The 50,120-nt window shown below is 63.9% G+C and carries 40 protein-coding genes and 2 pseudogenes; 15 read left to right on the top strand and 27 right to left on the bottom strand.

Annotation, left to right across the window (positions count from 1 at the left end; genetic code table 11):
* Positions 1–192: 192 nt before the first annotated feature.
* Positions 193–3,861: an RCC1 domain-containing protein gene (locus ACODSK_RS22555; RefSeq protein ID WP_489019304.1), complete on the bottom strand. Its 3,669-nt coding sequence runs from the start codon at positions 3,859–3,861 to the stop codon at positions 193–195.
* A gap of 515 nt (positions 3,862–4,376) precedes the next feature.
* Positions 4,377–5,051: a PAS domain-containing protein gene (locus ACODSK_RS22550; RefSeq protein WP_489019303.1), complete on the bottom strand. Its 675-nt coding sequence runs from the start codon at positions 5,049–5,051 to the stop codon at positions 4,377–4,379.
* A 157-nt stretch (positions 5,052–5,208) separates the two neighbouring features.
* Between ACODSK_RS22550 and ACODSK_RS22545 the strand changes: the two genes are divergently transcribed.
* The 11 genes and pseudogenes from ACODSK_RS22545 to ACODSK_RS22495 all read left to right on the top strand — a co-directional run bounded on the left by ACODSK_RS22545 (position 5,209) and on the right by ACODSK_RS22495 (position 16,338).
* On the top strand, positions 5,209–5,712 hold the full coding sequence (locus tag ACODSK_RS22545) for a dimethylamine monooxygenase subunit DmmA family protein (protein ID WP_489019302.1): 504 nt from the start codon (positions 5,209–5,211) through the stop codon (positions 5,710–5,712).
* Entirely contained in the window at positions 5,709–6,629 is a 921-nt protein-coding gene (locus ACODSK_RS22540) for a PDR/VanB family oxidoreductase (protein ID WP_489019301.1), read from the top strand. The genes ACODSK_RS22545 and ACODSK_RS22540 overlap by 4 nt, the downstream gene beginning before the upstream one ends.
* Positions 6,630–6,641: 12 nt before the next feature.
* On the top strand, positions 6,642–7,658 hold the full coding sequence (locus ACODSK_RS22535; RefSeq protein WP_489019300.1) for a heme-dependent oxidative N-demethylase family protein: 1,017 nt from the start codon (positions 6,642–6,644) through the stop codon (positions 7,656–7,658).
* Between the two features lie 27 nt (positions 7,659–7,685).
* On the top strand, positions 7,686–8,816 hold the full coding sequence (locus ACODSK_RS22530; protein ID WP_489019299.1) for an aminomethyl transferase family protein: 1,131 nt from the start codon (positions 7,686–7,688) through the stop codon (positions 8,814–8,816).
* 33 nt (positions 8,817–8,849) lie between these two features.
* Entirely contained in the window at positions 8,850–9,704 is an 855-nt protein-coding gene (purU, locus tag ACODSK_RS22525; RefSeq protein WP_489019298.1) for a formyltetrahydrofolate deformylase, read from the top strand.
* Between the two features lie 129 nt (positions 9,705–9,833).
* Positions 9,834–11,204, top strand: a complete 1,371-nt coding sequence (locus tag ACODSK_RS22520; RefSeq protein ID WP_489019297.1) for a trimethylamine monooxygenase — start codon at positions 9,834–9,836, stop codon at positions 11,202–11,204.
* A gap of 10 nt (positions 11,205–11,214) precedes the next feature.
* Positions 11,215–13,557, top strand: a complete 2,343-nt coding sequence (locus ACODSK_RS22515; protein ID WP_489019296.1) for a trimethylamine N-oxide demethylase — start codon at positions 11,215–11,217, stop codon at positions 13,555–13,557.
* Between the two features lie 64 nt (positions 13,558–13,621).
* Positions 13,622–14,350: pseudogene (locus tag ACODSK_RS22510) on the top strand (PAS domain-containing protein); the annotation flags it as partial.
* Positions 14,339–14,593, top strand: a pseudogene (locus ACODSK_RS22505) (methyl-accepting chemotaxis protein); the annotation flags it as partial. The pseudogenes ACODSK_RS22510 and ACODSK_RS22505, both read left to right, overlap by 12 nt.
* Before the next feature lie 190 nt (positions 14,594–14,783).
* The gene (locus tag ACODSK_RS22500) at positions 14,784–16,145 is read left to right on the top strand and encodes an ammonium transporter (protein WP_489019295.1); all 1,362 of its coding nucleotides are present in this window, start codon (positions 14,784–14,786) and stop codon (positions 16,143–16,145) included.
* Between the two features lie 13 nt (positions 16,146–16,158).
* Complete coding sequence (locus ACODSK_RS22495; RefSeq protein ID WP_330077274.1) at positions 16,159–16,338, top strand: hypothetical protein; 180 nt, start codon at positions 16,159–16,161, stop codon at positions 16,336–16,338.
* 44 nt (positions 16,339–16,382) lie between these two features.
* Here the strand turns inward: ACODSK_RS22495 and ACODSK_RS22490 are convergent, their stop codons facing one another.
* The 7 genes from ACODSK_RS22490 to ACODSK_RS22460 form a co-directional block, all read right to left on the bottom strand.
* Entirely contained in the window at positions 16,383–16,811 is a 429-nt protein-coding gene (locus ACODSK_RS22490; protein WP_489019294.1) for a hypothetical protein, read from the bottom strand.
* A gap of 6 nt (positions 16,812–16,817) precedes the next feature.
* A complete protein-coding gene (locus ACODSK_RS22485) occupies positions 16,818–17,267 on the bottom strand; it encodes a hypothetical protein (protein ID WP_489019293.1) in 450 nt (149 codons plus the stop codon).
* Positions 17,264–18,190 (bottom strand): DUF6402 family protein, encoded by a 927-nt coding sequence (locus ACODSK_RS22480; protein ID WP_489019292.1) that lies wholly within the window; start codon positions 18,188–18,190, stop codon positions 17,264–17,266. The genes ACODSK_RS22485 and ACODSK_RS22480 overlap by 4 nt, the downstream gene beginning before the upstream one ends.
* Before the next feature lie 4 nt (positions 18,191–18,194).
* Positions 18,195–18,794: a PAAR domain-containing protein gene (locus ACODSK_RS22475; protein WP_489019291.1), complete on the bottom strand. Its 600-nt coding sequence runs from the start codon at positions 18,792–18,794 to the stop codon at positions 18,195–18,197.
* Positions 18,795–18,946: 152 nt separating this feature from the next.
* Positions 18,947–19,885, bottom strand: coding sequence for a hypothetical protein (locus ACODSK_RS22470; protein WP_489019290.1), 939 nt, complete (start codon positions 19,883–19,885; stop codon positions 18,947–18,949).
* 399 nt (positions 19,886–20,284) lie between these two features.
* Positions 20,285–20,626 (bottom strand): DMT family transporter, encoded by a 342-nt coding sequence (locus ACODSK_RS22465; RefSeq protein WP_489019289.1) that lies wholly within the window; start codon positions 20,624–20,626, stop codon positions 20,285–20,287.
* Between the two features lie 68 nt (positions 20,627–20,694).
* A complete protein-coding gene (locus ACODSK_RS22460; protein WP_489019288.1) occupies positions 20,695–22,014 on the bottom strand; it encodes an ammonium transporter in 1,320 nt (439 codons plus the stop codon).
* A 449-nt stretch (positions 22,015–22,463) separates the two neighbouring features.
* On the opposite strand from ACODSK_RS22460, the gene ACODSK_RS22455 reads away from it, so the two are divergent.
* Entirely contained in the window at positions 22,464–24,593 is a 2,130-nt protein-coding gene (locus ACODSK_RS22455) for a TonB-dependent siderophore receptor (RefSeq protein ID WP_489019287.1), read from the top strand.
* A gap of 491 nt (positions 24,594–25,084) precedes the next feature.
* Here ACODSK_RS22455 and ACODSK_RS22450 read toward each other — a convergent pair whose 3' ends face one another.
* Positions 25,085–26,020: a DUF6402 family protein gene (locus ACODSK_RS22450; RefSeq protein WP_489019286.1), complete on the bottom strand. Its 936-nt coding sequence runs from the start codon at positions 26,018–26,020 to the stop codon at positions 25,085–25,087.
* A gap of 6 nt (positions 26,021–26,026) precedes the next feature.
* Positions 26,027–26,608 (bottom strand): PAAR domain-containing protein, encoded by a 582-nt coding sequence (locus tag ACODSK_RS22445; protein ID WP_489019285.1) that lies wholly within the window; start codon positions 26,606–26,608, stop codon positions 26,027–26,029.
* 1,284 nt (positions 26,609–27,892) lie between these two features.
* Between ACODSK_RS22445 and ybiA the strand changes: the two genes are divergently transcribed.
* Positions 27,893–28,333 (top strand): riboflavin biosynthesis intermediates N-glycosidase, encoded by a 441-nt coding sequence (gene ybiA / locus ACODSK_RS22440; RefSeq protein WP_489019283.1) that lies wholly within the window; start codon positions 27,893–27,895, stop codon positions 28,331–28,333.
* A 136-nt stretch (positions 28,334–28,469) separates the two neighbouring features.
* On the opposite strand, the gene ACODSK_RS22435 is transcribed toward ybiA, so the two are convergent.
* The 13 genes from ACODSK_RS22435 to ACODSK_RS22375 form a co-directional block, all read right to left on the bottom strand.
* The gene (locus ACODSK_RS22435) at positions 28,470–30,446 is read right to left on the bottom strand and encodes a DUF262 domain-containing protein (RefSeq protein ID WP_489019281.1); all 1,977 of its coding nucleotides are present in this window, start codon (positions 30,444–30,446) and stop codon (positions 28,470–28,472) included.
* On the bottom strand, positions 30,439–31,773 hold the full coding sequence (locus ACODSK_RS22430; protein WP_489019279.1) for a DUF262 domain-containing protein: 1,335 nt from the start codon (positions 31,771–31,773) through the stop codon (positions 30,439–30,441). Before ACODSK_RS22430 ends, ACODSK_RS22435 begins: the two co-directional genes overlap by 8 nt.
* 32 nt (positions 31,774–31,805) lie before the next feature.
* Positions 31,806–31,994: a hypothetical protein gene (locus ACODSK_RS22425; protein ID WP_489019277.1), complete on the bottom strand. Its 189-nt coding sequence runs from the start codon at positions 31,992–31,994 to the stop codon at positions 31,806–31,808.
* 404 nt (positions 31,995–32,398) lie between these two features.
* Positions 32,399–33,553: an iron-containing alcohol dehydrogenase gene (locus tag ACODSK_RS22420; RefSeq protein ID WP_489019275.1), complete on the bottom strand. Its 1,155-nt coding sequence runs from the start codon at positions 33,551–33,553 to the stop codon at positions 32,399–32,401.
* 11 nt (positions 33,554–33,564) lie between these two features.
* Positions 33,565–34,719, bottom strand: coding sequence for an iron-containing alcohol dehydrogenase (locus ACODSK_RS22415; RefSeq protein WP_489019273.1), 1,155 nt, complete (start codon positions 34,717–34,719; stop codon positions 33,565–33,567).
* A 6-nt stretch (positions 34,720–34,725) separates the two neighbouring features.
* Positions 34,726–35,373, bottom strand: coding sequence for an ATP-binding cassette domain-containing protein (locus ACODSK_RS22410; protein ID WP_489019271.1), 648 nt, complete (start codon positions 35,371–35,373; stop codon positions 34,726–34,728).
* Entirely contained in the window at positions 35,370–36,140 is a 771-nt protein-coding gene (locus ACODSK_RS22405; RefSeq protein ID WP_489019269.1) for an ABC transporter ATP-binding protein, read from the bottom strand. The genes ACODSK_RS22410 and ACODSK_RS22405 overlap by 4 nt, the downstream gene beginning before the upstream one ends.
* Entirely contained in the window at positions 36,137–37,093 is a 957-nt protein-coding gene (locus ACODSK_RS22400) for a branched-chain amino acid ABC transporter permease (protein ID WP_489019267.1), read from the bottom strand. The genes ACODSK_RS22405 and ACODSK_RS22400 overlap by 4 nt, the downstream gene beginning before the upstream one ends.
* On the bottom strand, positions 37,093–37,992 hold the full coding sequence (locus ACODSK_RS22395; protein ID WP_075801790.1) for a branched-chain amino acid ABC transporter permease: 900 nt from the start codon (positions 37,990–37,992) through the stop codon (positions 37,093–37,095). Before ACODSK_RS22395 ends, ACODSK_RS22400 begins: the two co-directional genes overlap by 1 nt.
* A gap of 66 nt (positions 37,993–38,058) precedes the next feature.
* Positions 38,059–39,381 carry an ABC transporter substrate-binding protein gene (locus tag ACODSK_RS22390; RefSeq protein WP_489019265.1) on the bottom strand — a complete coding sequence of 441 codons (1,323 nt, stop codon included), beginning with the start codon at positions 39,379–39,381 and terminating at the stop codon, positions 38,059–38,061.
* Between the two features lie 27 nt (positions 39,382–39,408).
* Positions 39,409–40,731, bottom strand: coding sequence for an ABC transporter substrate-binding protein (locus ACODSK_RS22385; RefSeq protein WP_489019263.1), 1,323 nt, complete (start codon positions 40,729–40,731; stop codon positions 39,409–39,411).
* A gap of 229 nt (positions 40,732–40,960) precedes the next feature.
* A complete protein-coding gene (locus ACODSK_RS22380; protein ID WP_489019261.1) occupies positions 40,961–42,295 on the bottom strand; it encodes a sigma-54-dependent transcriptional regulator in 1,335 nt (444 codons plus the stop codon).
* A 7-nt stretch (positions 42,296–42,302) separates the two neighbouring features.
* A complete protein-coding gene (locus ACODSK_RS22375; RefSeq protein WP_489019259.1) occupies positions 42,303–44,030 on the bottom strand; it encodes a sensor histidine kinase in 1,728 nt (575 codons plus the stop codon).
* Positions 44,031–44,375: 345 nt separating this feature from the next.
* Here ACODSK_RS22375 and ACODSK_RS22370 point away from each other — a divergent pair, with 345 nt between their 5' ends.
* On the top strand, positions 44,376–45,953 hold the full coding sequence (locus ACODSK_RS22370; RefSeq protein ID WP_489019257.1) for an ABC transporter substrate-binding protein: 1,578 nt from the start codon (positions 44,376–44,378) through the stop codon (positions 45,951–45,953).
* Between the two features lie 114 nt (positions 45,954–46,067).
* Here the strand turns inward: ACODSK_RS22370 and ACODSK_RS22365 are convergent, their stop codons facing one another.
* From ACODSK_RS22365 to ACODSK_RS22355, 3 genes are all read right to left on the bottom strand, one after another.
* The gene (locus ACODSK_RS22365; protein WP_489019255.1) at positions 46,068–47,747 is read right to left on the bottom strand and encodes an MFS transporter; all 1,680 of its coding nucleotides are present in this window, start codon (positions 47,745–47,747) and stop codon (positions 46,068–46,070) included.
* Positions 47,748–47,951: 204 nt separating this feature from the next.
* Positions 47,952–48,260 (bottom strand): AzlD family protein, encoded by a 309-nt coding sequence (locus ACODSK_RS22360; RefSeq protein ID WP_489019253.1) that lies wholly within the window; start codon positions 48,258–48,260, stop codon positions 47,952–47,954.
* Entirely contained in the window at positions 48,257–48,967 is a 711-nt protein-coding gene (locus ACODSK_RS22355; protein WP_489019251.1) for an AzlC family ABC transporter permease, read from the bottom strand. Before ACODSK_RS22355 ends, ACODSK_RS22360 begins: the two co-directional genes overlap by 4 nt.
* A gap of 157 nt (positions 48,968–49,124) precedes the next feature.
* Between ACODSK_RS22355 and ACODSK_RS22350 the strand changes: the two genes are divergently transcribed.
* Positions 49,125–49,982, top strand: a complete 858-nt coding sequence (locus ACODSK_RS22350) for a LysR family transcriptional regulator (protein ID WP_489019249.1) — start codon at positions 49,125–49,127, stop codon at positions 49,980–49,982.
* Positions 49,983–50,120: the final 138 nt, after the last annotated feature.

Raw genomic sequence — 50,120 nt, 5'->3', positions numbered from 1 at the left:
GGCAAGAACAATTCAGCAAGATCGATGTCGAGGCTGATGGCCTCATCGCCGGCAAGCCGGCTCCCAGGGTTCCGGGTCAGCCGCATGATCCAGGCCTGACACGGGAACCTGTGGGAGCTGGCTTGCCAGCGATGAGCCCCGCAAGATCAACACCACCGGCAAGATCATGGAAGCGAGGCATACCTGGCTCGCTCAGTCGCCGCTGGTTTCCTGCGTGACTACCCCGCACACCACCTCCGCCTCCGCAAGGCTGATCCGCCGCCCCACGGTCACCTTGTGCGCCAGTTCGGGCTGCTGCTCGCTGCTGTCGCCGCCCCCATCTTTCAGGCCCCAGGTCACGACACGGCCATCGGCGGTCAGGGCGATGAAAGCACAGGGGTTGCTGTAGATCGCGCGGACATCGTACAGCTGCGCCGCCACCGGCGAGGTATCGCCACCCAGTTCGGGGTCGCCCCAGGCGACTACCGAGCCGTCCCGGCACAGTGCGGCGAAACAACTGGCATTGCCCACCACCTGCACGATATTGGTCAGGTCGGCGATGTCCTCGGGCACGACGCCTTCGTCGACGCTGTACGGCCAGGCCACCACCCGCCCATCCCCGAGGCGGGCACAGAAGGCATTCAGGGTGCTGGTGACTTCCACGACGTTGTTCAGCTGGCCAATGTCTTCCGGCACTTCACCACCAGCTTCCTCGGCACCCCAGGCTCGCACCGAGTGGTCGTCGAGGATCACGCTGAAGGCTGCACCCGTCGCGGCCCCCAGTGTGCGGACGTTGATCAGGTCGGAGATCGGCGGCGGGGTCACTCCGCCACCGTCCTCGCTCTCCCAGGCGATTACCCGGCCCAGACCATCGCTTTGCCGTAGCGCGGCAAAGGCATTGTTGTTGGCGATGAACGCGGTGATGTCGTCGAGTTCTTCCTGCCCGGGACGAAGATCGATGCTCCAGGTCACGACATGCCCGCTGGCCCGTCGCGCGGCGAAGTACGCAAAGCCGCCGCACAATTCCACATAGTCGCGGTGTGCTTCGAGATCCGGCGGCACCGGCACACTGCCTCCCACCCCGCCCCAGGCATAGAGTCGTCCATCGCGCTTGAGGCCGAGAAAGGCGTAATCGTTGCCTCTGACCTGGGCAAAGTCGTCACTTTCCTCCGCAGGCAGATCAGCGTCAAGCCCCATGCCGACACACACCACCCTGGTGCTGCGCAGGCGCACGGCAAAAACGTTGCGGGTACAGCTCACTTCCGCCACATCGGTAAGACCAAGCAGCTCTTCTTCGAAATCCTCGCTGCCCCAAGCCACAAGATCGACCACCGGCTGCCCATCCACGACCCGTTCATCGCGCATCGCCATGAACCTGCCGTACCTGGAAGCTGCAAGAACCTGGCCATTGCCGAAGATATTCGCCGGGTTGAGCAGCATGGCGTCATCCCGGCTGCGCACGTACAGCTTCAACCAGGGATGGGTATCGATCCATTGGCTGGCCTGGGCCCATTGGCTGCTACCGTCGTAGCGCCACTCGGCCTGCAACGGCTTGCCGGACGAGGCTTCGAAGGCACTGAGCATGCGTGGCGACCGCGAAGCTGCGGTGGTGCTGGCATTCCAGCGCGCGCCCATGACCAGCAGATCCCCCGCGCCGACCTGGCGAATCACCTGATAGGGATTGATGTCCGACGGTTCCACCGGTCCGCCTGCGCTGCGCTGGATCTCGTAGCTCAGGGTGATCTCGGTGCCGACACTGACCGCAATCACCTCGTAGGGCACCGTGACCCGGACCTGCTGGCCACCCTCGCCGGGGTCGACACGGTGCTCGATGCTGTGGGTACCGCCACTGACGCCGCTGATCACCTGCACCGTGACCCGGTCGCCGTCCTTGAATGCCGCCGAGGCGTCGATCAGCACTTCGGCACCGTCGAGTACATCGTTGATATCGAGGCGGTTGTCCAGGTCAGCGGCGGTGAAGACTGCCAGCGGCAGTTCGACCGTCGCCACACCGATGCGCAGGCGGGTGACCGCCGAGTGACGAGGCGGTTGCCCGGGTGTCTCCACCAGGTACGAGATCTCCACCAGTGCGCCGAGGTTGTCCAGGACCCGCTCCCGGGTCAGGGTGAACACCACCTCGCGGTCGACGGAGAACTCGGTGATCGGCACCTGGTCGTCGTGACCCGGCCCCAGGTCGGCGCGCCAGGCCAGGTGGACGATCTGCTCGGCGGCCATGTCCGGATAAGGTGCGATGGCGATCTCCAGGAGTCCGTCGATCAACGCCGGATCAAGCACGCCGTCCTGAGCCGGTGGCCGGGTAAAGGGCGGATCGAGTTCGAAGCGGATATCGCCGACGGCCAGGCGCTCGCGCTCCGATTGCAGCGGCAGTTCCGTTCCGGCGCGGCCGATGGCGTAGTGCACGCTGAGCTCGCCGCCCTCCAGCGGCTTGATCCAGTCGGCGCCGTCGACGAAGAAGGTCATCGGCTGCCCGGCACCGCCACCACTGACCGGGCGCTCGGCGGTGAACAGCAACGGCGTGCCGTTGGCGCGGGTCCCCAGCCACGTGAGAAATACCATGTCGCCAGACTGCAAGACCTCGCCCGGCACTACCACCGTGGCCAGGTCCAGTTCGGGATCGAGCACGCCGGCCAAGGCTTCGCGAACCTCGGGCTTGGGCAGGCCGCGCTCGACCCCGAGAAAGACCACGAAGGCACGCTTGGAGCTGGCCACCGGCAAGCCGTCGCGGCTGATGCTGTACGCGGCGATGCCACGGCCCTGCGGCAATGGCTGCAGGTCGGCATTGGCCACGTGGAAGTCGAGGACCATGGGCAGGGTCGGCACCCGCTGCGGCGGAAGGTCGATCGCCGAGTCCTGGCCCTGCGAGGTGATACCCACCCACTTCACCGTGACCCTATCGCCGATCTGCACCGGACCGCCGTTCAGCAGCATCACCCGGATAGGCAGGTCTTCTCCCTCCAGTTTGTCGAGATCGATCACGTCCCAATCGGCGGCTTCGTCGTCCGGGTTGATGATCAACGGTTCTGCCAGCAGGTCCTTGCCGACCTCCACCGTCACGTAGGTGCGTGGCGACCAGTCGCTGGACTGGTTGTGGACCTCGTCGACCACGCGGTAGATGAGCACCAGTCGATCACTGTCGCCCGCCGCGAGAATCACCGCTTCCGGCACCAGGATCTCGATGAAGCCGGCGTCGATATCAGCGCTGGTCACCTCGGCCTTCACTTCCTCGCCGCCCCAACTGAGGGTGATGCGGTCGTACTGGCGGATGTTCGGGTAGGCGCCGATGGTCACCTTCACCCCCTGCTTCGCCGCCTCTTCGTCGATCACGCCGTTGGCCGGCAGGTCCGGCTCGGGCGGTGGCAGGTTCTGGTGGCCAGGGTTGTCCGGCTGCGGATCGGTGCCACCGGGAAAATCGAAGCGCGCGAGAATATTGATCGGCAGCGACTCGCTGTCATTACCGCCACCGGCGCGGGTCACCCGGCAGTACAAGGGGTGGATGCCGAGGGGTATGCGGTTCGACGCGACGTACATCCAGTAACCGCCGTCGCCGTGGTCCGGCGGCACCACCTCGTGCGCCACCGGCAGGGTGTCGTCGCCCCAGAACACCTCGATCGAGTCGCCCGTCGCCATGTTGACGTACCTCTGGATCAGGATCAGCAGGCCGTCCAGGTTGCCGTGGGCCAGGTTGTAGCCAACCCCGCCAACGGCGCCCTCGGTCTGCACCGGATCGACCATGCCCGGGATGAACACCGGCTCCAGGCTGGCGCTGTCGTTCCCTTCCGCCAGGGCCCTGATGCGCTGGTTGTAGCGCTCGAGGGTTTCGCCCAGGCTTCCTTGCGTTGCCATGTGTTCGTCGCTGCCCATGACCTGTCTCCAATCGTATCGGCCCCGGGACGATTGGACGACCAAGTGTGGCCGCTGCACAACTGGCAGAAATATCAGGTAGGGGGGTGGGACGTCTGCGGCGAAGCGCATGCCGGTATCTCTCTAGCGCCCTCAAGACCGAGCGCCGCCCGCGCGGCGCATCGCGAAGCGCATGCCGCATGTCTCTCTAGCGCCCTCAAGACCGAGCGCCGCCCGCGCGGCGCATCGCGGCTAACAGCCGCTCCCACATCTGTTGCAACGTGCCATGGCCTGTGAGATTTGCGCTGTCAGCCTTGGATGCCCGGCGATCTATCGCGGGGTGGTCATTGGGCTCGACTCGATATAGCGCCGTGCAAACAAGGCGGTCAACCATGGCCTGACAGGCATAGGTACGTTGCAATAAATGTGGGAGCCGGCGTTGCCGGCGATGCGCCGCGCGGGCGGCGCACGATCTCAAGAGCGCTGCAAGGATCAAGACAAGCGCGTGGCAGCCTTGATGCGATGTCCTGTCAGGCCTACGGCCAATTCTCCAGCCGCTCGAAGATCGCCCCTTCCACCCCCAGCACTTCACCGCTGGCGGAATAGATCCCCACCCCGGTCTCCCAGACATTCTTGATCCGCCCTTCGGCGCTGCGGATGCGGTAGCTGAGCTGGTAGGGCTCGTGCTTGAGCAGTGCGCATTGCACGCAATACCAGATGTAGTCGGCGTATTCGTCGAGGATCAGCGAGCCGAAGCTGCGCTGCGGGTTGCTGGTGAGGTAGTCGGCCGGGTAGCCGGTGAGCGGCAGGCAGCCGGCGCTGACATATTCCATGTACCAGCTGCGGTCGTTCTGGCCGCGGTAGATCAGCCCGGGCAGTTCGTCGAGCAGGCCGTGGGCGAACGGAATCGGTGCGGGAACAGACAGTGTTGCACCTTCCTCGGGCAATCCCCCCTCCTCATTTCCGCGCCAGGACGCCCCGCCACGGTGGATCCGCGTGGCCAGTTCGAGCCGCGAATTGAGGCGGAATTTCCGCAGCAGGTTGCGCACGTAGATCTTCACAGTGCCGTCGCTGATCCCCAGTTCACGGGCGATCTGCTTGTTGCTCAGGCCGTTGGCGAGCAGCGTCAGGGTCTGCCCCTCGCGCTCGGTCAGTTCGTCCCAGGCGGGTAGCGATGGCGCGACAGGCGCGGACAGCAAGGCGTTGGGCATCCCTCTTCTCCTCCGGCGGGTAGCTGGATGCAGCAAGGAGCATGCCTTTCCAGGCCGACTACCCCTTTTGGCATATCTCCTCTAGAGGATTGAGCGGAAATTCCCATGGAGAAATTATTTAGCCCAACAGGAAACAGCGACCCACGCCGAGGTTTCAATGAGCAGCACGACCTATCACCCCTTCAGCGTCCCACGCTACGCCAGCCAGACTCCCGGCCCCAAGGCCCGCGAGCATCTGCTGGTGACCCAGACCGGCGAGGCCGTCAGCACCAGCGACCTGCCCCTGATTCACCTGGCCCTGCCCGACTACGCCGACGTCGCCGCCCTGCACCAGGCCTTGGTCGACTACCTGCGCGATGCCCGGGTCGGCCTGCGCCTGGAACTGCGTGGTGACCAGGCCTTCGTCTGGCCGCTGCATGCCCTGGCCCGCGCCGCCGGCCTGGAAGACGACGAAATCCATATCAGCAGCAGCGCCGCCAGCACCCGCCGGGTGTTCTGCGTGCACTGCGCCAGCTGCCAGGCGGCCAGCGCCGCCGACACCCTGACCTGCGTCCGCTGCGGCGTGAAGCTGGAAGTGCGCCGCCACTTCTCCCAGCGCCTCGGCGCCTACCTCGGGGTCTGCGCCGATGCCGAGCAACCTTATGCCGAGGTGCGCCCATGATCGAGGTTCGTATCGCCGCCATCCGCGAGCTCACCCCGGTGATCCGCGAGTTCAGCCTGCAAGCGTTGCACGGCGAACTGCCGCGCTACTCCGCCGGCAGCCATGTCCAGGTGCACCTGCCCAATGGCCGGCGCAATGCCTATTCCCTGCTGGGCGATCCGGCCGCAGGCGGTGACTATCGCATCGCCGTGCGTCATCAGGACACCTCCCGCGGTGGCTCGCGCTACCTGCACCAGCAGCTGCGCAGCGGCGACACCCTGAAGATCGGCGCCCCGGCCAACCTGTTCCCGCTGTCGGGCAAGGCACGCCAGCATCTGCTGGTAGCCGCCGGCATCGGCATCACCCCCCTGCTCGCCCATAGCCACGAACTGCTGCGCCGGGGCGAAGCGTTCGAGCTGCACTACGCCTACCGCGCCGGCAGCAGCGATGCCTACCTCGATGAACTGCGCCAGCGCCTCGGCCCGCGCCTGCACGAATACCCGGCCGGCCAGCGCCGTTTCGACCCCGCCGCGCTGCTCGCCGAGCGCCCGCTGGGCTGCCATGTCTACGCCTGCGGTCCGCAGTCACTGCTGCTCGACCTGCGCGAACAGGCCGACGCCCTCGGCTGGAGCCCGCGCCGCATCCATAGCGAAGCCTTCGCCGCACCCGAGCCGGGTCTGCCGTTCCGCGTCGAGCTGGCGCGCAGTGGCCGCCAGCTTGAGGTCAGCGCCGAGGAAAGCCTGCTCGAAGCCCTGGAAAGCGCCGGGCTGGAGATCCCCAACCTGTGCCGTGGCGGTGTCTGCGGCCAGTGCCAGACCCCTTACCTGAAGGGCGACGTCGAGCACCGCGACCACTTCCTCGCCGCCGCCGAACGCGGCGCCAGCCTGATGCCCTGCGTATCCCGCGGCTGCGGCCAACCGATCCTGCTGGATATCTGAGAGAGCCCGACCATGACCCTGACCTTCAAAGCGCACGAGACCTACCGGGACGACTTCAGCTTCCGCAACAGCGCCGAAGCCATCGCCCGCTTCCCCTTCCCGTTCCCGGAAGACCAGTACATGTACTCGGTGAACATCGAACCGGCGGTATCCCGCGATCCCGGCTCGGTGTTCGAGCACACCTTCGATATCGACGAGCACTACGTCTCGGAAATGGCCGAACGGGCGCGGGTACTGGAACAGGACCCGGAGCGCTGCCTGGTGATGCCACACATGGCCCTGGCCGCCTGGGACACCCTGGCGGTGCTGATGGAGCACCTGTCCCGCGATTACCCCGAGCACTTCAGGCTCAGTTGCGATGGCGATGCCTGGCACTGGCAGAACCTGGCCCTGGGCATCGACCAGCGCTTCACCTTCGGCGACCCGGCGAGCCTGCCGTGCGAGCCACTGGAATACATCACCCGTCAGGCCCAGGGCGACTTCGCCGTACTCGACCAGCGCGACGACGACCTGTTCATGGATGCCGGCATGGTCACCTGCCCGGCCGACTGGTCGCTGCGTTTCGATGCCGGGATGAGCTTCAAGCAGTGGCACTCGCCGGTGCCGATCGCCAACCAGATGGGCGTGTTCGACCGCGCCCTCAAGTACCTGCTCAACGTCCAGGTCGGCAGCCCGGTGCGCCGGCTCAACTGGACCCTGACCATCAACCCGCGCCTGGACACCTCGCCGGAGACCTTCCACCAGTGGGGCAGCGACCGCGGCAAGGTCACCGCGCAGAACGCCGGCGAGCTGGTGCACCTGCGCGTGGAACTGCAACTGATGCTGCGCCTGCCGCGCTCCAACGCCCTGCTGTTCGGCATCCGTACCTACCTGATCAGCCTTGACGAACTGGTGACCAATCCGGCCTGGGCCCAGCGCCTGCACCGGGTGATCCGCGACCTGCCGGAGGCCATCGCCGACTACAAGGGCATGACCCGCTACCGCCCGGCGCTGGTCGAGTGGCTCAGCCAGTTCGACACCACCGCCTGAACCCATTCACAACAAGAGGATTTCTCCATGAGCAACTCATGGCGCATCAGCGCGCTCCGCGAACGCCACCTGGCCCTCGGCTCGCAACTGGAAGACTGGAACGGCATGGGCACCGCCTGGACCTACGCCAGCGACCTGGCCGACCACCACGAGGCCATCCGCACCCATGCCGGGCTGATGGATGTGTCCGGGCTGAAGAAGGTCCACTACGTCGGCCCCCACGCCGAAAGCCTGCTGCAATACGCCACCACCCGCGATATCGCCAAGCTGTACCCGGGCAAATCGGTGTACGCCTGCATGCTCGATGAAGACGGCACCTTCGCCGACGACTGCATCGTCTACCGCACCGGCCCCAACGCCTTCATGGTGGTGCACGGCGCCGGCATCGGTCATGAAATGCTGATCCGCTCGGCCCAAGGTCGGCAGGTCGCGGTGCTGTTCGACGACGACCTGCACGACCTGTCGCTGCAAGGGCCGAAGGCGGTGGATTTCCTCGCCGAGCATGTGCCAGGCATTCGCGACCTGCCCTACTTCCACCACTTGCAGACCAAGCTGTTCGACCGTCCGGTGATGATCTCGCGCACCGGCTACACCGGCGAGCGCGGCTACGAGATCTTCTGCAAGGCTGCCGATGCGCCGCTGATCTGGGACAGCATCCTGGAAAAGGGCCAGGGCCACGGCATCATCCCCTGCGCCTTCACCGCCCTGGACTGGCTGCGGGTCGAGAGCTACCTGCTGTTCTACCCCTACGACAACTCGCAGATGTACCCCTTCGCCGACCAGAAGGCCGGCGACACCCTGTGGGAGCTGGGCCTGGACTTCACCGTGTCGCCCGGCAAGCAGGACTTCCGCGGTGCCGGCGAGCACTACCGACGCAAGGATCAGGAGCGCTTCAAGATCTACGGTGTGCTGCTCGACGGCCATGTCGCCGCGCAGAACGGCGACACCCTGTGGCACGACGGCCAGCAGGTCGGGGTGATCACCTGCGCCATGTACTCGCGCTTGACCGAACGCTCCATGGCCATCGCCCGGGTCGAGCCGCAGATCGCCAGCCAGGGCTTGCCCCTGGAAGTACGCGGCAGCCTCAGCGTCAAGGCCATCGCCCACAGCCTGCCGTTCGACGATCCCGAGAAGAAAAAACGCACCGCCAAGGGCTGAGCCCGGGCGACCTTGCCTGCACGAGAAACCGATATGAACCACTACATCCTGAAAATCAGTTGCCCGGCCACCTCCGGCATCGTTGCCGCGGTCACCACCTACCTGGCGGGGCGCGAGTGCTATATCAGCGAGCTGGCCCAGTTCGATGACGAGACGGCCGGACGCTTCTTCATGCGCGCGGTGTTCCGCTTCAATGCCGGGGCCAAACCGGACCTGGAAGCGCTGCGCCAGGGCTTTGCCGATGTCGCCGTGCCGTTCGCCATGGACTGGGAGCTGTTCGAAGGCAACCGGCCGATGCCGGTGCTGCTGATGGTCAGCAAGTACGACCACTGCCTGGCCGACCTGCTCTACCGCCACCAGAAGGGCGAGCTGGACATGCGCATCACCGCCATCGTCTCCAACCATCTGGACCTGCGGCCGATGGCCGAGCGCGAGGGGATCCGCTTCGTCTACCTGCCGGTGACCAAGGACACCAAGGCCGAGCAGGAAGCGGCGCTGCTCAGGCTGGTGGAAGACACCGGCACCGAACTGGTGGTGCTCGCCCGCTACATGCAGATCCTCTCCGATGACCTGTGCCGGCAGCTGTCCGGGCGGGCAATCAATATCCACCACTCGTTCCTCCCCGGGTTCAAGGGTGCCAAGCCCTATCACCAGGCCTGGGAGCGCGGGGTCAAGCTGATCGGCGCCACCGCGCACTACGTCACCAGCGACCTCGACGAGGGCCCGATCATCGAGCAGGAAGTGCAGCGGGTCGACCATGTGCTGCTGCCCGACGGCCTGGTCAGCATCGGCCGCGACACCGAGACCGTGGCCCTGTCGCGGGCGGTGAAATATCACCTGGAGCACCGGGTGTTTCTCAATGGCGAGCGGACGGTGATTTTCCGCTAGCCGGGAGGGCCTCATCGCCGGCAAGCCGGCTCCCACAGGGATCGCATGCACCGCTGAACCTGTGGGAGCTGGCTTGCCAGCGATAGGGCCATCAGCACCACCCTGACAACCTGATGCGGAGTACCCACCATGACCCAACGCGTTGCCATCATCGGCGCCGGCCCCTGCGGCCTGGCCCAGTTGCGTGCCTTCCAGTCGGCCAAGGCCAAGGGCGCCGACATCCCCGAACTGGTCTGCTTCGAGAAGCAGTCCGATTGGGGCGGCATGTGGAACTACACCTGGCGCACCGGCCTCGACCAGCACGGCGAGCCGGTCCACGGCAGCATGTACCGCTACCTGTGGTCCAACGGGCCGAAGGAATGCCTGGAATTCGCCGACTACAGCTTCGACGAGCATTTCGGCCGGCCCATGGGCTCCTACCCACCCAGGGAAGTGCTCTGGGACTACATCAAGGGCCGCGTGGAAAAGGCCGGCGTGCGCGAGCTGATCCGCTTCGACACGGCAGTGCGCGACGTGCGCTTCGATGCTTCCAGCCAGACCTTCCAGGTCACCGCCCACAGCTACGCCGACGACCTGACCTACAGCGAAACCTTCGACTACGTGGTGGTCGCCAGCGGGCATTTCTCCACGCCCAACGTGCCCACCTTCCCCGGTTTCGAGAGTTTCGCCGGGCGTATCCTGCACGCCCATGACTTCCGCGACGCCCTGGAATTCAAGGGCAAGGACGTGCTCATCGTCGGCGGCAGCTATTCCGCCGAGGACATCGGTTCGCAGTGCTTCAAGTACGGTGCACGCAGCATCACCAGTTGCTACCGCAGCGCGCCGATGGGCTACCAGTGGCCGCAGAACTGGGAAGAAAAACCGCTGCTCAGCCATGTCCAGGGCAGCACCGCGTTCTTCGTCGACGGCAGCAGCAAGCACGTCGATGCGGTGATCCTGTGCACCGGCTACAAGCACCATTTCCCCTTCCTCGCCGAAGACCTGCGGCTGAAGACCGACAACCGCCTGTGGCCGCTGAACCTGTACAAGGGCGTGTTCTGGGAAGCCAACCCGCAACTGATCTACCTCGGCATGCAGGACCAGTGGTACAGCTTCAACATGTTCGATGCCCAGGCCTGGTACGCCCGCGACGTGATCCTCGGACGCATCGCCCTGCCCGACCCGGCCGCCATGCATGCCGAGGACCTGGCCTGGCGCGAAACCGAGCTGACCCTGGAAAACGCCCAGCAGATGTTCGAGTTCCAGGGCGAGTACATCCGCCAGTTGATCGCCGCCACCGACTACCCCAGCTTCGATATTGCCGAGGTCAACCGCACCTTCCTCGAATGGAAGCACGACAAGGCGGAAAACATCATGGGCTACCGCGACAAGTGCCACCGCTCGCTGATCACCGGCACCCTGGCCACGCCGCACCACACGCCCTGGCTGGAAGCGCTGGACGACTCCCTCGGCGCCTACCTGGCCGAGCACCCGGCCGCCGGCAAACTGACCGCCCCTTGAGGAGTTGCCCATGCAAGCACCCGTGATTTCACGGCCGCTGGAGCCGGCACTGTTCGCCCGCAACCCGCTGGTGGAGCGCCACCGCGTGGCGCCCGCCGGGCTGACCGTGGTGGAACTGGAGCCTGGCGATCGCCTGGAAGTGATCGATGTCGAGGGCGACCAGGGCGCCGAGTTGCTGGCCTTCGCCGGCAACCGCCAGGCCCTTGGTGCGCTGGGCCTGCGGCCCACGTCGGGCGCGGCCTTTATCGCCCATCTGTTGCATGACGGCAGTCGCGAGGCGGCCCATGTCAGTGCCGGGCTGGTACGCCGCGGCATCGACTGCCGGCACCTGCCCGACGCCGCACGGCTGTGGCCCGAAGCGACCCCGGCCGGGCACAGCCGGGTGTTCCATAGCGGCGAGCAGTTGCTGGTACTTGTCGCCGCCCCTGGCGGTGCCACTGCGGTGGACAGCCAGGCCCGCGCCAGCGAACTGCGCCTGCTGATACGTCGGGCCAATCCACGCGCCGACTATGTCCCGCCGCTGCCGGCGCCGCTGGGCGAGGTGCTGGACGAGTTCACCCTCAGCCCCGGCACCGCCCGCGACTATGTGGTCGGTGCCGGCCAGTACATCCAGGTGCTGGACGTGGCCGGGCGGCAGTGCTCGGACTTCGTCGCCTTCGATCGCCGTGGCCTCGACCAGGGCGCGCAGATCGACCTCGACCCGACCGTGACCCGCACCCTCAACGGCAATGCCTATCCGGGGCCGGGGCTGTTCAGCCGCTTCTACGACCGCAACCTGCAACCCATGCTGGAAGTGGTGCGCGACACCGTTGGCCGCCACGACACCTTCGCCCTCGCCTGTACCGCGCGCTACTACGAGGCCCAGGGCTATTTCGGCCACGACAACTGCAGCGACAACATCAGCCGCGCCCTCGCCCGCCATGGCGTCAGTGCCCGGGCCGGCTGGCCGGCGATCAACTTCTTCTTCAACACCGCGGTGGATGCCCATCAGCAACTGACCGTCGACGAACCCTGGTCGCGCCCGGGCGACTACGTGCTGCTGCGCGCCATGACCGACCTGGTCTGCGCCAGCAGCTCATGCCCGGACGATATCGACCCGGCCAACGGCTGGCAGCCCACCGACATCCATATCCGCGTCTATTCCGCCAAGGAGCGTTTCAGTCTCGCCATGGCCACTCGCAAAGCGCCCGATGCGCCACCACAACTGACCCGGGAAAGCGGCTTTCACCCCGGCACCTCCGCCCTGACCCGGCAATTCATCGAATACCGCGGCTTCTGGACCCCGCGCCAGTTCGACGGCTACGGCACCCTGGCCGAATACCACGGCTGCCGCGAGCGGGTGGCGGTGATGGACCTCTCGGCCCTGCGCAAATTCGAAGTGCTCGGCCCGGATGCCGAAGCCCTGCTCGACCTCTGCCTGACCCGCGACGTGCGCAAGCTGGCGGTGGGCCAGGTGGTGTACAGCGCCATGTGCTACGAGCACGGCGGCATGCTCGACGACGGCACCCTGCTGCGCCTGGGCGCCGATGCCTTCCGCTGGATCGGCGGCGAGGACCATGCCGGCGACTGGCTGCGCGAACAGGCGGCGCGGCTGGGCATGAAGGTCTGGGTCAAGAGCGCCTCGGAGCAGATCCACAATATCGCGGTACAGGGGCCGCTGGCCCGTGCCCTGCTCAAGGGCATGATCTGGACCCCGGGCACCCAGCCGGCGCTGGAAGACCTCGGCTGGTTCCGCTTCCTCAGCGGCCGTCTCGACGACTACAACGGCCCGCCGCTGATGGTCTCGCGCACCGGCTATACCGGCGAGCTGGGTTATGAGATCTGGTGCCATCCACGGGATGCCATGGCGGTGTGGACGCGCCTGTGGGAGCTGGGCGATCCACTGGGCCTGGTGCCGCTCGGCCTGGACGCCCTGGACATGCTGCGCATCGAGGCCGGGCTGATCTTCGCCGGCTACGAGTTCTGCGACCAGACCGATCCGTTCGAAGCCGGCATCGGCTTCTGCGTGCCGCTGAACAGCAAGCAGGCCGACTTTATCGGCCGCAGCGCCCTGTTGCGGCGCAGTGCCGAGCCGCAACGGCGCTTGGTGGGACTGGAGCTGGAGGGCAACGAACCAGCAGCCCACGGCGATTGCGTGCGGGTCGGCCGGGCCCAGGTCGGGGTGATCACCAGCGCCACCCGCTCGCCGGTGCTGGGCCGCAATATCGCCCTGTGCCGCCTCGACGTGGCCCATTGCGCACCGGGCACGGCGGTCGAGGTGGGCAAGCTGGATGGCCAGCAGAAACGCATCGCGGCGACGGTGACCGCCAGCACCGTGGCCTACGATCCGGAAAAACGTCGGGTACGTTCGTGAAACTGGATGGGAAATTGCAGGCAACAGGGACAGGGATAGTCCCTTGCGCAAGGAGAACCTGACGATGTGGTTCAGCAAAGCTTCCAGTGACCTGGCCAACGAACTGAGCCAATGGCTCGAACAACTTGCCCGCAACGGCTCTGCCACGGCCCATTCGCCGGTGCTGCAACGCCAGCCGCGCTTGCTCGGCAGCCTGGAAGGGCTGCAGCGCGACTGGAGCGAACTGCAGCGGATCCGCCAGCAGGCCGAAGGCTATGTGCCACCACCGTGCACCGCCGAGGAGCTCGACGCGCTGCAACGGCACCTGGCCGAGGCGCAAGCCCAGGTGGCGCGGCTGACCAGTGAACGGGACGCCGCCACGCAACAGCTCGATGGCCTGCACGCCGAGCGCGAGCGCTGGAACGAGGACCGCCAGGTCTGGGAGCTGACCCAGCGCACCCTGACCGAGGGCTGCTGGGCGATGAATGTGGTCAATGGCGACCCGGACCACCCGCAGAACCTGATTCGCTGGTCCGAGCAGTTCCGCGCCCTGATCGGCTATGGCCGCGACGAGTTTCCCGATGGCTGGGACAGCTACTTCGCGGTGGTCAATGCCGACGATCTGAAGAACGTGATGAAGGCCTTCAATGCCTCGATGGTCGACAGCGGCGGCGACGGCTTCTACGCCGTGGAATACCGCATGCGCCACAAGACCCGTGGCGAAGTGTGGTTCCGCGAACGCGGGCGCTGCCTGCGCGATGCCAAGGGGCGGCTGACCTGGGTCACTGGCGCGGTACGCGAGATCAGCGACGAAAAGACCGCCGCCAGCCTGCACGACCGCGAGCAGGCCAGCATCCAGGCCACCTACGGGCAGATCGCCCAGGTCGCCGGGGTGATCCGCGGGATTGCCGAGCAGACCAACCTGCTGGCGTTGAATGCAGCCATCGAAGCGGCCCGGGCCGGTGAAGGGGGCCGGGGGTTCGCGGTGGTGGCGGATGAGGTGAGGAACCTGGCCCGGCGGACCCAGGAGTCGGTGCAGCAGATCCAGAACATGTTGCAGTCCTGAAAAAGCATCGCTGGCAAGCCAGCTCCCACAATGACCGAGTGCACCGCCAAACCTGTGGGAGCTGGCTTGCCAGCGATGAGGTCCTGAAGAACACACAACAACAAAAGCCTTGAAAGGCAAGCAGTCCACTTCCCTCTGCCCACCACAACATTCCAAAAGCATTTGCATCGAGGATCGAGTGATGGAAGAACAGAAAGCCCCCACGGTGGAGGAGCTTAAAGCCCTCATCGACATGACCAATACCCTGAACATGGAGATCTTCTACTGGTGGTGCATCGCCTTGATGATCCTGATCCATGCCGGGTTCCTCTCCTACGAAATCGGCGCTTCGCGCCTGAAAAACGCCCTCGCCGCCGGGGTCAAGAACATCCTCGCCTTCGGCTTCATCGTGCCCACCTTCTTCCTGTTCGGCTGGGCCATCTACAACGCCTTCCCCGACGGCCTGGTGCCGCGCATGGACGCCCTCGCCGCAGCCATGCCGTGGAGCCAGTCGATGGGGCCGAACATCAAGGACAACGCCACCGGGATCTTCTGGGGCGCCTTCGCCCTGTTCGCCGCCACCACCGGCTCGATCCTCTCCGGGGCGATCATCGAACGGGCGCGGATGAGCGCCTTCATCATCATGACCATCCTCCTCGGCTCGGTGCTCTGGCTGTTCGGCGCCGCCTGGGGCTGGCACCCGGAAGGCTGGCTGACCGTGCAGTGGGGCTACCATGACGTCGGCGCGGCCGGGGTGGTGCACATGATCGCCGGCTTTTTCGCCCTGGCCGTGGTGATCAACCTCGGTGCGCGCATCGGCCGCTTCAACCCGGACGGCAGCGCCAATGCCATCGTCGGCCACAGCATGCCGATGAGCGTGGTCGGGCTGATGCTGATCATCGTCGGTTTCTTCGGCTTCCTTGGCGGCTGCATCATCTACAGCTCCGGCGCGCAGTGGATCAACATCTACGGCCAGCCGACCACCCTCTCCGCCTTCGCCTTCAACACCCTGATGGGCTTTGCCGGTGGCCTGATCGGCGCCTACCTGACCACCCGCGAGCCGTACTGGATGATGTCCGGCGGGCTGGTCGGGATCATCTCCGTGGCCCCCGGCCTGGACCTCTACCACCCCGGCCTGGCCTACCTGATCGGCATGGGCGTGGCGGCCGTGGCGCCACTGGTCAACAACCTGCTGCTGAAATTCCGCCTCGACGACGCCGTTGGCGCCTTCGCCGTGCACGGCTTCGGCGGCTTCGCCGGGCTGGTGATCAGCGGCATCTTCCTCGCCGGCTACCCGAACATGAACGGCATGGCCGAGATCAGCTTCATGGGGCAACTGGGCGGTGCGGTGGTCATGGCCTCGCTTGGCTTCATTCCTGGCTACATCGTGTCCTGGGCCCTGAAAAAGGCCGGCGTGCTGCGGGTACCGGCCTATGCCGAAGAGCGCGGCCTCGACCTCACCGAAGTCCCGGCCCAGGCCTATCCGGAATGGAGCGGCATCTACGGCGAGCCGGCCAGCAAACCCAAGGCGAACCTGATCGCCGAAAGCAAAGCCACTGTCTGAGGAGCGATACGAGATGAGCATCAGTACCTACGAAGGCGCCAGCGCCGTCTTCACCTTCGCCGACAAACCCGCCGTGCTCGGCGTGATCACCGTGGTGGTGATCGCGGTGACCCTGTATGCGCTGGTGACAACCTTTGTGCATGAAAAGCACAGCTATGCGATGGCGGATGAGGAGCTGCCGAAGTTGAAGTGAGATGAAATTCGGGGCCCGCAGTGCGGGCCCCGAGTGATGATTGCTCAGCGGTTGGCGGGTGTAGGGCGGTCGCCGATGCAATCGGGGGCGTTGGGGCCGATATAGATCAAACCCGCTGTCACTTCCGGATCGCCTTTGCTACCCCACCAGAGTTGCCCACTGTCGTGCTCCAGGTCGTAGATCTTGCTCTGGCCAAGGAGTTGCCCGGTGCGCTGATCGTAAAGTCGATAGAAACCGGGGTATTCCCACCAAGGAAACCAGGTGGTAGGGCCAAAATCATCCGGATGCGACCAGCGATGGAATATATCGGGCAACACCCAAAAGGGCTTGAAGGCCTCGACCCGATAACAACCATTCGGGCTGATTGTTGGACTGCCCAATGGCTGTGCCAATCCGGTTTCCCACCACTCGGAGGCGAACCAGAGACCGCCGGCTAATGCAGCGCAGAGCAATAGAGACTTAGCAGTGGTCACAGGATTTCATCCAGGCTGATCAGAGGGTTGACGTTGTTGAGCCGGGCGATCACCTATGCAGTCGGGGGCGTTGGGGCCGATGGTGATCAACCCTGCTGAAACAACGGGGTAACTCTTGCTACCCCACAGTATCGGACCACTGGAAGACTCCAGATCGTAAATACGGCTTTGCCCCAAAAGCTGCTCGTTACGGTGATCGTACAAACGATAGACCCCTGGATACTCCCACCAGGGAAACCAGGTCCATGGCCTGTCTTCATCATCCGGTGGCGGCTCTCGGTGGAAGATATCGGGCAGTATCCAGAATGGCTTGAAACGTTCGACCCGATAGCATCCATTCGGGCTGACCACTGGTTTTCCCAGTGGTTTTGCCAATCCAGTTTCCCACCATTCGGAGGTGAACCAGAGCCCGCTAAAAACTGCGGCACAGGGGAACAGAGTTTTGACCACTCTCATGACTCCCCACCGAGGTCGATCAGATGCTCATGCCGCCGCCAAAGGACATCAGAATAAACAACGAAGTCTCCACCAAAACCTGTCTTTTCTCTGTAACGGCGAAAGTCCGAATTGGTTACAGCTGCGAAAGGTGTATCCCCCACATTGATAATTGTCTGCCCTGAAGACGTCAGGCTAATGATCGTCTCGGACTTCGACAGCACACGATCCTCAGTCCAAGTACCCAGGTACTGCGGCCCATTGAAATCATAATTATCCCTGATGTAAAAACCGACATATGAAACCTTGAAGTAGTGCCGAACACTTTCGGTTATAGCATCGACCTCGGTATGCACCGCTCCAACCACACCAACCTTTAGCGTTCCCCGCCCCAGAGCACCATACATATCGTCCAACGTATCAAGTGTTTTTCCGAACTCAGAGAAATTCACCTGCGAGACAGCATCCATCTGTACGGCAGACATATTGAAAAAACCCAGCTCGAATGGACAGCCTGGTACCCAACCAGCTGCCAGCAAGCGTTTTCTCAGCAATTTAATCGCGTTGGGTGTATCAATTAGAGTCTCAGCAACCTTTATTGCATTCTGAACACCTTCATATCTAATTGCCCATTCCATCTTTACGATTCGGTCGTCACAGTTGGCTGCGCCGAGACTCATTGAATTAGGCTGAGTTCTCGTGTCCTTCCACTCCGCTGGCATTGCCCACGCCGGACTATCAAACCAACGCTGCATAAGCGCTGCAGCCGTTTCCCAGCCCATATTGCGCATGGCTTTTGGCAGGCGCGTCAGTGCCAGCCGGTTGATCACTACCTTCTTGGGCGGGTGGTCCTTACCCGGTGCAGTATCCAGGGTGGCATTCGGCAGTACATAGAGAGTATCCGGGCCCAACGCATCGGCCCGTTCGAAGTCGTTCAAGGACATGGCATTACTCCAGGATAGGCGTCGCGGCGCCGGTGGCGATAACCAGATTGGTGGTGTTGGCGCTGTAGCAGATATGGCTGTACCCCTCTTCATTGAGGGTATCTCCAGCCAGACAACAGTCATTTTTCAGCAATGCGTACTGACGCGTTCCGCACGGCATGCCGCGTTGATCGAACAACTGGAAGCAGCCACTGCACCGCTCGATTCCCGTCTCGCCAGCAGGTGCGCTCACCGGATGTCCGTGCGCCACGCTGGACGCCCGGGGTGCATGGTTTGCTGGCTGATGCGGAAGGGAACCAGCGGTTCGGGAAACTGACGGCTCAGATTTTCCCTCGTACCTCATGAAGGTCTGCGAATTAATCAAACGCGCACGACAAGGACACGAACTGATGCTGTCCAGCGTGCCCGCCATCAACCGCCCATGGCTGTCGAATCCTTGAATCCCACCCACAATCTGGAATGTCCCGCCGGTCACTCCACAAGTCACCGGATCCCCTGCCCGGGCATGAGCGAAACCAAACAGGTTGATGGACTCATCGGTAGACAGGACTACACCGCCACAGGTGGTCTTGTCTCCCGAGCGGATAAAAAAGCCTTCAATCATTGAACCTCCAATCCCGGCGTCTCCGTCATTGCAACGGACGCCTATCTGGTTGATGGATGACACTGGCTTTCCACAGATCTGAAAGGCAGGTCATCCGAGCGGCCAGAGGATGGAAGTTTTGGCAAAAGAAAGAAGTAGGAATACTCTGCCAATCAACCGGGAAATTGCTTTGCAGGTGCGATGGCAGCGGCGGCATCCGACAGATGATCACAATCCGGCGCTACCGTTTCGAAATCGATCTGGTCGGCCTGATCGAAGCTGAACACCGCATCCTCCCTGCCGGTCAGGTCCAGTTTCAGCAAGGGCACGCGGCGTCCCGTCGCGAAGTAGATGCGGCATTGGTGCTGCTGCACGCGCCAGAACGGAACACCATCGACCGGGTAGTAGAACACGGCTTCGACTGGCAAGCGCGACACCTCCTCCTGGCTCCAGATCGCGATGATCAACTCGTTCCATTGATCGTGCCGGGGACTGTCCTCGGGGATGAAGGGGCGGGATTGCATGCTATGCAGAAAGCCCTTGGTATCGCTGTCGAAGCTGCAACTGAAGCGCTGGTCGGCAATTGTGGCGAAGTAGCTGCCCCAGGCCTGCGGGCTGTTGATGCCCTGCTCGGCACAAGGGCGGCTCTGCAATGTCGGCGACATGTCGAAACGCGAATAGCCGCAACTGTCGGGACGCGAGTCGGTATAGGCATCGACCGGAAAGGCGCAGCGCGCCCGTAGCGGCACGAACCCGGAAGCCTCCTGCAGACCCACGACATAGCCCGCCCAGCCCATCTGGTACAACCGGCGGACACCCAGATCCCTGCGAGCGAACGAGAACGACGCACCATTTCGGGCGATCTGCGTCGGCGTCGGATCGAGCGGCTGCAGATCAGAATTGAACGGATCCAGCACACGGACTGCGACACCGCTGCACAGATAGGCCGGCTGCCCGGCACAGTCATCCACGATGTTGAGGTAGCGTGCGTTGAGCCGGTCGGCGACGACCTGGCCATCGGTGCTTTGCCCTCCCGAGTCTCGGGACACGCACGCAGTCAACGAAAGTACTGCACAGCCCAGGACTACCGAGTGGAGAAGGCGAGCGGTCATCGTGCAGCTCCTTGGGTACGTGTGATGACAACGTCCGCATTGCACGCCTTTGCCACGATTCCAACAACTGGCATTTTTATCAGGTGGCCTGACTTGCCCCACCGGAGCGCCGAGCACAGAGACTGTGGCTGATGCAGAACCCTGTGGGAGCGGATTTATCCGCGATTGGGCGCGAAGCGGCCATCAAACCTGCCTCCTAGGTGTGTCTGACAGAACCGGGACTCAGGTTCTACGACGGCTTCGCCGCCGATCGCGGATAAATCTGCTCCCACCTGGACCGCGTCGCCCCTGAAACTTGAACCCAATCCGAGATGTGTAGATACCTATGCTCATCGCTGGCAGCTCCCACAAAGTCCGCGTCGAACCAGCACACCCGGGGGGACTCAACACGCCAGATGTTCAGGCCACCTGCCCCTCCCCAACCAGCTTCAACCCAACGATCCCACCCACGATCATCATCAAGCACACCCCCTTCAACACCCCCAGCGATTCGCCAAGAAACACGCTGCCGTAGATCACCGTACCCAGCGTGCCGATCCCGACCCACACCGCATACGCCAGCCCCAGTGGCAGTTCCCGGACCGACAGGCTCAGCAGGTAGATGCTCAAGGCCAGGAACACCCCGCAATACAGGCTCGGCCATAGCCGGGTAAAGCCATCCGTACGGGGAATGATCGAGGCATACAGCACTTCGCAGGCCCCGGCCGCCAGCAGATACGTCCATCCATTCAGCCAACCCACGCGCTTTCTCCTTTCACGACAAATGCAAACGCCGGCACTCAAGCGCCGGCGCTGTTTTCAAACCTGGATCAGTTGGAATACTTGTACCCGACCTCGCCATGGGCAGAGAGGTCGAGGCCATCGACTTCCGCCTCTTCGTCCACCCGCAGCCCGCCACACAGCGCGGCCGCGACCTTGAAGGCGATCCAGCTGGTGATGGCCGAGACGGTGATGCTGAACAGGATCGCGCCGGCATTGACCGACAGTTGCTCGATCAGCCCACGACCTTCGACGAAGCCCTGGCCGCCAATCGCGGTGAGGGCGAACACCGGGGTCAGCAGTCCGCCGAGGATGCCGGCGACACCATGCACGCCGAACACGTCGAAGGCGTCGTCGAGGCCGATCATCGGCTTGAGCTTGTCCACCGACCAGACGCACACGGGACCGGCGATCAGGCCCAGGAGGATGGCACCCATCGGCCCGACATAACCGCAGGCCGGGGTGATCGCCACCAGGCCGGCGATGGCCCCGGAGATCGCGCCGAACAGGCTTGGACGCCCGCGGTGCTGCCATTCGACGATCATCCAGCCGAGGGCGCCGGCACAACTGGCGAGCATGGTGTTGACCATCACCAGCATAGCGAAGCCGTTGGCCGCCAGGGCACAGCCGCCGCAGAAGCCGAGCCAGCCGACCCACAGCATGCAGCCGCCGGTGAAGGTCATGGTCATGTTGTGCGGGGCCAGTTGCGAGGTACCGAAGCCGCGCCGACGACCCAGCATCCAGGCACCGACCAGCGCAGCGATACCGACGTTGAGGTGCACCACGTTGCCGCCGGCGAAGTCCTGCACGCCGAGGTTGAACACCCAGCCGCCGCCCCAGGCCATGTGCGCCATGGGGATGTAGTTGATGGTCAGCCAGATGGCCATGAACACCAGCACCGCGGCGAACTTCATCCGCTCGGCGAAGGCACCGACGATGATCGCCGGAGTGATCGCGGCGAACAGCAGCATGAACAGGAAGTACAGGTATTCGGGCAAGGTGCCGACCACCGTGTCCTTGGTCACGCCGATCATGAACAGCTTGTCCAGACCGCCGATCACCGCCTGCAACGAACCGCCGTCGGCGAAGGTCAGGCTGTAGCCGTACACGGCGAACAGCACCGCCATCAGCGACGAGGTGCAGAACACCTGCATCATGATCGACAGCACGTTCTTGCTGCGCGCCATACCGCCGTAGAACAGCGCCAGGCCCGGCAGCATCATCAGCAGCACCACCAGCGAGCACAGGGCCACGAAGGCGGTGTCGCCACTGTTGATCGCCGGCGCCGCATCCTCGGCGAACGCCGACGCCGCGAGCGTCATCAGGGAAAGGCCCAAGGTACCGCGGACCACAGGTGAAAACCGGATCATTGCCCATTGCCTCCAATCGATGGGAATGCCCGCACCCCGTTTCGATACGACGGGCCGGCATTCGAATGCCCCCGGCAAGGCTGCGCTCGCCAGGGCCGTTGAGTTGCAGCGATGGGCAACGCAATAGGTCTGCCAAGTTTGCAATGTTTCTTCACATTTACTGCAAGTGGCTGAATCGACGGGTTTTTTATTCAGCGATCCAGGGCGATCAAGCCATCGCATAAAATTCCTTAAAGGAAATTTAGTTTCTTTTAGTGCAATAAATGCCACTTGCTCACCAGAATGGTGCTCGACCCGGAACGCCTCTGTTTCGGACCTTTTCCTGTCCAGATAGGCAAGAAATTTGGCATACCGTAAACCAGAAAGTGTTTGCAAATAGGAATTAGCCGCAGATAAGATCCCGCGCCTTTTGCGTTGTCCTACAACTTCCTGCCAGGATTCTTATAAAGATGCGTCGCACGTTCGTTTCCCTGTGCCTGCTTCCCGCTGCTCCCGCAATGGTCTGGGCCGCCCAGCCTGCCACTGATTCCGCCAGCCTCCAGCTCGATGCGCTGAGCATCAATGCCACTGCCGCCGACTACGAGCGCGCCGACGGCCCGGTGCAGGGCTACAAGGCCAGCCGCTCGGCCAGCGCCACCCGCACCGACACCGCCCTGCACGAAACCCCGCAGTCGGTCAGCGTGGTGCCCAAGGACGTCCTGGAAGACACCGGCTCGACCCGACTGCAGGACGCCCTGGACTATGCCGGCGGCGTCGGCCGGGCCAACAACTTCGGCGGCCAGGGCCTGACCACCGTCACCGTGCGCGGCTTCACCACCGGCGAGTACTACCGCAACGGTTTCCCGATGAACCGCGGCTACCCCAACGCCCCGGATGCCGCCAGCGTCGAGCGCCTGGAAGTGATCCGCGGCCCGGCCACCAGCCTGTATGGCCGTGGCGATCCCGGTGGCACCTTCAACGTGGTGACCAAGCAGCCTTCGGCGGAATCGAAGGTCACCCTCGGCAGCCAGTTCGACGACCAGGGCATGCACCGCGCCACCCTCGACGCCACGGGTGCGCTGAACCAGGACGGCAGCCTGGCGTACCGCCTCAACCTGCTCGGCGAAGGTGGCGAGAGCTTCCGCGACAACGTCGAGAGCGAGCGCTACGAAGTGGCGCCGGTGCTCAGCTGGCAGGTCAACGACAGCACGAAGATCGTTTTCGAAGGCGACTTCATGCGCAACAACCACCCGCTGGACCGTGGCCTGACCCGCTACACCACCCAGACCGGCAGCGCCTCGCGCGACACCAATATCTGGGAGAAAGGCAGCGACAACATGCTGCACAACGACAACGACATGGCCCAGCTGCGTTTCGAGCACATGCTCAATGACAACTGGACCCTGGGCGGTGGCATGCAATACCTCGACGGCTCGCTGGACGGCTACGCGGTGGAAGCCAACGGCGCCCCGGCCGATGGCCGCACCCTGCAGCGCAACTTCAACTGGCGCCGCCTGGAATGGACCGACCGCGACTACCAGTTGAACCTCACCGGCCACTTCGATACCGGCGCCTTTGCCCACACCCTGCTGACCGGTGTGGAATATGAGGACTACGACTACAACTCGATCATCCTGCGCTCCTCGGCGGCCAACGACACCTACCCGATCGACATCTACAACCCGGTCCTCGGCCAGTCGCGCCCGGCGCTGACCCGCACCACCACCCACGACAAGGAAAACCTCAAGACCTGGGCCTTCTTCATCCAGGACCAGGTGGCCCTCACCGAGCGCCTCAAGGCATTGGCCGGCCTGCGCCTGGAGCGCTTCGAGCACCGGTACGACAACTACCTGCCGGGCTCCACGGACTGGGAAGCGGCGGACAACGCCGTCACTCCGCGCTTCGGCTTGCTGTATGACCTGACCGATACCGTGGCGGTTTACGCCAACACCGCACGCTCGTTCAAGCCCAACACCGGTGCATCCCGTGAAGGCAGCGGTTTCGAGCCGGAAAAAGGCAAGTCCTACGAACTGGGCGTGAAATGGGAAGCCCTGGAGCGCCAACTGGCGGTGGACGCGGCGATCTACCACATCGTCAAGGAAAACGTGCTGACCCGCGACCCGATCGACCCCAACTACAGCATCGCCGCCGGCCAGGTGCGCAGCCGCGGCCTGGACATCAATGTCGCCGGCAACATCACCCCTGAATGGCGCCTGATCGGTGGCTATGCCTACGTCGATGCCGAGGTCACCAAGGACAACCGCCTCCCCACCGGCACCCGCCTGGCCAACATCCCGCGCAACAGCTTCAGCCTGCTCAACACCTATGAGTTCCAGGACGGCTTCGCCAAGGGCCTGGGGCTGGGTGTGGGGGTGAAATACGTCGACGACCGCAACGGCCAGACTGAAGCGGTGACCTACACCATGGAGCAGTACAGCGTTGTCGACCTGCTGAGCTTCTACAAGGTCAACGAGCATGTGCGGCTTAACCTGGATGTGAAGAACGTCTTCAACAAGGGGTATGACGAGGGGGCGTTCAATACCTATGCCTATCCGGGGGCGCCGCGGACGGTGCAGGCTGGGGTGGCGTATACCTTCTGATCGGAAGCTGGAAGCCTTCTGGTCCGCTCTCAGGAGGCTTCCGACCGACCTGTTAACTTAACGAGGTCACTACTTTTCGGCCTTCAGGTTTGAAGGCTGATCACCTATGCAATCAGGAGCGTTCGGGCCGATGGGGATCAAACCCGCCCTGACTACCTGACTGCCTGGGTACCCCCAGGTCAGCGGACCACTGGCACTCTCCAGATCATAGATTTTGCTTTGCCCTAGCAATTTGCCCGTTCGCTGGTCGTACAATCGATAAAATCCCGGAATTCCCCATCTGGGAAACCAGGTCGGCGGTCGGTCCTCGTCAGGATGTGATCTGCGATGAAACATGTCAGGCAGCACCCAGAAGGGCTTGAGTTCCACTACCCGATAACACCCGTTCGGACTGAGTATTGGATAATCGAGAGGTTGCGCCAACGCTGTCTGCCACTTTTCGGAAGCGAACCAGATGCCTGCGATACCTGCAATGCACAACGCCAGAACTTTCACGCCTCCCATTGCAACTTGCCCAGATCAATGACCTGTTCATGCCTGCGCCACAAAACGTCGGAATAAATCACGAAGTCGCCACCCTTTCCGGTCTTGCTTCGATAATTTCGAAAGTCAGGGTTGCTCACCGCTGCGAATGGCTCCTGCCCAAAATGAATAATCGATTGGCCAGACGGCGTTAAACTGAGGATCGTTTCCGATTTGCTCAAAACCCTGTTCTCAGTCCAAGTTCCGAGATATTGCGAACCATTGAAGTCATAGTTATCCCTGATATAGAAACCGAGGTAGGCAACCTTGAAATAATGACGAGCACGATTGGTTACGGGGTCAAGCTCTGAATAGGCCGTTCCAACCACGCCAACCTTTACAGTCGCTTTGCCCAGTGCACCGTACATATCGTCAAGCGTGTCTAACGTATCGCCAAGGTCGGCGATATTCACCTGCGATACTGCATCCATCTGAATTGCGGACATCCCGTAGAAGCCAAGATCAAACGGAGCACCTGGGACCCAGCGCGCTGCCTTCAAACGTCTTTGCAGCAGGTCGATAGCATTGTTCGTAGCGATACGTCCTGCCGCCACCTCTACCGCCCTCCGGCAACTCGAAAACTTCATCGCCCATTCCATTGTTACTATGCGATCGTCGCAGTGCGACGCATCGAGACTCATGGAGCCAGGTTGAGTACGAGGGTTCTTCCATTCCGCCGGCATCGTCCAGGCGGGATTATCGAACCACCGCTGCATCAATGCCCCTGCGGTATACCAGCCCATTCTATCCATGGCACCCGGTAAACGGGTAAGAGCAAGCCGCTTGACCATCACTTCTTTCGGAGCATGGTGCTTGCCCGACTCAGTATCCAGCGTGGCATTGGCAAGCAGAAACAGAGTATCCGGACCAAGTGCCTCGGTAAGTTGAAAATCATTGAGGGACATTGGTATTTACTCCAGAACTGGCATCGGTGCGCTGATCGCGATATTCAGGTTGACGGGATTGGAGCTGTAGCAAATGTGACAGTAGCCCTCATCATTGAGAGTATCCCCAGCCCGATATGATCCATTACGCAGTAAGGCGTATTGGTGGGTGGCGCAAGGCCAACCGAATTGATCTAACAATTGAAAAGAGCCACTACAGTGCTCATCATCCGGCTCGGCGGGTGTCGCAAGGGGCATGGCCGTCAACGGAGCAGCATTGCTCGATTGACGTGGTGCCATAGGAACCACGCGACCAAGAGGCGACTCCTCCTCATAGTCGTAAGTCATCCAGGTCATCGAATGTTGCAGTTGCGCACGACACGGACAGGAACTGACGCTATGCAGAGTTCCAGCGACGCGTCGTCCATTGTTACCAATCTGCTGGAGACCACCCACGATCTGGTACATCTTGCCTGTCACGCCACAAGTCACCCTATGGCCCTCAAGGGCGTGTGCAAAACCAAACATATTGACGCAATCATCGCCCTCGATGACTACACCACCACAGGTGGTTCGGTCGCCTTTACGAATGAAATATCCTTCAGCCATCTGGCCTCCTTTCTCATGCTCCGCTCAGAAATACGGAAGTGCACATTGAGATAAAGGGCGACAACAGCTATCGCCCGAGCGGTCAGAGGATGGAGATTTCGAGCGACTAAAGAAGTAGGAAAAATCTGTGCGTAACGCTGGAAATTTCCATACAGACATCGATTGCCATCATGCTGCCTTGCTCTTCAGGCAGTACTCACGACTGCGCGTGTGAGTGAGGTACGAGGAAACAAGGAGAATCGAATGGGAGTGGTGAAGGTTCTTCCACTGGCTGTGACGTAAAAAGCGTACGACTGATGCTGCATCGGCCTACGGCTCTTCGCCGATATCCGACTTTTATATAGGCAATTTCCCAAGCATACTTTTCCGCCTGTTCAGCCGTTGCACTCCTGGAAATCGGGTCCTAGTCTTCGCCGGTCGTTGAAAAATCGGCGACACAGGCTTCGCGGCCTGCTTGCGAAAGGTGCTTCAGCAACGCCCACCATGATTGCAGACGTTTTGCGTCTGCTGCTTGTGCAATGGCGGCTGTGCGTGGGAGATCCTCGGGTCTGCCGGGTTCCTTTTGCCTCGGTCCGCGAACCCACGTACGGCTGCCACCCCTTCGTTTCGCGGCGTCGGTTGGCAGCTTCACCGCAGAAGGAGATGCACAATGAAAAAGATCGTTCCGGATCCACCCGCCTCACATCGGCGCACCACCGCCAACATCCATTTCGGCACCTGTGCCGGCGCCCATCCCCATATCTTTTGCCGTCTACCCGGACGCCGATATCGAAGATGCCCTGGCCCATCTCTCCGCCGCCCTCACTTCGGCCTTCGAAACCAATGCCCAGCTTTGCGACATGCTGTCTCGTCCCTTGGCGGCATAGGTATCTACACATCTCGATCAAGCACAACACGAACCCCTGTGGGAGCGGCTGTTAGCCGCGATTGGCCGCAAAGCGGCCATAAAACCTGTGCACTCGGTGTGTCAGTCAGACCTCGGACTCAGGTTTTACGACGGCTTCGCCGCCGATCGCGGCTAACAGCCGCCCACAGGGTCCGTTTTGCACCTCGCCAAAGATGTGTAGATACCCATGCCCTTGGCGGACAAGGCATGGGCGACCTGGCAATCGCTGGAAATCTGTCAGGCGCTGACCGAGGCGCTGCGTAAAGGCGTCGCCTGCACGCGAACAGAAGAATAAGAGGCTCGCTTGACGGGCCGCCCATGCGGCCCTACAGGTTCATGCTTGAAGGCAGGCTGCGCTATCATCCCCCGCTTCACCCACGCCAGCCTCAAGGACCGACATGCAGATCCTCTTCTACGAAACCGACAAGCCCTACGGCTGCTTCTCGAACTTCTCCCGCCACGCCATCACCCTCGACGGCATCCTCTGGCCGACCTCGGAACATTATTTCCAGGCCTGCAAGTTCACCGAGCAGGTGGATGTGGATGCCGTGCGCGAGGCGAAGACGCCGTTCCTCGCCGCGCAGATGGGTCGTGAACGTCATCGTTCGTTCCGCAGCGACTGGGAGCAGGTGCGTGACCAGGTGATGCTCGATGCCCTGCGGGCCAAGTTCAGCCAGCATGCCGAGCTGCGCGAGACGTTGTTGGCCACCGGGGACGCCGAGCTGGTGGAGCACACCAAGAACGACCGGTATTGGGCAGACGGTGGCGATGGCAGCGGCAAGAACATGCTCGGGAAGTTGCTGGAGCAGGTTCGGGATGAGCTGAAGGAAACAGCTTGAGACCAAGCGACACCGCCCCTGTGGGAGTCGGCGTTGCCGACGATGAGGGCCACAAGATCAACATCAATCTGCTTACATGCCATCATGGAATCTCCCACAGGGTAACAGGTTGCCCTGAACAGCCAAATCCACGCTGCTAGCTGGATCGGCTCAGGCCTTCTTCGAGAACTTCAAGCATTTCGGCCTCGTGAGTCCGGATCGATTCTTCACCCCACCCTTCCACAGCCTCGGGATGCTCCATCATCAGATGCTGCTTGATGCTGTCGATGGTCTGCCCGCGATAGTGCTGCTTCTTGGCATCCGGCAAGTAGTTACTCAGGCGTGAGTTCTTGCTGTGACTGATCAGGCAGAGATTGCCGAACGCATCCACCGCTTTTTTGCTCAGCCTCGGATGATCCAGCATGGGATTCTGCGGATAGTAATGCTCCACCGAACTGCGGAAGGTGAAGACGAACTCCTTGATCTTCGAGTCCTTCCCGTCCTTGTACTGCTCCCACAGCAGGTAATCGAGCCAATTGAATACCAGGTTATTGTCGATGTTGCCGTAGCGCAGCCGTGCAGCCAGTCCACCGTCAGCCACCCGCTGCCGTTCGCCGCTCGTGTAGATCAGGTCGTAGTACGCCAGCCTTTCCTGTTCCAACGCCAGGCCGCGGTCGAATACGAATGAACGGGCAACCGACTGCAGGTAGGTCAAGTAGTCCCCTGCCGTCACTGCGACATTGCGGTACAGGTAGCGCAAAGCTGCCGTCAGCCAGTACTTGTACACCTGACTCGGCGCCGAGACATGCAGCGCACTTTGCAGCATCAGCAGGCTGCGGTTGACTCCGGCTTCCTCGTCCTCGCCGCCGAAGCTGGCAACGTAGCTGATCGCGCCTTTGTCCGTGTACTTGAAGCGCTTCAAGCTCCAGCCGTCGGTCGCGTTGTGGAACTCGCGCTTGATCACGCCATGGTCATACAGCAGCTTGCAGCGCAGCAGGGCGAACGCAAATGCCTTGACCCGCTCCGCCGCATGCTCGCCACTCAACACATGCTGGTCGAAAGCCGGTAGCAACTGCTTGTCGTCCAGGGTCAGACGCACACCGTTTTCGCCAAGATGGACCTGCAACACCTGCAGGAGAAAGTTGGGGAAGTTGATCACCGAGCTGAAACGCTCCGGCGCGGCGTCGTCTCCCGCGTCGTCTTCAGCCACCCGTCCGCCGGCCACGCACGTGGGCATTTCGAGGATTGCGCTCAAGGCCAGGGCATCACCCTGCCCCGGCACCTCGGCGGCACTAGCCGTTCTCGCCAGAACATCGCCCACCGCCTGGAAATCCACAGCCGTCAGGCGACCCTCGACATGGTCAAACAGCGCTCTGCGCTGGGCCGGGGTAAAGCCCATCTGCACGTACTTCTCCATGTTCGAACAGGCTTCCCAGATCCGATGCAGACAGGCCTGAGCCTGCTCATCGTGCTTGAACTTCTCCAGCAAGCGGGCCTTGAGCACCTCGTGCTTCTCCAACTGCTCGCCGCGGTTGTTCATCACCTCGAAATAGTGGTTCAGGTCAGTGTTGACTGGCACTTCGACGCGCATGATCTGCACCCGCTCGAACAGGAAGCTGGCGAAATCCGACAGCGGCACCTGATCCTCCACCAACCTGGGCAACAGATCGCGGATCAGCCGGTAGCCAGCCAGTATCCCGCTGTTGATCTGCTCGGCCGCCAGCCCCTCGCTACCGTCGTCCGGTAACGCAGCGCCCGCGATTGCCTGGAGGGTCGCGGTCGAGCGTGGGCGATTTTCGAACTCGATCTTCGCCGCCGCCGGCCAATCCAGCGTGCCGGGCAGGCGCTTGTTCAAATACAGCGCCAACAGTGACAAGGTGGTCAGGCGCTGCTGGCCATCAAGCGTCTCGAACAACGCGGGACCATGCCCATCACGCCGATCCACCACCAATGAGCCCAGGTAGTAATTGCGTGTCGCACGGTCACGATCGAGCAACCCGTCGAGCACGTCCTGAAGCAGTTGCGTGATCTCCCCCTCTTCCCATGCATAGTTGCGCTGGTACATGGGGATCAGATAACGCTCAGGACCGCCAAGCAACTCGCCGACGGAAAGCTGGGTAATGGCTTCAGGCATGGAACTTCATCTCCTTGAACAGTGCCAGCAGTTCGGGTTCGTTGCGCACGCTGGTGACCGTGGGCAACGGATAGGCCAGGAACTCCTGCGGACGTGAGGCCCGCTGGATCACCCGGAACAGATTGCTCTCGCGCGCATGATTGTCGACGGTGGCCAGATGCACCGCATGACGCTCAAGGCGCAGGCGATAGGCCCAGATAAAGGCCTTTTCGATGGCGCGGGAGAGCTCCTCCCGACCGAAGGTGTCGATGTAGTAGATAAGCAGGCAGTCGAACAGGCCCTGTACATAGCGGTCGCCGGTTCGTCCACGTCCCTTGTAGCTGCCCAGGGTCTGCAATATCGCGCAAGCACGCTGTTCCAGCGACGCTGGCAGGCTCTTCAACTGTCGCAACCCGGTCACCTGCCGCTGGTAATGCACGGCCATCTCGAAGAATCGCCGACCATTGATGATCGTCTGGTCAAGATGGAAGGGAAAGGCGACCGGATTGGCCCCCGCCTGTTCCAGCATGCGGTTCTGCAGATCCACCCAGTCGTGGGTCATGCGCAGTTGCACCGCTGCCGGATACTGCGGCCCGGAAGACAGGTTGACACCCTTGAACAGGCCTACATCCTCCTTGCCGAAATAGCGCGCCGAAGCGCCGTCGGCCCAGCGGCGGATACGGTACAGGTAGTTCTCGAACAGCCGGGCCAGTTGCTCGCTTTCATGGTTCTCCCATCCCGCCACGACCATGGCCTTGTGCGCGGCTTCCCCGGGGGCAAACTCACGCAGGTGGTAGGCCTTGAGCAGGTCGTGAGGCTCCAGGTCGCGGCCTCGGGCATTCTGCGAGTCGAAGAACTGGAAGGCTTCGGAGATATCGTCGAGGGCAAAACACACGACCTGGCAACGGCTCAGGAGAAACTCGATACGCGTTTCGCTGAAGTCCTCGGCAGACACCAGTCGGCGGATGGCCTGGTAGTTGCGCTGGAGGTTGGTGATCGATATCTGGCTGCTGAACTTAAGTTCGGTCGCCCGGGCGTCCAGTGCGACCAGCCTGTCGCGCAGCTCGGGCTTCAGCAGATCGCGGCGCTCGGCAAGCAGGGCGCGGACGATCAGCAGCAAGGTCAGAGTCCGCTGCTGGCCATCGACGATTTCGAGCCGCCCCTCATTGCGGTGAAAGACCACGGTACCGAGGCGGTAGGCCTCGGCGTCCTCGAAGCTGGCAAGGTCCTCGAACAGCTGGCCGAGGTGTTGCCCGGTCCATTTATATGGACGCTGGTAGGGTGGAATGGTCAATTTCAGGGACAGCAACTGCTCCACCGAATAGACATTCAGTTGGGGACGACTCATGGCATCGATCCTTGACAGGGAATGGCGCAAGACTACGGACGTGGCGGGTTCAGTTCCCAGCGAAACGGCTCTGATGCCGGACGGATCAGGCCGCGGGCCTGCAGGTCTTCGAGAATTTCCAGGGCACGATCATAGCCGACACCGGCAAGCCGCTGGATCACCGAGGGGCCGAAGACCGGGAAGTTGTCATGCAAGGAAGACAGCAGGGATGATTCGTTCATGCAGGAGACTCGATCAGGGAAGACGGAGCCATGATCGTTTCTGCCCGCGTCAGCATGTGTCGCACTCATGCTGATATTCTCGGCACTTTCCGCAAGCCTCAAGGACCGACATGCAGATCCTCTTCTACGAAACCGACAGGCCCTGCGGCTGCTTCTCGAACCTCTCCCGGATGAGCTGAAAGAAACAGCTTGAAACCAAGCGACACCGCCCCAGTGGGAGCTGGCATTGCCAGCGATGAGGTCCGCAAGAACACCCGACCAGCAGATCGATGTCGAAGCTGATGGCCTCATCGTCGGCAATGCCGACTCCCACAGGGTTCCCGATCAGCCGCAGGATCCAGGCCAGGCGCAAAACCCTGCGGGAGCTGGCCCCCACAGGGTTTTGCAGTGATCCTGAAACGGGGCTAGTAGATCCCCCGATAGATCGCCTCCACCTGCCCCACATCCATATCCCGCGGATTGCTGTCGATCAGCCGCTTCAACCCGCCGACCACATCCTCGGCCATGGCCGGGATCGCCGCTTCATCCACGCCCAGTCGCGACAGGCGCAGTTCCAGCCCGCTATCACGCACCAGCGCTTCGATCCCGGCGACGAACGCCTGCGCCGCAGCCGCCTCGTCGGCAAACACCTCACCCGGCAACAGATACCCCGCCAGCTCGGCATACAAGCCCCGCGCAGCCTCCAGGTTGAAGCGCAGCATCGGCGCCATCACCAGCGCATTGGCATGTCCGTGGGGGATGTGAAAACGCGCCCCCAACGGATACGCCAGCCCATGGATCGCCGCGACCGAGGCGTTGACGAAGGCCATCCCGGCCATGAGCGAACCTTGCAACATGGCCTCGCGCGCGGCGACGTCGCTGCCGTCCGCCAGCACCTTGCGCAGGTTGCCGCCAAGCAGCCCCAGCGCGGTGGTGGCCAGGCCGTCGGCGATGGGGTTCTTGCGCGTGCGGCTGGTGTAGGCCTCGATGGCATGGACCATGGCGTCCAGCCCGGTCGCCGCCGTGACCCCGGCCGGCAGGCCGAGGGTCAGCTCGGGATCGAGCACCGCCACGTCCGGCATCAGCTGTGCCGAGTACACCGCCTGCTTGCGCTGTTGCTCGTCGGTGATGACCGAGACCCAGGTCACTTCCGAGCCGGTGCCGGCGGTGGTCGGCATCAGCACCAGCGGCAGGCGCCGGCCCGTGGCCTTGTCGGTGCCGTACAGATCTTCCAGCGGTTGTTCGCTGTTGATCAGCAAGGCCACCAGCTTGGCCGCATCCAGCGAACTGCCGCCGCCGAGCCCCAGCACGCCATCGGCAGCGAAGGCCCGGCCCTGCTCCACCGCCTGCCTGACCACCGCCGCCGGCGGATCGGCGACCACCTGATTGAATACCTCGACAACGCAACCCGCTGCTTCCAGCGCCGCACAGGCCTGGCCGGCGAAGCCGAGCTTGACGATGCCCGGATCGCACACCAGCAACACCCGCTTCACGCCCAGGCCGGCGAACACCTCGCCAATACCCTGCAAGACCCCCGCCGCACAGACGATACGCGGCACGCATCTGAATTCATGATTCATCCGGCACTCCTTCACAGGACCGAGGCATAGAGGGCCCGCGCATCTTCCCGGGTGACCGGACGCGGATTGTTGACCAGCAGGCGCTGGACCTTCATGGCGTCGTCGCTGAGGCGATCAAGATCCGCCTCCACCACCCCGACCTCGGCCAGACGCTGGGCAAACGGCATGCGCTCGACCAGTGCGGTCATGAAGCCGATAAACGCATCGCAGGCCGCCGCCGGCGTGTCGAAGCGCTGCCCAGGCAACACGCTCGGCGCCAGCTCGGCATAAAGGGCTTCGGCGGCGCTGCGGTTGAAGTTCAGCACCGGCACCAGCACCAGCGCGTTGCTCAAACCGTGGGGCACATGGAAATGCCCGCCCAGCGGATAGGCCAGGGCATGCACCGCCGCCACCGGTGCGTTGGCGAAGGCCATGCCGGCCAGCATCGAGCCCAGCAGCATGTCCGAGCGGGCCTTGAGATCACCCGGCTCGGCCAGCACCCGGTCGAGGTTTCCGGCCAGCAGGCGCAAGGCCTGCAGGGCCAGGCCGTCGGACAGCACGTTCTTCTTGTGCAGGCTGGTGTAGGCCTCGATGGCATGGACCATGGCATCCACCCCGGTCATGGCGCTGACCGCCGCCGGCAGGCCGACGGTCAGGCGTGCGTCGAGCAAGGCGATGTCCGGGTACAGCAACGGGCTGACCACGCCCTTCTTCTCATGGCTCGGGGTGGTGACGATGGCCACGGCGGTGACCTCGGAACCGGTACCGGCCGTGGTCGGTACCTGGATCAGCGGCAGGCGCGGGCCCTGGGCCAGGTTGATGCCGTAGATGTCTGCCAGTTGCTGTTCGCATCCGCAAAGCAAGGCCACCAGCTTGGCGGTGTCCAACGAGCTGCCGCCGCCGAGGCCGATCACCGCCTGGGCGCCACAGTCGCGCCCCGCCGCCACCGCCTCCAGTACCGAGGCTTCCGGCGGGTCGGCCTGCACATCGCTGTACAGCGTCACCTCGACGCCGGCCTCGCGCAGCGCCTGCATCGGCGCTTCGAGCAAGCCGGCCCGCTGCAGGCCCGGGTCGCTGACCAGCAACACCCGCTGCGCCCCCAGTTCGCGGCACAGCGTGCCCAGGCGCAGGGCGCCGTCCACTTCGCAGATCACCCGTGGGGTGGTTTCAAAGGTAAAGGTCGACATGGTTTCTTATCCTGCTCGCACGCTGCCGCGCTCGATGCGGTAGACGGCATCGACCAGGTCAGCGGAATGGGTGTCATCGGATTCGGAGATCAGCACGCACAGGCCTTCATCGCCGAGCTTGGCAATCACTTCGGTCAGGCGCCGGGACAGCACCGGGGCCACCCCTTCGAAGGGTTCATCGAGAATCAGCAGGCGCTGGCCAGGCATCAGCGCCCGGGCCAGGGCCACCAGTTTCTGCTGGCCGCCAGACAGTTGCATGGCACGGCGCTCGCGGAACTGGGCGATTTCCGGGATCAGGCTGTAGACCCATTCCAGACGCTCGGCGCTGCCGGGCAGCTTGTTGGCCCACACCGGCAGGAGGATGTTTTCTTCCACGGTCAGCGCCGGGATCAACCGACGGTCTTCCGGCAGGTAGCTGATCCCCGCTGCCGCGCGCTGATGACCGGGCTGGGCGCGCAGGTCGCTGTCGTTGAACCTGATCGAGCCGGAGTCGGCATCGAGCAGGCCCATCAGGGTGCGGATCAGGGTGGTCTTGCCGGCACCGTTATGACCGATCAGGCCGACCATCTGCCCGGCGCCGACATTCAGCGAGACGTTGTGCAGGATCGGCACCGACTCGATGGACACGTTGAGATTGCGGATTTCCAGACTCATGCGTGGGCTCCCTTGTGCGCCTTGTGGCCGCCGGTGACCAGCTCCTGGACCCGGGCATTGGCCAGGACCTGTTCGGGGGGACCGTCAGCCAGCACTTCACCGCTGTAGAAGGCGAGGATGCGCGACACATAGCGGCGCACCACGTCCATATCGTGCTCGACGAACAGCACCGTGACCTGGTGGCGCGACACCACCTGCATCACCGTGTCCATCAGTTGGGTCTTCTCTTCGGCGCTGACGCCGCTGGTGGGCTCGTCGAGCAGCAGCATCTGCGGCTCGCCGATCAGCGCCATGGCGATATCGATCAGCTTGCGCACGCCCTGGGGCACGGCGGTGACCTTGCTGTCGCGCCAGCCGAGGATGCTGAACTCGCCGAGGATCGCCTCGGCACGGGCGATCCGCGCGTCGCTGCGCAGTGGCCGCAGCAGCGAGGGGAACGGCGATTCGGCTGCGGCCAGGGCGATCAGCAGGTTGTCCAGCACGGTCAGCTCGGGGAACAACTGCGCCACCTGGAACGAGCGGGCCATGCCGGCGCGGGTGATCGCCCGCGGCGTGCGGCCGATGATCGACTGCTGGTTGAACAGGATCTCGCCACGGCTCGGCTTGAGGTAGCCGGTGACCATGTTGATGAAGGTGGTCTTGCCGGCACCGTTGGAGCCGATCACGCCGACCACTTCGCCCTTGTCGATGCGCACGTTGACGTCCTTGGCGGCGGTCACCGCGCCGAACTCCTTGTACAGTCCACGGGTTTCGAGAATGCAGCTCATGCCTTGGCCTCCACGCTCTTGGCCGCGCGCGGCCGGGTGAACAGGCTCCACAGCCCCTTGGGCAGGAACACGATGATTGCCAGCAAGGTGATCCCGAGGATCATCTGCCAGCTATGCGGCACCAGCTCGATGGCGTAGGTGCGCACCACGGCGAACAGGATCGCCGCGATGATCGGCGCCGCGACATGGGCAGTGCCGCCGAGCAAGGCGATGAAGACGAATTCGCCGGAGGTGATCCAGTAGGCCATTTCCGGGTCGATATGCCCGGCGGCCAAGGCCATGAAGCCACCGCCCAGCGCCGAAACCCCGGCCGCAGCGACGTAGTTCATGTACAGCACCCAGCGCGGTGACTGGCCGAGGTACTCGACGCGCACCTCGTTCTCGCGGATCGCCTCGCACATCGCCCCGGCGCTGCTGCGCCCGTAGCGGTGCAGGAGCACGGCAAGCACGGCGGTGGCGGCGACGATGATGACGAACAGGGCCAGAGGCGCCTGCCCCGCCGCCGGGCTCCAGCCGAACAGGGTCCAGGCCTTGACGTTGAAGCCGTCGGTGCTGCCCAGGGCCGGGCTTTTCACCAGCATGCCGTAGAGGATCATGGAGAACGCCAGCGACAGCATGGCGAAGAAGATCTCGCGGTAGCGGGTCATCAGCAAGCCGAGAACCATCGCCAGGGCCACCGCTGCGGCGACGCCGATCAGCAGCAGGATCGGCAGGTCGCTGATATTCAGGAAGTGCCCGCTCATGCCCACGGCATAGCCGCCCATGCAGAAGTACAGGCCCTGGCCGAAGGTCACCAGGCCGGCGCGCATCTGCATCACCACGCCCTGCACCACCATCGACTTGGCCAGCGCCATGGTCAGCAGGAACACCAGCCATTGCGGGGCGATCAGGCCACCCAGGGCGAGCAGCACGGCCACGCCCAGCAGAATCAGTTCGGTTCGATCGAGACGCATCAGATTTTCCTCGCCAGCACGCGGCCGAACAGGCCCTGCGGACGCACCGCCAGGACCAGCGCCATCACGCCGTAGATCACGAATAGTTCGAATTGCGGCGCGTAGTGCACCGCCGCCGCGCGGCTCAGGCCCACCAGCAAGGCGCCGAGGGCGGCACCTTCGATGCTGCCCATGCCGCCGATCACCACCACGGCGAAGGCCAGCACGATGATTTCCACGCCGATGCCCGGCGCTACCGAGATCGCCGGTGCGGTCAGGGCCCCGGCCAGGGTGCCGAGCACGGTGCCGAGGACGAACACCAGGGTGAACACCCGGCGCACGTTGACGCCCATGGCCTGGGCCACTTCGCGGTCATGGATCACCGCACGCAGGACCTTGCCCTGGTGGGTGCGCTCCAGCCACAGCCACAGCGACAGGCCGAGCACCAGCGATACGCCGACCAGCATCAGGTCGTAGTTCGACACCTTGAGCCCGGCCAGCACGCTGCGGCCCATCTCGGCGTAGGGTTGGTAGGCGAAGTAAGGATTGACGCCCCAGATCATCTTCATGGCGTCTTCGAGAATCAGCAGCAGCGCGTAGGTGATGATCACCATCAGCACTTCGTCGCGGCCGTACATGAAGCGCAGCAGGCCGCGCTCGATCAGCAGGCCGACGATCAACCCGGCGGCCAGGGCGCAGCCGAGCATCATCAGGTAGCCGACCCAGACCGGGCCGATGCCGTTGTTGAAATACCAGCCCACCAGCGAGGCGGCGGCATAGGCACCGATGGCGTAGAAACTGCCATGGGCCATGTTGAGAATGCGCATGACACCGTAGATCACGGTGAGCCCCGCCGCGACCAGGAACAGCCACGAGGCATAGATGGCGCCGTCGATCAGCACCGCATAAAGACTCAGCATAAGTTCGTACCAGGCAAGAGTGGCGGCCGGCAGCGGCCGCCACGGTCAGTCAGGTGTGCCGCACGCTCAGTTGCACTGGGCGCCGGGGAAACCGGCCTTGATCCAGTCGTGGGCGGTGGTGCCGTCCGGCGGGGTCACGCACTCGCCGGAGAAGGCGATGACGTTCTGCACGCTGCCCTGCTTGCTGGCGGCGTCGTAGTGGTATTCGCCGTAGGCGATGCCCTGCATGGCCTGATGACCGCCGGCGCGGGCCATCTGCACGGTGCCGGACACCGACTCGAAGGTCGTGCCCTTCATGGCCTTGGCCATTTCCAGCGGGGCCGGGATCTTGCCGGCTTCGACACCGGCGTTCTCGGCGGCGAACTTCAGGCCGAGGATGGCCTGGGCCATCTTGCTTGCCGGGTAGGTCGGCGCCGACTTGTAAGCGGCCTTGTACTGGGTGGTGAACCAGTTGTTCAGGGCGTTATCCGGGGCGAAGGCACCGAACGGGCCACGGCCGCCGATGATCATGCCGTTGGGCGCCTGGTCCTTGTAGCGCTCCAGCGCCGATTCGCCGCAGGTCAGCACGGCGGTGGCGTCTTCCAGCAGGCCGCGGGAGTTGGCCTGCAATACCAGGGCCTCCATGTCGCCACCCCAGAAGCTGGAGTGGATGATGTCCGGGCGCTTCACCGACAACGCCGAGATTTCCGCGCCGTACTGGCCCTGGAACACTTTCGGCATCTGCGATTCGACCACCTGGGCCTTGGGCATGACCTGGGCCATGGACAGGGTGAAGTCGCTCCAGCTGTCCTGGCCCCAGGCGTAGTTCTGCTGGATGCCGCCGACGCGGGCAGCATCCGGACGGGTCTTGGCCAGGTAGCGGGCGGCGCCGATATTGTCCACCGCCGCGTCGAGGCTGGTGCGGAAGACGAATTGCGGGGTCTTGTCTTCAGTGAACAGTTGCGAGGTGCCGCAATCGTAGAACACGGTCATGGCCCCCAGTTCTTCAGCCACCGGAGCGATGGCCAGGCAGTCGCCGGAAGAGATATAGCCGACCACCGCGTCGACCTTCTGCCGTTGCACCAGGTTGCGGAATTCTTCCACCTGCTTGGCCGCACCACCGGCCTCGTCGATCATCACCACCTCGATCTCGGCGCCGTTGATGCCCAGCTTGTCGTAGGGCGCGGGCAGCTTGCCCTGGTTGAGGCCTTCGACCAGCACCTTGGCGGCGTTGGCCGAGGGCTCGCCGAACGGGCCGGCGGCCGGGCCGGAGAGGAAGGTCACCACGCCGATACGGAACTTGCCGTTTTCAGCGGCGACGGCCGCGCCATTGAAGCCGGCGGCGGCGATGGCCAGGGCCAGTGGCAGGGTCCTGGCGTGTTGCTGGAGGCGTTTCTTGTAGTTATTCATGGCGTTTCCATTGCGGGTTTTACAGAACTAAGGGGCGTGCCCCTCGGGGTTACGTATTTGCTGGGCGAGGCGCCGGGCGCGGGTCGCGGGATCGGGTTGCAGTTCTTCGGCGGAATACAGCTGCCAGTCACCCAGCATCAGCTGCGCTGGCGGGTAGTCGTGGTTGACCACCGGGGTGCCGACCGCCTGGGTCTGCTGGATCTGGTGGGTCAGCGGATCGATGCGCGAGACGAAGCCGGGCGGGTCTTCCGGCAAGGCGATTTCCAGCCCTTCGAGGGCGCGGATCAGCGACTCGGTATCGGTGGCCCCGCCGGCCTTCTGGCTGGCCCTGGCCAGGACCATCACCCCGGTGTAGGCGCCCTGGGCGGCGTAGGTCGGGAAGCGCCCGGTCAGGGTGTGGAAGCGCTCGACGAAGGCGCGGTTGCGCGGCGTGTCCGGGAAGTTGTTGTGGTGCCGGGCGGAAAGGATCAGCCCTGGCGGCGCCTTGTCGCCGAGGGAAACCAGGAAGTCGTAGTTGCCACCGGTATCGAAGTTGGCCAGCCGCGAGCTCTCGAACAGCCGGGTGCCGGCGGCCTGCTTGACGAAGGCGTGGAAGTCGCCGCCCCACAGGGCCGAGACGATGATGTCGGGTCTGGCCTGCTCCAGCGCGGCGATATAGGCCGAGTAGTCGGGCTCGTAGAGCCGTGGCCAGAGTTCGGTGACGTCGTCGAACTTCACCCCTTGCTGGCGCAGCGCTTCATGCAGGTCGTCGCGGGAGACATGGCCGTACTCGTAGTCCGGGCCGATGAAGGCCAGGCGCTTCCAGCCGCTCTTGCCTTGCAGGTCCTTGAGGTAGCGCGCGCCGGCAGCCATCGAGGTCCAAGTGTCGTTGGTCACCCGGAAGTAATAGCGGTGGCCGTTTTCCAGGCTCATGCGCGACGAGGCGTGGTCGGTGCCGATCATCAGCACCTTCTGTTCCCGGGCCAGCTGGCTGACTGCGATGGCCACACCTGAAGAGACCATGCCGCACAGCACCTGCACTCCGTCCTTGCGGATAAAGGCGCGGGCCAGGCCGGTGCCGTAGGAGGCCTTGGACTGATCGTCGTCGATGATCACGCGCATCCGCGGCACCTGCTCGCCGGCCTCGCGCAGGCCTTGCAGCTCGCTGAGGGCGACCTGGATACCGGCGATGCTGTCCTGACCGTAGATCGCCGCCCGCTCGGTCATCGGGTAGAGGCAGCCGAGGGTCAGGTCGGCCTGGGTCGCGGCGGCGCCCAGCTCGACCCGCCCGGCAGTGGCCGTGCAGGCGTAGCCCAGGAGCAGGCCGCTCAGGGCGATAACGGATGGCAGTCGGGAAAACGACGATTGCATGTCAATACCTTGGGGCGTTCGTGGACGCCTCTTGTGGTTAGCGAAAGGGTTATCGCAAAGGCTGTGCCAGCCTGTGCGGGACGCTGCATAAGAAACCGCGCAAGGTCTCTGGAACAAGGCTTTGCGCGGTGATTCGTTACGAAATCGAGAGGCCGTGACACGGTTGGCCACGGCCTTGAGCGGAGAGTGTTGAGCGGTAGCCGCTCAGCGCGGGCGAGCGCTTGAGCGGTTAGCGCTCATCGGGGCGTTCGATGCCCAGGCGTTGCAGGCGACGCTTCAAGGCATGCCGGGAGATACCGAGGATATCGGCAGCCATGCCCTTGTGCCCGGCGCTGCGGCTGAGGGCATCGAAGACCAGTTCGCGCTCGGCACGCTCCAGTTGGTCTTCGATGGGCGAGCGGTTGGCGCTCATTGGCTCGGCGGACTGCATGGTTGCGGGCAACTGCGCCGCGGCGATGGCCTGGCCGGGCATAAGGATGGTCAGGCGCTCGACCAGGTTCTTCAGTTCGCGCACGTTGCCCGGCCAGCGATGGCGCAACAGGGCGGCCTCGGCATCGGCCTGGAAGGCGATGGCCGCGCCCTGCTCTTCCCGGGCCTGGCGCTCGGCGAAATGCCGGGCCAGCAGGAGGATGTCCTCACCGCGCTCGCGCAACGCCGGGATATCGATGGTGATCACATTGAGGCGGTAGAACAGGTCTTCGCGGAAACGCCCTTGGCGCACGTCGTCGGCGAGATCGCGGTTGGTCGCCGCCACCACCCGCACATCGGCGCTGCTGGCCTGGCTGGCACCCACCGCGCGGTAGCTGCCGTTCTCCAGGAAGTGCAGGAGCTTGGCTTGCAGGGCCAGGGGCAGCTCGCCGATCTCGTCGAGGAACAGGGTGCCGTTATGCGCCTGGGTGACCAGGCCGACGCGCTTTTGGTGAGCACCGGTATAGGCGCCCTTCTCCGAGCCGAACAGCTCGGCTTCGATCAACTGCTCCGGCAGCGCCGCGCAGTTGACCTCGATGAACGGCTGGCCGGCGCGGCTGCTGCTGTCGTGCAGGGCCTGGGCGACCAGGGTCTTGCCGGTGCCGGATTCGCCGAGCAGGAGGATTCGCGTCGCCGAACTGCGCGCCACCCGCTGCACCGCAGCATGCAGGCCGGCCATGGCCGGGCTGTGGCCGAGCAGGTTGCCGGGAGCGGCAGCGGCCTCGGGGCGGACCAGGGCGCCCTCGATGGTCGCCAGCAGGTCGTCCAGCTCGAAGGGCTTGGTCAGGTAATCGGTAGCCCCACCCTTGACTGCCTGCACCGCGGCGCGGGTATCGCCGTGGGCGGAGATCATGATCACCGGCAGGTTCGGCCGCAGCTTGCGCAGGCCGTCGAGGGTGGCGATGCCGTCCATGCCCGGCAGGCCGAGATCGAGCAGGACGATATCGCAAGGCTTGCCGGCGTCGGCGAGCAGCGCCAGCCCCTCCTCGCCGCTGTAGGCGGCGCCGACCTGGAAACCCTCGGCGCGCAGGGCATAGCTGAGGGAGCGCACCAGCGCTTCTTCGTCATCGATGATCAGTACATGAAAGTCGGACATCACGGGCTCACTTCAAATCGGTCGGGCAAGGTGCGGGGAAATCCAGGGTCACCACGGTGCCCTTGCCGGCGGTACTCGCGATCTCCATTCGCGATGCATTGGCTTCCAGCAGTTGCTGGCAAATGCTCAGCCCAAGGCCGGTGCCTCGGGCCTTGAGGGTAAAGAAGGGCTGGCGCACGCGCTTGAGCGCGTCTTCGGGAATGCCGCAGCCTTCGTCGCTGACGCAGACCAGCACCCGGCCGCCCTGGGCATGGCCGGTGAGGCTGACACGCTGGTCGCGGGCACTGGCTTCAATGGCGTTGAGGCACAGGTTGAGCAGGATCTGCTGGGCCTGGTCGGGGTCGACGAACAGGCGGATGCCCGCTGCGCAGCCCGCCTCGAAGCGGATGGCCTTGGCCTCGGCTTCCGGGGCGATCAGGCGTCGGGCGCGGTCGAACAGTTCGTGCAATTCCACCACCTGCGGATTGGCCGGATGCGGTCGGCCGTACTCCAGCAGGTCGCTGGTGACATGGGAGAGCCGGTCGATCTCCTGCCCCAGGTCGCTGAGTAGCAGGCGTCGCTCGCTTTCCGGCTCGCGGCGCAGCAGGGCCTGGACCGTGGTCTTCATGGTCGCCAGCGGGTTGCGCACCTCGTGGGCCACGCCGGTGGCGAAGGTGCCGAGCACGGCGAGGTTTTCCGTGCGCACGGTCTGCTCCATCACCGCCGCCAGGCGCCCGGCCATGACGTTGAAGGCCTGGGTTACCCGGCCGATTTCATCGTTGCTCGATGGCTCCGGCAGGCGGTAGCCGAGGTCGCCCATGGACAGCTGGTGGGCGCCCTGGACCAGGGTGCCGACCCGTGTCCGCAACTGCCGCGACAGGGTGAAGAACACCACCAGGATAAAGCCGATAAAACCCACTGCCGCCAGGTACAGCCACCAGCGCGCATCGTCCAGCGGCTTGAGGATCGCCTCCGGCTGCACGCTGAACACCACCTGCCAGCCGGGCAGGATCTGCGGGCCTTCGCGCAGGTCGTCCGGCGCCGCTACCTGGCGCCCGGTGGCATCGATAAAGGCGCCGCCGGGCACACGCAGCAGCGGCGTCACCACCCCGCCCGGGCCGGCGCTGGTGAGCAGTTCGGTCAAGGACGCCAGGCGCAGGTGCAGACCAATGCTGACCCGGTGATCGGTGCGACCGTTGCGGATGGTCTTGCGGATCAGCAGCCAGCCGGAGCGCCCGGCCTGGGGCAGCGCCGGGCCGATCACCTCGATATCGCCGACCTTCTGCCGCGGCAGCCCGGCCAGCGACCACGGCTCGTTGCTCCAGTACGGCGCCCCGGAGGCGGCCGGGCCGGGCAGGACCTTGAGCAGGCGTTCGTCCTCGTTGAAAAACAACACGCCGTAGAGGAACGGCAGCTCGCTTTCCAGCTTCAGCAGGGCATCGATATCACCGGCGGACGGGCTCGGCTCGGCGACGAAGTCCGGCATGTTGGGGTGATTGGACAGGGCCGAGAGCTGGTAGAAACGCTCGTCGAGGAAGGACGACACGCGGTTGGCCGTGGACAGCGCCTGGGCATCCAGGCGTTCACCGGTCAGGCGGTTGAGCAGGTCCTTGGCCAATTGCTCGTACAACACGGCCAGGGCGATCAGCGCGACGCTCATCACCACGATGGACAGCAGGGTATAACGGGCTACCAGGCTGCGGCGCGGCCGGGCAAACCGGCGCCACAGCGCAGCGGCGGGGAATTCGACATCCATGGGCGTTGTAATTGTTGTTCATGTAGTGGCGGGGAGGATAAGGAGCGCGGCAGGGGATTGTCCATTGGCGCAAGGTCGGTGGTTGTTCTCTAGGGCCCTATCGCTGGCAACGCCAGCTCCCACAATGTTCGCGGTGACATCGGACCCTGTGGGAGCTGGCGTTGCCAGCGATAGAGCCGGTGCAGGCAACGGATTTCGACCTGCTGAACACCTGCTGCCCCAGCAACACCTCACTGCCTTCCAGCCACCACACCACAGCCCAAAACCCAGCAAAACCAAGCCCTCCAGCCACCTGGCGCGAAACCTGCTCTGCCCTGCCCCACACAGCAATCACAGGTTCCTGCCATGAGCTCCCACCCTCCCTTCACCCGCCGCCGTTTCCTCGGCAACAGCCTCGCCTTGGGCGGCCTGGCCCTGGGCGGCAGCCTGCTTGCCGGTTGCGGCGACGACAGCCAGCCCGGCAGCGCCCTCAACGACACCGCGCCGCGCCACGGCGGCCGCCTGCGCCTGGGCATCCTCGACGGCAACCAGACCGGCAACCTCGATGCGCACAAGCCGGTGGGCAGCGGCATCATTCGTGGCTTCGCCCTGTACAGCAAGCTGTGGGAATGGGACGAGAACATGCTGCCGCGCCTGGCCCTGGCCGAAGAGGCCGAGGTCAGCCCGGACGGCAAGGTGTGGACCCTGCGCCTGCACAAGGACCTGGAGTTCCACCACGGCAAGACCATCGATTCCGAAGACCTGCTGTTCTCCATCCGCCGCCTGACCGACCCGCAACTGGCCTCACCCTACGCCGCGCTGCTGCACTGGATCGACCGCGACAACCTGCAGAAGCTCGACGAACGAACCCTGCGCGTACGCTTCAAGGACGGCGCGGGCTTCGTGCCGCTGCCGGAAACCTGGGTCAATTTCGGCGGCATCGTGCCGGTGGACTATCACCCGGTGACCAACCCGGTAGGCGCCGGGCCCTACAAGTTCAAGAGCTTCGCCGCCGGCCAGCGCTCGCTGTTCACCCGTTTCGAGAACTACTACAAGGCCGGCCGGCCCTACGCCGACGAGCTGGAGATCATCGGCTTCAAGGACCAGACCTCTCGCCTGGCCGCGCTCAAGGCCGGCCAACTGGACATGGCCAACGCCCTGGCCGCCGAGCACCTGCGCCTGATCGAAAACGACCCGCGCCTGCAGGTGCTGACCTCGGTGACCGGCAACTGGCTGGGCTTCGACATGAACACCAGCAAGGCACCGTTCGACGATCCCCGGGTGCGTCAGGCATTTCGCCTGCTGGCCAATCGCGAAGAGCTGGTGGCGCGGGTGCTCAATGGCCAGGGTCGTGCGGCCAACGACCTGTACGCGCCCAACGATCCGACCTTCGACCACGACATTCCACCACGTCGTCAGGATCTGGACCGGGCCCGTGCGCTGCTGCGCGAAGCGGGTCAGGAAAATCTCAAGCTGGAGCTGGTCGCCGAACAGGAAGGTGTGCCGCTGGCCTCGGCGCTGGTGTTCGCCGAGCAGGCGCGCAAGGCCGGTGTGGAGATCAATGTGCGCCAGGTGGATGCCGCCACCTTCAACGGCCCGCAGCACACTGAATGGACCTTCAGCACCGGCGGCAGCATCGGCGCGCCCTTCCTCACCTGCGCCCTGCATGCCGATGCGCCGGTGTCGGTGGCGAACAAGACCCACTTCGACGACCCACGGTTTTCCGAGCTGTTCCTGCAGGCCCTGGCCGAGCCGGATGTGGAAAAGCGCAAGCCGCTGGTGCATGAGGCACAGCGTATCCAGTACGAGCGCGGCGGGATGCTGGTGTGGGGCTATGCCAACCTGGTGGACGGGTTTTCCCGGCGGGTGGGGGGTGCGGCGGCGGAGAAGACGCTGTTTCCGACCTGGCGTTTTGATCAGTTGTGGTTGAAGCAGGGTGCCTGATGGTTTTGTGTAGTTTTTGAGGGCCTCATCGCTGGCAAGCCAGCTCCCACAAGGTCCTGTGCATGCAGTACCTGTGGGAGCTGGCTTGCCAGCGATGAGGCCCGAAAGAACACCTCAGGAGTGACTGATATCCCGGTCCTTGGTCTCGGGCATGAAGAAGATCCCCAGCACCGCCGTCATCACCGCGATCACGATCGGGTACCACAGCCCGTAGTAGATATCACCGGTCGCCGCGACCATGGCGAAGGCCACCGTCGGCAGGAAGCCGCCGAACCAGCCATTGCCGATGTGGTACGGCAGGGACATCGAGGTGTAGCGGATCCGCGCCGGGAACAACTCCACCAACCAGGCGGCGATCGGGCCGTAGACCATGGTCACGTAGATCACCAGGATGGTCAGGAGCAGCAACACCATCGGGTAGTTGGTCTTGGCCGGGTCGGCTTTTTCCGGGTAGCCGGCCTCTTTCAGCGCTGCGCCGAGGCTGGCGGTGAAGCCGTCGTTGGCGGTCTTGAACTCCGCCGCCGGCAGGCTGCTGCCGTCGAAGCTCGGCATCATCTTGCTGCCGATCCGCACCTGGGCCACCGAGCCCGGCTCACCCACCTCGTTCTCGTAGGGAATCGCCCGCTTCGCCAGCAAACTCTTGGCAACGTCGCAGGAGCTGGTGAAGCGCGCCTTGCCCACCGGGTCGAACTGGAACGAGCACTGCGCCGGGTCGGCGATCACCGTCACCGGGTTTTGCTGCTGCGCCGTGTAGATGTCCGGATTACCGAACTCGGTGAGACCCTTGAAGATCGGGAAATAGGTCAGCGCGGCAAGGATGCAGCCGGCCATGATGATTTTCTTGCGGCCGATGCGGTCCGACAGGCTGCCGAAGATGATGAAGAATGGCGTGCCGATCAGCAGCGAGCCGGCGATCAGCAGGTTGGCGGTCTGCGGGTCGATCTTCAGCGTCTGCAACAGGAAGAACAGCGCATAGAACTGCCCGGTGTACCAGACCACGGCCTGGCCGGCGGTACCACCGAGCAGCGCCATGATCACCACCTTGAGGTTGTCCCAGCGGGCGAACGACTCGGTCAGCGGCGCCTTGGACGCCTTGCCCTCCTCCTTCATGCGCTTGAACACCGGCGACTCCTGCAACTGCATGCGGATGTACACCGAGACGATCAGCAGCAGGATCGACAGCAGGAACGGAATCCGCCAGCCCCAGGCTTCGAAGGCCTCGGTACCCAGCACGGTGCGGCAGCTGAGGATCACCAGCAGCGAGAGGAACAGGCCGAGGGTCGCGGTGGTCTGGATCCACGAGGTGAAGAAGCCGCGCTTGCCGGGCGGGGCATGCTCGGCCACGTAAGTTGCCGCACCACCGTATTCGCCACCGAGGGCCAGGCCCTGCAACAGGCGCAGGGTGATCAGGATGATCGGCGCCGCCACGCCGATGCTGGCGTAGCTGGGCAGGATGCCGACCACGGCCGTGGACACGCCCATGAGGATGATGGTGATCAGGAAGGTGTGCTTGCGCCCGATCATATCGCCCAGGCGGCCGAACACAATGGCGCCGAACGGCCGCACCGCGAACCCGGCGGCAAAGGCCAGCAGGGCGAAGATGAAGGCGGTGGTTTCATTCACTCCGGCGAAGAAGTGCTTGGCGATGATCGCCGCCAGGGAGCCATACAGGTAAAAGTCGTACCACTCGAAAACCGTGCCGAGGGACGAGGCGAAGATGACCTTGCGCTCGTCGTGAGTGATGTTTTTGCCGGACGTACTGCCCGGGGATGAAGTACCACTGACTGCCGCCATGAATGTTCTCCGTCTTGTTCTTGTAGGCCGGAGCATCCCGCTGTTTTCCGCACGCACTCTGGCCATTCGAAAGGCTGATGACATCGGATCTCGGACTGCGCCGGGCCTGGGGAACAGGCGGACGGCCTCGCGTTGCACGCAGGATTAAGAGTAATAGGCGATTGGCGGAAATCCAGCGCCCCCGGATGAGGGCGCCGGACGGCGTCAGAAATGACGGAACAGCGCGGCGGCAATGATGCCGGCGGCGATCGCCGGCAGCGGTTTCTTCAGCAGCAGCATGACCACCGCGGTACTGGCCAGGGCCAGCCGGGCGCCGTTGTCGCCGCTCACTGCCAGCGGGGTCAGCACCGCCACCAGCACCGAGCCGGACATGGCGCCGATGAACTGCTGCACGCGGTAGTTGATCGGCACGAAGGACATGACGAAGACCCCGCCCCAGCGGGTGGCCAGGGTCACGACAGCCATGATCAGCACGAGGATCAGCGGGCCGTGCCCGGTGGTTGCGATATTCATGGGCGTTTCTCCATCCAGATCGCGCCGACGATGCCGCCGGCCAGGGCGCCGACCACCACGTGGCTGTTTTCCGGCAGGTAGCGGTAGGCGAGCAGTGCCGAAGCGGCGGCGACACCCCAGATGACCAGCATGCGCGGGTCTTTCTTGCCGCCCACCACCATCGACAGCAGGAAGCAGCCCATGACCATGTCCAGGCCCCAGCTCACCGGGTCGGTCACGAGGTTGCCGAAGTACAGGCCGAGCCAGGTGCCGAGAATCCAGGTCGACCACAGCGCCAGGCCACCGCCGAACAGAATGCCCAGCCCCGGCTTGCCGGCGGACAGGGCCTGCATCGACATCGCCCAGTTGGCGTCGGACACCACCAGCATGATCCCGTAGCGCCGCGCCACCGGCAGTTCGCGCAGCCAGGGATAGAGGGTGGCGCCCATCAGCAGGTGGCGGGCATTGATGGCGAACACGGTGACGATCAACGGCACCAGTGGCACCTGCGCGCCCCACAGGTCGAGGGCGGCGAACTGCGAAGCGCCGGCGAACACCAGGGTGCTCATCCACAGGATGGTGCCCTGCTCCAGGCCGACCTGGGCCGCCGCCAGGCCGAACGCCAGGCCGAACACCACCACGAACATGGAGATCGGCAGCAGTTGCTTGAACCCGCTCCAGACCTCGTTGTACCCCAGCTCCACGGAGCCCTTGGCAACCGATAACACAGACTGTCTCCTTATCTGGCGCCCCGTCCTGCGGGGCGCTCGTTTTCACATCGTGCATGCACGGACGCCGGCCACTATCCAGCAGACACGTTTTTTCGAAAAGCGCATATTATGCGACCCACCCATTCGCTTATCGAATACCGCGGAGCAAGCCCCCATGCAGGACCTGCAAATCGACTGGCTCAAGTGTTTCGTCGCAGTGGTGGATACCGGCTCACTGTCCAATGCCGCGCCCGAGGTGCACCGCTCGCAGTCGGCGGTGAGCATGCAGTTGAAGAAGCTGGAGGCGGCGGTGGGCCGGCAACTGCTGGTGCGCGATGCGCGTCAGCAGCAACTGACCCCGGATGGGCAGGTCCTGCTTGGTTATGCCCGGCGCATTCTCGATCTGCACAGCGACGCGCAGCACGCCTTCAGCGGCGACGAACTGACCGGACGGATCCGTCTCGGCGTGCCGGACGACTATGCCGCGCGCTACCTGACCCCGGTGCTCAAGCGCTTCGCCCTGCGCAACAGTGCGGTGGAGATCGAACTGGACTGCGAGCAGTCCACCTCGCTGATCCCGCGCATTGAACGGGGCGACCTGGACCTTGCCCTGGTATCCCGCGATCACGCCCGGCGTGGGACCTTGCTGTTCCGCGAGCCGATGGTCTGGGTCGGCTCGCCGCAGTTCGACGTCTGGCGCCGCGACCCGCTGCCCATCGCCACCTACGAAAGCACCAGCCAGGCACGGCGCTGCGCCATCCACTCGCTGGCCTTGCAAGGGCGGGATTATCGGGTGGTGTACAACAGCTCCAGCCTGGCCGGGCAGATCGCTGCGGTGGAAAGCGGCCTGGCAGTGGCCGTGCTGACCCGCTGCAGCGCGCCGGAGCATCTGGAAACCCTCGGCGCCGAGCATGGCCTCGGGCCGCTGGAGCCGATGGAGGTGGCGGTTTATCGGAGCCGGGCGTCACAGGGGTCGGCACCGGTGGACCGGTTGTATGGGTTGTTGATCAAGACCTTGCGCATGGCGGCTTAGGATGGGCGTTGGTCTTTCGGGCCTCATCGCTGCGGTGCGGCGGTCCGACAAGCCAGCTCCCACAGGGTTCTGCATGCGCAGTCACTGTGGGAGCTGGCTTGCCAGCGATGAGCATGGGTATCTACACATCTCTATCAG

Source organism: Pseudomonas sp. FG98, assembly GCF_057808595.1.
Note: the sequence above shows the minus strand (reverse complement) of the source record. Positions and strands in the feature narration are given on the sequence as shown.

Excerpts from the sequence above, each read along its gene's own strand:
- ACODSK_RS22555 (WP_489019304.1), bottom strand. The coding sequence starts at position 3,861 with ATGGGCAGCGACGAACACATGGCAACGCAAGGAAGCCTGGGCGAAACC.
- ACODSK_RS22550 (WP_489019303.1), bottom strand. The coding sequence starts at position 5,051 with ATGCCCAACGCCTTGCTGTCCGCGCCTGTCGCGCCATCGCTACCCGCC.
- ACODSK_RS22545 (WP_489019302.1), top strand. The coding sequence starts at position 5,209 with ATGAGCAGCACGACCTATCACCCCTTCAGCGTCCCACGCTACGCCAGC.
- ACODSK_RS22540 (WP_489019301.1), top strand. The coding sequence starts at position 5,709 with ATGATCGAGGTTCGTATCGCCGCCATCCGCGAGCTCACCCCGGTGATC.
- ACODSK_RS22535 (WP_489019300.1), top strand. The coding sequence starts at position 6,642 with ATGACCCTGACCTTCAAAGCGCACGAGACCTACCGGGACGACTTCAGC.
- ACODSK_RS22530 (WP_489019299.1), top strand. The coding sequence starts at position 7,686 with ATGAGCAACTCATGGCGCATCAGCGCGCTCCGCGAACGCCACCTGGCC.
- purU (WP_489019298.1), top strand. The coding sequence starts at position 8,850 with ATGAACCACTACATCCTGAAAATCAGTTGCCCGGCCACCTCCGGCATC.
- ACODSK_RS22520 (WP_489019297.1), top strand. The coding sequence starts at position 9,834 with ATGACCCAACGCGTTGCCATCATCGGCGCCGGCCCCTGCGGCCTGGCC.
- ACODSK_RS22515 (WP_489019296.1), top strand. The coding sequence starts at position 11,215 with ATGCAAGCACCCGTGATTTCACGGCCGCTGGAGCCGGCACTGTTCGCC.
- ACODSK_RS22500 (WP_489019295.1), top strand. The coding sequence starts at position 14,784 with ATGGAAGAACAGAAAGCCCCCACGGTGGAGGAGCTTAAAGCCCTCATC.
- ACODSK_RS22495 (WP_330077274.1), top strand. The coding sequence starts at position 16,159 with ATGAGCATCAGTACCTACGAAGGCGCCAGCGCCGTCTTCACCTTCGCC.
- ACODSK_RS22485 (WP_489019293.1), bottom strand. The coding sequence starts at position 17,267 with ATGAGAGTGGTCAAAACTCTGTTCCCCTGTGCCGCAGTTTTTAGCGGG.
- ACODSK_RS22480 (WP_489019292.1), bottom strand. The coding sequence starts at position 18,190 with ATGTCCTTGAACGACTTCGAACGGGCCGATGCGTTGGGCCCGGATACT.
- ACODSK_RS22475 (WP_489019291.1), bottom strand. The coding sequence starts at position 18,794 with ATGATTGAAGGCTTTTTTATCCGCTCGGGAGACAAGACCACCTGTGGC.
- ACODSK_RS22470 (WP_489019290.1), bottom strand. The coding sequence starts at position 19,885 with ATGACCGCTCGCCTTCTCCACTCGGTAGTCCTGGGCTGTGCAGTACTT.
- ACODSK_RS22460 (WP_489019288.1), bottom strand. The coding sequence starts at position 22,014 with ATGATCCGGTTTTCACCTGTGGTCCGCGGTACCTTGGGCCTTTCCCTG.
- ACODSK_RS22455 (WP_489019287.1), top strand. The coding sequence starts at position 22,464 with ATGCGTCGCACGTTCGTTTCCCTGTGCCTGCTTCCCGCTGCTCCCGCA.
- ACODSK_RS22450 (WP_489019286.1), bottom strand. The coding sequence starts at position 26,020 with ATGTCCCTCAATGATTTTCAACTTACCGAGGCACTTGGTCCGGATACT.
- ACODSK_RS22445 (WP_489019285.1), bottom strand. The coding sequence starts at position 26,608 with ATGGCTGAAGGATATTTCATTCGTAAAGGCGACCGAACCACCTGTGGT.
- ybiA (WP_489019283.1), top strand. The coding sequence starts at position 27,893 with ATGCAGATCCTCTTCTACGAAACCGACAAGCCCTACGGCTGCTTCTCG.
- ACODSK_RS22435 (WP_489019281.1), bottom strand. The coding sequence starts at position 30,446 with ATGCCTGAAGCCATTACCCAGCTTTCCGTCGGCGAGTTGCTTGGCGGT.
- ACODSK_RS22430 (WP_489019279.1), bottom strand. The coding sequence starts at position 31,773 with ATGAGTCGTCCCCAACTGAATGTCTATTCGGTGGAGCAGTTGCTGTCC.
- ACODSK_RS22425 (WP_489019277.1), bottom strand. The coding sequence starts at position 31,994 with ATGAACGAATCATCCCTGCTGTCTTCCTTGCATGACAACTTCCCGGTC.
- ACODSK_RS22420 (WP_489019275.1), bottom strand. The coding sequence starts at position 33,553 with ATGAATCATGAATTCAGATGCGTGCCGCGTATCGTCTGTGCGGCGGGG.
- ACODSK_RS22415 (WP_489019273.1), bottom strand. The coding sequence starts at position 34,719 with ATGTCGACCTTTACCTTTGAAACCACCCCACGGGTGATCTGCGAAGTG.
- ACODSK_RS22410 (WP_489019271.1), bottom strand. The coding sequence starts at position 35,373 with ATGAGTCTGGAAATCCGCAATCTCAACGTGTCCATCGAGTCGGTGCCG.
- ACODSK_RS22405 (WP_489019269.1), bottom strand. The coding sequence starts at position 36,140 with ATGAGCTGCATTCTCGAAACCCGTGGACTGTACAAGGAGTTCGGCGCG.
- ACODSK_RS22400 (WP_489019267.1), bottom strand. The coding sequence starts at position 37,093 with ATGCGTCTCGATCGAACCGAACTGATTCTGCTGGGCGTGGCCGTGCTG.
- ACODSK_RS22395 (WP_075801790.1), bottom strand. The coding sequence starts at position 37,992 with ATGCTGAGTCTTTATGCGGTGCTGATCGACGGCGCCATCTATGCCTCG.
- ACODSK_RS22390 (WP_489019265.1), bottom strand. The coding sequence starts at position 39,381 with ATGAATAACTACAAGAAACGCCTCCAGCAACACGCCAGGACCCTGCCA.
- ACODSK_RS22385 (WP_489019263.1), bottom strand. The coding sequence starts at position 40,731 with ATGCAATCGTCGTTTTCCCGACTGCCATCCGTTATCGCCCTGAGCGGC.
- ACODSK_RS22380 (WP_489019261.1), bottom strand. The coding sequence starts at position 42,295 with ATGTCCGACTTTCATGTACTGATCATCGATGACGAAGAAGCGCTGGTG.
- ACODSK_RS22375 (WP_489019259.1), bottom strand. The coding sequence starts at position 44,030 with ATGGATGTCGAATTCCCCGCCGCTGCGCTGTGGCGCCGGTTTGCCCGG.
- ACODSK_RS22370 (WP_489019257.1), top strand. The coding sequence starts at position 44,376 with ATGAGCTCCCACCCTCCCTTCACCCGCCGCCGTTTCCTCGGCAACAGC.
- ACODSK_RS22365 (WP_489019255.1), bottom strand. The coding sequence starts at position 47,747 with ATGGCGGCAGTCAGTGGTACTTCATCCCCGGGCAGTACGTCCGGCAAA.
- ACODSK_RS22360 (WP_489019253.1), bottom strand. The coding sequence starts at position 48,260 with ATGAATATCGCAACCACCGGGCACGGCCCGCTGATCCTCGTGCTGATC.
- ACODSK_RS22350 (WP_489019249.1), top strand. The coding sequence starts at position 49,125 with ATGCAGGACCTGCAAATCGACTGGCTCAAGTGTTTCGTCGCAGTGGTG.